The following is a 57,671-nucleotide window of genomic DNA, read 5'->3' as shown; positions in this document are numbered from 1 at the left end:
CGATTGGGATCATGGAGTCAACGGCTTTATAGCCGGTCTGCACCGGCTGATCGACAGACTGACGATCGATAACGCCCGGCGCAATCGCTTCAACGGCAGAGAAGCCGTCATTATCAACCGGACCTTTACCGTCAATTGGCGCACCCAGGGTGTTCACCACACGTCCCAGCAGACCGCGGCCAACCGGAACTTCCAGGATACGACCCGTACATTTAACCTTCATGCCTTCGGCAAGGTCAGCGTATGGACCCATGACTACCGCACCCACGGAGTCGCGCTCCAGGTTCAGTGCGATAGCGTAACGGTTACCCGGCAGGGAGATCATTTCACCCTGCATACAATCGGCCAGGCCGTGAATGCGGATAACACCGTCACTGACAGAAACAATAGTACCTTCGTTGTGAGCTTCGCTCACCACATTGAACTGAGCAATGCGCTGCTTGATCAGTTCGCTGATTTCGGTGGAATTCAGTTGCATGCTCCAGTCCCCTTAAGACTGCAAGACGTCTGCAAGGCGCTCAAGACGGCCGCGTACGCTGCCATCAATGACCATATCACCCGCCCGGATGATAACGCCTGCCATTACAGACTTATCGATTTTGCAATTCAGCTTCACTTTGCGTGACAGACGTTTTTCCATCGCGGCGCTGATTTTCGAAAGCTGCTCTTCACTCAATGCGGTTGCCGACGTAACTTCTACCTCGGAGGTAGCTTCACTGGCGGCACGCAGATGAATAAACTGCTCCAGAACATCCGGGAGCGCGTTCAGACGATTATTTTCAGCCATCACCCGAATCAGGTTCTGACCGTTTTCGTCTAACTGCTCACCGCAGACTGCGATAAACGACTCAGCGAGCGTTTCCGGCGCCAGCGCGCCAGAGAGAAGCTCTGCCATTTGTTCGTTCTTGGTTACCTCGGCGGCAAACGCCAGCATATCCTGCCAGCGCTCTACACTTTGGTGTTCAACGGCAAAGTCAAAAGCTGCTTTGGCGTAGGGGCGAGCTACCGTAACAAATTCAGACATCAGCCCCTCCCTCCTTACAGTTCAGCGACAAGTTTATCCACGATGTCGCTGTTAGCAGCTTCATCCACGGAACGTTCGATGATCTTCTCGGCGCCAGCAACAGCCAGGATAGCAACTTGCTTACGCAGCTCTTCACGGGCGCGTTTACGCTCGGCTTCAATTTCCGCCTGCGCCTGCGCCACGATTTTAGTACGTTCCTGCTCTGCTTCAGTTTTGGCTTCGTCCAGGATCTGAGCGCGGCGTTTGTTTGCCTGCTCGATGATTACCTGAGCTTCCGCTTTCGCTTTTTTCAGCTGGTCGGTCGCGCTGGCCTTTGCAAGGTCAAGATCCTTATGTGCTCGTTCAGCAGAAGCGAGACCGTCAGCAATTTCTTTCTGACGTTTCTCGATGGCTGCCATTAACGGCGGCCATACGTACTTCATGCAAAACCAGACAAAGAGAATAAACGCGATGGCCTGGCCGAGGATTGTTGCGTTAAGATTCACAGCACAATGCCTCTATCTAGTTAACCTTCTGATATTGCTCTTAATTCAAGCAACGCTTACTACGCGACAGCGAACATCACGTACAGACCCAGACCTACAGCGATCATCGGGATAGCATCCACCAGACCCATAACGATAAAGAACTGAGTACGCAGCAGAGGAATCAGATCAGGTTGACGCGCCGCGCCTTCCAGGAATTTACCCCCGAGGATGCCGATACCGATCGCAGCACCGATTGCCGCCAGACCCATCATCACAGCGGCAGCCATGTACAGCAGATCCATATTCAGGTTTTCCATGACAGTCTCCAGTTTGTTTCAGTTAAAACGTAGTAGTGTTGGTAAATTAATGCTCTTCGGACGCCATCGACAGATAGACAATCGTCAGAACCATGAAAATGAAGGCTTGCAGCGTAATAATCAGGATGTGGAAAATGGCCCACGGCACATTCAGAATCCACTGTGACCACCACGGCAACAGACCAGCAATCAGAATGAAAATCAGCTCACCGGCATACATGTTGCCGAACAGTCGCAGACCCAGAGAAACCGGTTTGGACAGCAGACTTACCCCTTCAAGGATTAAGTTGACAGGAATGAACGCCCAGTGATTGAACGGCTGCAACGTCAACTCTTTTGCGAAGCCGCCGATGCCTTTCATTTTGATGCTGTAGAACAGAATAAGGATGAATACGCCCAGCGCCATCGACAGGGTGATGTTCACGTCAGCAGACGGCACCACGCGCGTTGCCGGCAGACCCAGCCAATGCTCAGCGATATACGGCAGCAGGTCGATAGGCAGTAAGTCCATCAGGTTCATAAGGAATACCCAGACGAAAATCGTCAGGGCCAGCGGCGCAATCAGCTTGCTTTTGCCATGGTACATGTCTTTCACGCTGCCATGCACAAAGCCGACTATCAGCTCAATCGCGGTCTGAAACTTGCCTGGCACGCCGCTGGTCGCTTTTTTAGCAACGCTACGGAACATCACCAGAAACAACAGACCCAGCACCACCGAGAAGAACATGGAGTCAATATTGAGCGTCCAGAAGGTGGCTGGGGGGTTCTGCGGATCCACCAGCGAGAAAGTACGCAGGTCCAACTGAAGGTTATTCAGATGGTGTCCTATGTATTCCTGCGGCGTCATATTTTCTGAAGCCATGATGCCTTTTACCCTTTGTTGTTAATTACAGCCGGCGCCAGTATCTGAACCACCAGCACCAAAACCCACGTAACGATCAGCGGCAAAAACACCGCCTTTAAAACCGCCAACGCCACCACCAGTAAAACCAGCATCGCTAACACCTTGAAGGCTTCACCGAAGGCGAAAGTCCAGGACACGCGGCCCTTAGCAGGTGTATGCGCCTGGTGACGCCAGGCAAATATCATAAACAACATATTAGGCAGTGCCACTGCCAATCCCCCACATACTGCGGAGATGCCCCAGAAGGGGTCTTTGAGGCAAAACAGCAATCCACTTGCTATTACCGCCAGAAACTGAATGAACAGAAGCTTACGAGCAACGTTTCGACTCACGAGCGACACAGACATCACGTTTTTACTCCTGCTCACTTCGAGGTATGCCGCGTGTCGTATAAAACGTTCTTTAAGACTTAGAGTCAAGCATCAAAAAGCGGTCAAATTATACGGTGCGCCCCCGTGATTTCAAACAATAAGTAGCCAAAAGGTGAATAAATGTTTAAATATTTTTCTCTGGCCCGCATTTTTAACTTTTAGCCAAAGTGTGAACGATCGTACAAAACTGCAAATAGCGCGAAAACACTGGCGATAAAGCGTGCACCAGATCACACATTAAACATATTCATGCTTACGCAATTCATTTACGTGTCAATTCATGCCTTTTCATCTTTTTGATATTTAAGCGTAAAACCAGGTACTGTTTTAAAAATACCAGCTTACACCTTAAAAACGCCCCATTGACATTTATAATAAAAATTTAACAAGCAAAAGTGATTTTTCGATTCGATTTTTAGCAGACTGATATTTACAAAGTTGATTACTCTCTGTTTTAACAAAATAAGCGACGTTGTCATGTTGAAACGAAACCGTAAATCCAGAGTTAAATGTAACAACGCTGAAATGCGTTATACCTGTCGATTTTTAACACAAGCCGCGTCGTTTTTTTTCTATTTTTTTTGATAAAAATTAAACTTTGTTTGACTTAATAATCACCAGATGCCGCTCGCCTTCCAGTTGCGGAACGCGTAATTTTTCAACAGATTCGACGCTAAAATTGTCAGGTAGTGAGGCAATTTCATCCCCTGGCAATTGCCCTTTTAAGGCATAAAAACGCCCTTTCTCTCCCGGCAGATGGTGACACCAGCTCACCATATCATTCAACGATGCGAAAGCGCGGCTGATAACGCCATCAAACGGCGGTTCGGAGGGATAGGCTTCAACGCGGCTTTGAACCGGCGTGATGTTTTCCAGTTTCAGTTCGTGCTGGACCTGACGCAGAAAACGTACCCGCTTGCCCAGGCTGTCGAGTAAGGTGAAATGCGCGTCAGGGAGAACAATAGCCAGCGGGATGCCCGGCAGCCCCGGTCCTGTTCCTACGTCGATAAAACGCTGTCCCTGAAGATACGGCGCAACGACTATGCTGTCGAGAATATGGCGTACCAACATTTCGTTGGGATCCCGCACTGACGTCAGGTTGTATGCTTTGTTCCATTTGTGCAGCATATCAACGTAGGCGACCAGCAGCGTTTTCTGGTGATCGGTAAGAGAAATACCGGCATCAGCCAGCAGACGAGAGAGTTTGTTGAGCACGGTCATTACCTGTTAATAATCAAATGCCCGATGCGCTTTCGCTTATCGGGCCTACAAATTTGTAGGGCGGGCAAGCGAAGCGCCCCCGCCAAATTAGTGTTATCAAGCGCTACGACGCAGCATACCTTGTTTTTTCAGCCATACCAGCAGAATGGAGATTGCCGCTGGCGTAACGCCGGAGATACGCGATGCCTGGCCGATAGACGCCGGTTTATGATCGTTCAGCTTGGCGATAACTTCGTTCGACAGACCGGAAACCTGACGATAATCCAGCGTGGCAGGCAGCAACGTATTCTCGTTACGTAGTTGTTTTTCAATCTCATCCTGCTGGCGAGCGATATAGCCTTCGTATTTGACCTGGATTTCCACTTGCTCAGCGGCTTGCTCATCTTCAAGCGCAGGCGCGAATGCGGCAAGCGAAGTGAGCTGCGCGTAGGTCATTTCCGGACGACGCAACAGATCTTCGCCGCTGGCCTCACGGGAGAGAGGCGTGGTCAAATGCGCATTCACTTCATCGGCGGATTCCGCAGACGGCGTTACCCATGTCGATTTCAGCCGCTGACGTTCGCGTTCGATACTTTCCAGCTTCTCGTTGAAGCGCGCCCAGCGTTCATCATCCACCAGACCCAGCTCGCGGCCCATTTCGGTCAGACGCAGATCGGCGTTGTCCTCACGCAGCATCAGGCGATATTCGGCGCGGGAGGTAAACATGCGATACGGCTCTTTGGTGCCCAGCGTACAGAGATCGTCCACCAGCACGCCGAGATAAGCCTGAGAACGCGCAGGCGCCCAGCCCTCTTTGTCGGCGGAAAGACGCGCGGCATTCAGACCAGCGAGCAAGCCCTGCGCCGCAGCCTCTTCATAGCCGGTAGTACCGTTGATTTGACCAGCAAAGAACAGGCCGTGAATAAATTTACTTTCCAGAGTCGGTTTCAGATCGCGCGGGTCGAAGAAATCGTACTCAATCGCATAACCAGGACGAACGATCTTCGCGTTCTCCATGCCCTGCATGGAACGGACAATCTGCATCTGCACGTCAAACGGCAGGCTGGTGGAGATACCGTTAGGGTAAATCTCGTTAGAGGTCAGTCCTTCCGGCTCAAGGAAGATCTGATGCTGGTTACGATCGGCAAAACGCATCACCTTGTCTTCGATCGAAGGACAGTAGCGCGGGCCGATCCCTTCGATCACGCCAGCGTACATTGGGCTACGATCGAGGTTATTACGAATCACGTCATGGGTTTTCTCATTGGTATGCGTGATGTAACACGGCACCTGTTGCGGATGCTGAGAAGCATTCCCCATAAACGAGAAAACCGGCATCGGGTTATCGCCATGCTGTTGAGCCAACACGCTGAAATCGATAGTACGCGCATCAATACGCGGCGGTGTGCCGGTTTTCAGGCGGCTGACGCGTAGCGGAAGCTCACGCAGACGGCGAGACAGCGGGATGGATGGCGGATCGCCAGCACGACCGCCGCTGTAGTTATCCAGACCAATATGAATTTTGCCATCCAGGAAGGTTCCGACGGTCAGTACCACCGCTTTCGCGCGGAATTTGAGCCCCATTTGGGTCACGGCGCCGACAACGCGATCGTTTTCGACAATCAGATCTTCAACCGCTTGCTGGAAGATCATCAGATTCGGCTGATTCTCCAGCGCGGTACGCACCGCCTGGCGGTATAAGACTCGATCCGCCTGAGCCCGGGTAGCGCGAACGGCCGGACCTTTGCTGGCGTTTAGTATCCTAAACTGAATACCTGCCTGATCGATCGCTTTCGCCATCAGACCGCCGAGCGCATCCACCTCTTTTACCAGATGTCCCTTTCCAATACCGCCGATCGCCGGGTTGCAGCTCATCTGTCCCAACGTGTCAATATTGTGTGTCAAAAGCAGAGTCTGTTGACCCATACGCGCTGCGGCCATCGCGGCCTCAGTGCCTGCATGACCCCCGCCAATAATAATGACGTCAAAAGGATCCTGATAAAACATGGTAATTGCCTCGCATAACGCGGTGTGAAAATGGATTGAAGCCCGGGCGGTGGATTCTACTCAACTTTAGCCGATGGAGAAAGCCCCGGGATCCGGGCTATTAAAAAGAAGATCTTTTTATTTAGAGATCTGTTCTATTGTGATCTCTTATTAGGATCGCGCCAGGCTGTGGATAACCCGGATCCTGTAATAAAGATCAATGCGTTGGAAAGGATCACTAGCTGTGAATGATCGGTGATCGTGGCCCGTATAAGCTGGGATCAAAACGGGTACTTATACACAACTCAAAAAGTGAACAACGGTTATTCTTTGGATAACTACCGGTTGATCCAAGCTTTCCACCAGATTTATCCACAATGGATCGCACGATCTTTACACTTATTTGAGTAAATTAATCCAGGATCCGAGCCAAATCTCCGCTGGATCTTCCGGAATCTCATGTTCAAGGATGTTGATCTTCAGTGTTTCCCCAACCTGTTTTGCGCCAGCGTCTTTCAGTTCCGCTTCTATTTTCTCAATCGCGCCGCAAAACGTGTCGTATTCTCGACTACCAATGCCAATTGCGCCGAAACGTACCGCGGAAAGATCGGGTTTCTGCGTCTGAAGGTCTTCATAGAAAGGGGTCAGGTTGTCCGGAATGTCTCCGGCGCCGTGCGTTGAGCTGATTATCAGCCAGATCCCGGAAGCTGACAGATCCTCTAATAACGGACCGTGCACCGTTTCGGTTGAAAAACCGGCAGCTTCCAGCTTTTCCGCCAGATGTTCCGCGACGTATTCGGCGCCGCCCAGGGTGCTGCCGCTGATAAGAGTAATGTCTGCCATTGATCGCTCGCTCAGGTAAAGAGGCTGCATTGTACTCTGTGAACGAGCTGGGATCTACCTGTGGAAAAATGTGGGATTAAAAAAGCCGATCATGGCTTGATGGTGCGCATGATCGGGTTCTGCAAGACGATCAGTGTCTCAGTGGACTGAATTTCATCAATTGTTTGGATCTTGTTGATAAGTACGTGCTGAAGCGCGTCGATTGATTTGCACATCACTTTTATAAAGATGCTGTAGTGACCGGTGGTGTAATACGCTTCCGTCACCTCATCCAGGCTTTCCAGCCGGGCCAGTGCGGAGGGATAGTCTTTGGCGCTTTTGAGAATGATGCCAATAAAGCAGCCCACATCGTAGCCCAGCTGTTTAGGGCTGACGTCAATCCGTGCGCCCGTAATGATCCCGGCCTGCTTCATTTTCTCGACGCGAACGTGAATGGTTCCAGGGCTAACGCCAAATTGTTTGGCCAGTTCGGCGTAGGCGGTGCGGGCATTTTCCATTAAGGCGTCAAGTATGCCGCGGTCCAGATTGTCGATCTGATAATTTTCCATCGCTTTTTCTTATGCTGATTAATGATTATCTCTATTTTAGCCATTATTTTTAACGAATCAAAATCGAAGTTGGCTTTTTATCTGTTGATTATTGAATAGTGCTCTCGTTTTGTTGCTTAATCATAGGCAACAGGACGCAGGAGTAAAAAAATGAAAACCGCTTACATTGCCAAACAACGTCAAATTAGCTTCGTGAAATCACATTTCTCTCGCCAGCTTGAGGAGCGTCTGGGTCTGATTGAGGTCCAGGCGCCGATCCTGAGTCGCGTAGGAGATGGTACGCAGGATAATTTGTCCGGCTGTGAAAAAGCGGTGCAGGTAAAAGTGAAAGCGTTGCCTGACGCCCAGTTCGAAGTGGTGCATTCACTGGCGAAGTGGAAACGTCAAACCCTGGGGCAACATGACTTCAGCGCGGGCGAAGGGCTGTACACGCACATGAAAGCCCTTCGCCCCGATGAAGACCGACTCTCTCCGCTCCACTCGGTCTATGTGGATCAGTGGGACTGGGAGCGTGTCATGGGCGATGGCGAGCGCCAATTTTCCACCCTGAAAAGCACAGTAGAGGCTATATGGGCTGGAATTAAGGCGACGGAAGCAGAAGTGCATAAACAGTTTGGTCTGGCGCCGTTCCTGCCAGAGCAAATTCAGTTTGTTCACAGCCAGGAGCTGTTGTCTCGCTATCCGGATCTGGATGCGAAAGGGCGCGAACGCGCGATCGCCAAAGAACTTGGCGCCGTTTTTCTGGTGGGGATCGGCGGTAAACTGAGCGATGGCCACCGCCATGATGTACGCGCGCCGGATTATGATGACTGGAGCTCCGCATCTGAGCTGGGCTACGCCGGTCTGAACGGCGATATCCTGGTGTGGAACCCGGTGCTGGAAGATGCGTTTGAGCTTTCCTCTATGGGTATTCGCGTAGATGCCGATACGCTGATGCGCCAGCTGGCGTTGACCGGTGATGAAGATCGTCTGCAACTGGAGTGGCATCAGGCGCTGCTGCGCGGCGAAATGCCGCAGACCATCGGCGGCGGGATTGGGCAGTCGCGTCTGACGATGTTGCTGCTGCAATTGCCGCATATTGGTCAGGTACAGTGCGGCGTATGGCCCGCGCAGGTTCGCGAAAGCATTCCTGCTATTTTATAAGCCGTTAGCGCCGCCAGCGTCTCAGCAGGCGGCTTCGCATCCCGGTGTCAAAGCGCCAGATATGATCGAAAATGCGCATGATGCCGGGTTTGCCGTGCGCCGACATCGCCACCGCATGGAATCGATGCTGGTGAAGACGCTGCAACTCTCCCACTTTGCTCACCACGTCATCCGGCAAGCGCTGGGCGATAAAATCCGAAATGACCACCGCATCGGCATCAAACCATTCCCGTCCCTGCATTCTTTCAATAATGGCGCGAAAACAGCTGGCGATATCCGTGCCGCCGCGAAAACGTTGACTTAAAAAGCGGATAGCCTGCTCGATACCTTCCGGGCCGGAGAGTTCATAACGCACAACGTCAGTGGAAAACAGCATAATAAAGCAGCGGCGGTTATCCGCCAGCGCAACGCGCATCAACGCCAGGCAGAACGCTTTTGCGCACTGCTCGTTAAATCCTCCCATCGAGCCTGAAGTATCGACGCAGACAATAAACGGTCCGCGCGGCTGCTCGTCGACATCCTGGTGTACTACCGGCCGTTCGGTCACTTTCTCACGCCACGCTTCGCCATGCAGGCGATAGGTGAGGAGCTGTTTTTCCACTAACCGGCGGTAAAATTCATATTCCAGCTCGGTGATGCCGAGCGTCGCCAGCTCTGGCGGCAACAGGCGCAGAATATCATCGCCTTGCTGTATACCGTCAACCTGCTCCGGCACCGTTGCGGGTTCGCGTACCAGTGTACGAAAGGTTTCCATCGGCGCGTCTTTTTTCGGTACCGATTTGGCTTCCCGCGAACGTCCCAGTTGTTCCGCCAGTTGCATTAGCTCCGGCTGGGCGGCGAGAAATTCGCCGTATTTTACGATCAGTTGATAATCACCACGTTTAAGCTGGCCCGCGCTCATATCCCACAGGCGGCCTGCGGCATTATCATTTTCCGCCAGCGTCGGTTCCAGTTGCCCGCTCAGCGTCATCCGTTCCTGAACGTCACTCAGCAACTGCTCGCGCTCTTCTTCCAGTAGTTGCTGATTTAACGTGGTGGCCTGCACGACCAGACTTAACCGCCAGCGTTGCAAAAAAAGCGTGTGTAGCGCAGGGGTAAAGGTACTGTTGCTCTCCGTCAACTGCTTCGCCTGCGCGGCATACGGTGAATGCAGGCGGTGAAGCAACGCCAGTATTTGCGGCAGTTGCACGATGAACTGTGGGGTAGAGAGAAGTTGGCTTTGCTGATAACACATGACCTCTTCCGTGAGTTCCGGCGGAACGCGTGCGTCTTTAAGACGGCTGCGTAGCGCTTCCCGCCAGCGCGGGAGATCGGCGGTCACGGCGTTTTTTAAACGCGGAAACTTTTCAAAGAAAATGACCAGTTGTGGGGAAGCCAGTAGCGCGAGGATCATCTCTTCGACCATTCCCTCTTCGCTGACGGCCAGCATGGTATTTAGCGTATCCAGCGTCAGCATTGTTGCGCCTGGCGGATCTGTTCTCCTACATCCTGCAGGCTGGCCTCAATGCGCCCTAACCAGTCGCTGTGAATAAACAGGCAATGTTGCTGCTCGCTGAAGCGAGTATGCTGCTGGCGCCAGTCGTTTTCTAACGTTTCCAGCTGCTGTTTGATCTCCGCAGGCATACTGTCTTCAGCCGCTCCCGGTAACGCCAGACGGGTACCTTGTAGACTGATGTCGCGCACCACCAGATGTTGAGCGTTATCGACTTCCATATTCAGCGTTTGGGCAAAGCCGATCCCGTTCAGTTTGCCGCGGATCTCGCCGCCTTTGGTCAGCCAAAGTTCCAGCGCGCTGCGGTCAAAGGTAATATGGATCACTTCCATATCATGCAGTTTTAGCGGTTTTTGTAGCAATAACGTCAACGTTGACGCACTGGCTTCCGGCGGTAAAGTGTAATGCGGGCGGCGGCTGAACATACCGCCTTCTTTAATGACGGTGAAGGCGGTTTTATCGCTTTGCTGTTGCTGCAACTGGAGGCGGCGCTGGACAATACCGCCGAGGCGAGTCAGCATGGCCTGCTGCTGCCAGGCGTGTCCGGTCATCAATATTTCCAGTTGCTGTTGCATGAGATTCAGACTCTGCGCGTCATACCACAAGCAATCTTTTAGCAGGATAAGGTCAATCGGCGCAACCGCGTCACGTCCGCTAAAGAAGGCGCTGGCCTGTAACAGGCGGATGGCTTTCTTCCAGCGACGGTCGGAGACATAAGGCGCATTCGGCAAATTATCCAGCTGTTGGCGCAGAGTAAATATCAGCTCAAAGACCGGATCAGGCAGTGAAATCGCGCCGATATCTTTTTGCCACTGTTGATATTCTTCGTCGCTTACCTGTAACGAGGCGGGGACCGGGTTATCACTCTCATCCTGCTGACTAACCAGCATGGAGCGGAAATTGGCTTTATCCTGAACTTTATCCAGCCACAGACGAATCAACATTCGGTCGTACAAGGCTTCCAGGCTGCTGTCCGCTTCGGGCAGTTCGTTAGAGGCCGCCACCAGCAGCCGCATCGGAATTTTTTCCTCAAATGCGCCGTTGCGGAAATGGCGTTCGTTAATGGCGGTCAGCAATGTGTTCAGGATAGCGGGCCCGGCTTTCCAGATTTCATCCAGAAAAACGATTTCGGCTTCGGGAAGGTAGCCGGTCGTTAAGCGTTCATAGCGACCTTCATCTTTCAGCGCCTGAATAGAGAGCGGGCCAAAAACCTCTTCCGGCGTGGAAAAGCGTGTCATCAGATATTCAAAAGCGCGGGCGCGCTGGAAAGCAAACTTCAGGCGGCGGGCAATCAGACTCTTGGCGATACCGGGCGGGCCCAACAAAAAGACGCTCTCACCGCTTAACGCCGCCAGTAGGCAAAGGCGTATGGCATGACTACGTTCATACAGTCCCTTCTCAAGGGCGCTGCTCAGACGGGAAATTCTTTCCGCTAATAAATGTGGGTGAGCCATAATAAAGAGGCGTCCTTTCGACAAATGGATCATGCTAATTGCGAGTATAGACGTTTCACCACCGGGGCTGTAATCGTCTGACGCGCTGTTTATTTTTCTTTGAGCCAGGTTAATCTGGCTTCATTTAGGGGTACGATTTTATGATTAATCGTGCATACTGTGCGCTTTTTTGTGGGCCAAGGGACTAAGCACACATTTCATATCTATACACTCATTCATTCAAACTACATCAAGGCGGCAAAGGAGTGAATCCCCTGGCACTGACTTAAACGTGTGACTGGGGTAAGCGAATGCAGCCGACAAGGAGGTAGCGTGAAGGGTGACGTGTATAAACGAAAGATGAGTCTATGAGCACTGATAATAAGCAATCGTTGCCTGCGATTACCCTCGCAGCTATTGGGGTTGTCTACGGTGATATTGGTACCAGCCCGCTTTATACGCTTCGTGAATGTTTGTCCGGTCAGTTTGGTTTTGGCGTTGAACGAGATGCCGTGTTTGGTTTTCTGTCGCTGATCTTCTGGCTACTCATCTTTGTGGTTTCCATCAAATATCTCACCTTCGTGATGCGCGCCGATAACGCGGGTGAAGGTGGAATTTTGACGCTGATGTCGCTTGCCGGGCGTAATACCTCGGCGCGCACCACATCCATGTTAGTTATCATGGGACTGATAGGCGGCAGCTTTTTCTATGGCGAAGTGGTCATTACGCCGGCGATTTCGGTGATGTCGGCGATTGAAGGCCTGGAGATTGTCGCGCCGCAGCTGGACACCTGGATTGTCCCGCTCTCCATTATTGTGCTGACTCTGTTGTTTATGATTCAGAAGCACGGTACGGGAATGGTAGGGAAACTCTTTGCGCCGATCATGCTGACCTGGTTTTTAATCCTGGCGGTACTTGGCCTGCGCAGTATTATCGCCAATCCCGAAGTGTTACATGCGCTGAATCCTGTCTGGGCGGTACGTTTTTTCCTTGAATATAAAACCGTATCATTTATTGCGTTGGGCGCGGTGGTGCTGTCGATTACCGGCGTAGAGGCGTTGTACGCCGATATGGGACACTTCGGTAAGTTCCCGATTCGCCTGGCGTGGTTTACCGTGGTATTGCCGTCGTTAGTACTGAACTACTTTGGTCAGGGCGCATTGCTACTTAAGCATCCGGAAGCGATTAAAAACCCCTTCTTCCTGTTGGCGCCGGACTGGGCGTTAATTCCGCTGCTGATTCTGGCCGCGCTGGCGACGGTGATCGCCTCCCAGGCGGTCATTTCCGGCGTCTTTTCGCTGACGCGTCAGGCCGTGCGTCTTGGCTATTTGTCGCCAATGCGCATTATCCATACCTCCGAGATGGAGTCCGGTCAGATCTATATCCCTTTCGTTAACTGGCTGCTTTATTTCGCGGTCGTGGTTGTTATTGTTAGCTTTGAGCACTCCAGCAACCTGGCGGCGGCCTATGGTATCGCCGTGACCGGCACGATGGTGCTGACGTCTATTCTTTCTACGACCGTGGCGCGTAAGAACTGGCACTGGAACAAATATTTTGTCGCGCTGATCCTCATCGCATTCCTGTGCGTGGATATCCCGCTGTTCTCGGCTAACCTCGATAAATTGTTGTCCGGCGGTTGGCTGCCGCTGAGCCTGGGTCTGATCATGTTCACGATCATGACCACCTGGAAGAGCGAGCGTTTCCGTCTGTTGCGTCGTATGCATGAACACGGTAATTCGCTGGAAGCGATGATTGCTTCGCTGGAGAAGTCACCGCCGGTTCGGGTGCCGGGTACTGCCGTATACATGTCGCGCGCGCTCAGTGTGATCCCTTTTGCTTTATTGCATAACCTGAAGCACAACAAAGTGTTGCATGAGCGCGTAATCTTACTGACGTTGCGTACAGAAGATGCGCCATATGTGCATAACGTTCGCCGGGTGCAGATTGAGCAGTTGTCTCCGACATTCTGGCGCGTGGTGGCTAGCTACGGCTGGCGCGAAACGCCAAACGTTGAAGAGGTGTTCCACCGCTGCGGTCTGGAAGGGCTTAGCTGTCGGATGATGGAAACGTCGTTCTTTATGTCGCACGAGTCGTTGATTGTCGGCAAACGCCCGTGGTATTTGCGTCTGCGTGGCAAGCTGTATTTGTTGTTGCAACGCAACGCCCTGCGCGCGCCGGATCAGTTCGAGATCCCGCCTAACCGCGTGATTGAGTTAGGTACGCAGGTCGAGATTTAACCTCCCATCAACATGCCGGGGGCCGCGTTGGCTTACCCGGCCTGACCAATCCGTAGATTCCCACAAGATAATCGCCTGATGGCGATTATCTTCACCTGATTTCCGCTAGCGAAACGTTTCGACGGCGATCACAATTCTGTTACGTCATGATGGTTTTATGAACACATCCAGGGTTACACTGCGGCCAGCGAAACGTTTCGCTAGTGGAGCAGAAAAATGAAGAAAGGCACCGTACTCAACTCTGAAATCTCGTCGGTCATTTCCCGTCTGGGGCATACTGATACTCTGGTGGTCTGTGATGCGGGTTTACCCATCCCGAATAGCACCGCGCGTATCGATATGGCACTAACCCAGGGCGTACCTTCTTTTATGCAGGTGGTGGATGTCGTGACCCGGGAAATGCAGGTTGAGGCGGCGATTCTTGCAACGGAAATCAAACAACAGAATCCGCAGCTCCACGAAACGTTGCTCACTCACCTTGAGCAACTGCAGCAACACCAGGGAAACACCATAAAAATTAGTTATACGACACACGAACAATTCAAAAAATTGACTGCAGACAGTCAGGCGGTGATTCGCAGCGGGGAGTGTTCCCCGTATGCGAACGTCATTCTTTGCGCTGGCGTTACGTTCTGAGGCCGCTATGGACGCATTACTGCAACTCAAAGGGATCGATAAAGCGTTCCCCGGCGTGAAGGCTCTCTCCGGCGCCGCGTTAAACGTTTATCCTGGCCGCGTTATGGCGCTGGTGGGGGAAAACGGCGCCGGAAAATCCACCATGATGAAAGTATTAACCGGCATCTATACGCGAGATGCGGGATCGTTGTTATGGCTGGGTAAAGAGACCACCTTTAATGGGCCTAAATCGTCTCAGGAAGCCGGGATCGGCATTATTCATCAGGAACTGAACCTGATTCCGCAGTTGACCATTGCGGAAAACATCTTCCTGGGCCGTGAGTTTGTGAATCGCTTTGGCAAAATCGACTGGAAAAAGATGTATGCCGAAGCCGACCACCTCTTAGCCAAACTCAATCTGCGTTTTAAGAGCGATAAGCTGGTGGGCGAACTCTCTATCGGCGATCAGCAAATGGTGGAAATCGCCAAAGTGCTGAGCTTCGAATCCAAAGTCATCATTATGGATGAACCGACCGATGCGCTGACCGACACTGAAACCGACTCTCTGTTCCGCGTTATCCGCGAATTAAAATCGCAGGGGCGCGGCATTGTCTATATCTCCCACCGTATGAAAGAGATCTTCGAAATTTGCGATGACGTGACGGTCTTCCGCGATGGGCAATTTATCGCCGAGCGTGAAGTGGCCACGTTGACCGAAGATTCTCTTATCGAAATGATGGTGGGACGTAAGTTGGAAGATCAGTACCCGCATCTGGATAACGCGCCGGGTGAGATTCGCCTGAAGGTCGATAATCTGTGCGGACCGGGCGTGAATGATGTCTCTTTTGTGCTGCGAAAAGGCGAGATCCTTGGCATCTCCGGCCTGATGGGCGCCGGTCGCACCGAGCTGATGAAAGTATTGTACGGCGCGATGCCGCGAACCAGCGGTTACGTGACGCTTGATGGACACGAAGTGGTGACGCGTTCTCCGCAGGACGGACTGGCCAATGGCATCGTTTATATCTCTGAAGACCGTAAGCGCGATGGACTGGTGCTCGGCATGTCAGTTAAAGAGAATATGTCGCTGACGGCGCTGGACTATTTCAGCCGCGCTGGCGGAAGCCTGAAACACAAAGATGAGCAGCAGGCGGTGGGGGATTTTATCCGTCTGTTCAACGTCAAGACGCCGTCAATGGAACAGGCGATAGGCCTGCTTTCTGGCGGTAATCAGCAAAAAGTGGCGATTGCCCGCGGGTTGATGACGCGCCCGAAAGTGCTCATTCTCGACGAGCCGACCCGCGGCGTGGACGTCGGCGCCAAGAAAGAGATTTATCAGCTTATCAACCAGTTTAAGGCCGACGGCCTGAGCATCATTCTGGTCTCATCTGAGATGCCAGAAGTATTAGGCATGAGCGATCGCATCATCGTCATGCATGAAGGGCATCTCAGCGGTGAATTTACTCGCGAGCAGGCCACCCAGGAAGTGTTAATGGCTGCCGCAGTGGGCAAGCTTAATCGCGTGAATCAGGAGTAAAAAAGATGACAACCCAGGCTGTTTCTGGTCGCCGTTATTTCACTAAAGCGTGGCTTCTTGAGCAGAAGTCGCTCATTGCCCTGCTGGTGTTGATCGCGATTGTTTCGACGTTGAGCCCCAACTTTTTTACCGTTAATAATCTGTTCAATATTCTTCAACAGACCTCCGTCAACGCCATTATGGCGGTGGGGATGACGTTGGTGATTCTGACATCGGGGATCGATCTGTCCGTCGGTTCCCTGCTGGCGCTCACCGGCGCGGTTGCCGCTTCAATCGTCGGCGTTGAAGTGAATGCGCTGGTCGCGGTTGCCGCCGCGCTGGCGCTGGGCGCTGCGATTGGCGCCGTCACTGGCGTTATCGTCGCGAAAGGCCGCGTACAGGCGTTTATCGCTACGCTGGTGATGATGCTGCTACTGCGCGGTGTAACGATGGTTTACACCGACGGTAGCCCGGTCAACACCGGCTTTACCGATAACGCCGATCTGTTTGGCTGGTTCGGTATCGGCCGTCCGCTGGGCGTTCCTACGCCGGTCTGGATCATGGCTATCGTCTTTATCGCCGCCTGGTATATGCTGCATCACACCCGTCTGGGACGCTATATCTACGCGCTGGGCGGTAACGAAGCGGCGACGCGCCTGTCTGGCATTAGCGTGAGCAAAGTGAAAATTATCGTCTATTCACTTTGCGGCCTGACAGCGTCGCTGGCGGGCATCATTGAAGTGGCGCGCCTCTCTTCCGCGCAGCCGACGGCGGGTACCGGCTATGAGCTGGATGCTATTGCCGCCGTGGTGCTGGGCGGCACCAGCCTTGCAGGCGGTAAAGGACGCATTGTTGGGACATTGATCGGCGCATTGATTCTCGGCTTCCTTAATAATGGTTTGAATTTGTTAGGTGTTTCCTCCTATTACCAGATGATCGTCAAAGCGGTGGTGATTTTGCTGGCGGTACTGGTAGACAACAAAAAGCAGTAACAACGACTACAGGACATCTGAAATATGAACATGAAAAAACTGGCTACCCTGGTATCTGCTGTTGCGCTGAGCGCCACCGTGAGCGCGAATGCAATGGCGAAGGACACCATTGCGCTGGTGATCTCTACCCTCAATAATCCCTTCTTCGTGTCGTTAAAAGACGGGGCGCAAAAAGAGGCGGATAAACTGGGTTATAACCTGGTGGTGCTGGACTCCCAGAACAACCCTGCCAAAGAGCTGGCGAACGTGCAGGATTTAACCGTTCGCGGGACCAAAATTTTGCTGATCAACCCGACTGACTCCGATGCGGTGGGTAACGCGGTGAAGATGGCTAACCAGGCGAAGATTCCGGTTATCACGCTTGACCGCCAGGCAACCAAAGGCGATGTCGTCAGCCATATCGCGTCTGATAACGTGCTGGGCGGTAAGATCGCTGGCGACTATATCGCGAAAAAAGCTGGCGAAGGCGCCAAAGTGATTGAGTTGCAAGGCATTGCCGGAACATCTGCGGCGCGTGAGCGTGGCGAAGGTTTCCAGCAGGCGGTAGCCGCCCACAAATTTAATGTCCTGGCCAGCCAGCCTGCCGATTTCGACCGTACTAAGGGTCTGAACGTCATGCAGAACCTGCTGACCGCGCATCCGGATGTTCAGGCTGTCTTCGCCCAGAACGATGAAATGGCGCTGGGCGCACTGCGCGCGCTGCAAACTGCCGGTAAAGCAGATGTGATGGTGGTTGGATTTGACGGTACGCCGGATGGCGAAAAGGCCGTAAAAGATGGCAAACTGGCAGCGACTATCGCTCAGTTACCGGATCAAATCGGCGCCAAAGGCGTTGAAGTGGCGGATAAGGTGCTGAAAGGCGAAAAAGTTCAGGCCAAATATCCGGTTGACCTGAAACTGGTCATCAAGCAGTAATAAACGACACGGGTCAACTATGGCCTGATGGCGACAGAAATACGCGAGCCTCCGCTGAGGTGAACGTAAAAAAAGAAAAGCAGGGCACGCGCCACCCTAACCGGTGGCGCACTTTGACGTGGAACCCCGAATATGAAAACCGCAGGTAATCTCATCGTCCTTGGCAGCATTAATGCCGATCATATCCTTAATCTTGAGTCCTTCCCTACCCCGGGTGAAACGGTAACCGGTAGCCATTATCAGGTCGCGTTTGGCGGGAAAGGCGCGAATCAGGCGGTTGCTGCGGGACGTAGCGGGGCAAATATTGCGTTTATCGCCTGCACGGGCGATGACGATATTGGCGACAGTATTCGTAAACAATTAGTCAGCGATCGTATTGATATCGCGCCAGTTAGCGTTATTAAAGGCGAGTCTACCGGGGTGGCGCTGATTTTCGTTAACGGCGAAGGCGAGAACGTCATCGGTATTCATGCCGGAGCGAATGCCGCGTTATCGCCGGCGTTGGTTGATGCGCAACGTGAACGTATCGCGCAGGCGGATGCGTTACTGATGCAGCTGGAATCGCCGCTGGAAAGCGTACTGGCGGCGGCGAAAATCGCCCATCAACATCATACTACTGTTGCGCTGAACCCGGCGCCTGCCCGTGAGCTACCGGATGAACTGCTGGCGCTGGTGGACATCATCACGCCAAATGAAACGGAAGCTGAAAAGCTGACGGGCGTGCGTGTGGAAAATGACGACGATGCCGCGAAAGCTGCGCAGGTTTTGCATGATAAAGGCATTCGAACCGTATTAATTACCTTAGGAAGCCGTGGCGTCTGGGCCAGCGTAGACGGCGAGGGCCGCCGCGTTCCTGGATTTAGCGTTGAGGCTGTCGATACCATTGCCGCCGGAGATACGTTTAACGGCGCCTTTATCACCGCGATACTGGAGGAGACGCCGTTGCCGGAAGCGATTCGCTTTGCCCATGCCGCCGCCGCGATTGCCGTAACGCGTAAAGGCGCGCAACCTTCCGTTCCGTGGCGCGAAGAGATAGAAGCGTTTTTACATCAGCAGGGGTAACGCTTGGCTACTATGAAAGATGTTGCCCGCCTGGCGGGAGTCTCTACATCGACGGTCTCTCACGTTATTAACAAAGATCGCTTTGTGAGTGAGACGATTACTGAAAAAGTTGAAGCGGCGATTAAATCACTTAACTATGCGCCTTCCGCGCTGGCGCGAAGCCTCAAGTTAAACCAGACCCGCACGATTGGTATGCTAATTACCGCCAGTACCAACCCTTTTTATTCCGAACTGGTGCGCGGCGTTGAGCGAAGCTGTTTTGAGCGCGGTTATAGTCTGGTGCTGTGCAATACCGAAGGCGACGAGCAACGGATGAACCGCAACCTGGAGACGCTGATGCAAAAACGGGTAGACGGTTTACTGCTGCTGTGTACCGAAACGCATCAGCCTTCTCGTGAAATCATGGAGCGTTATCCGTCTATTCCTACCGTCATGATGGACTGGTCGCCGTTTGATGGTGAGGGCGATAGCGATCTCATTCAGGATAATTCGTTGTTAGGCGGTGATCTTGCCACCCAACACCTTATCGATAAAGGATTTACCCGAATAGCCTGTATTACCGGCCCGCTGGACAAAACGCCAGCGCGTTTGCGGCTGGAAGGGTATCGGGCGGCGATGAAACGCGCAGGGCTGGCTATTCCGCAAGGCTATGAGATCACCGGCGATTTTGAATTTGGCGGCGGCTTTGACGCCATGCAGGCGTTACTCGCCCATCAACAGCGACCGCAAGCGGTTTTTACCGGAAACGATGCGATGGCTGTCGGCGCCTATCAGGCGCTATATCAGGCGGGGCTTCGTATCCCGCAGGATATGGCAGTCATTGGCTATGATGATATTGAGCTGGCGCGCTATATGACGCCGCCGCTGACGACTATCCATCAGCCGAAAGATGAATTGGGCGAGCTGGCTATTGATGTGTTGATTCATCGGATGGCGCAGCCCGCCTTGCAACAACAGCGACTTCAGCTTACTCCGGTTTTGACGGTGCGTGGGTCGGTTTAGATTTATGCCGTTCTTTAATCAGATTGTTGCCGTCTTTGGCTCTTAGCAGCATAAACATCAGCGCGGACACGATAGTGATCGCCCCCATCGTGATAAAGGTATAGTGGAACTGTTCCACGGTACTGGTGCCCGCAAAACCTTCATAAATACGTAACACCGCCGCGCTGATCGCCACGCCTAAACTGATAGACAATTGCTGCGTAACCGCCAGAACGCTGTTGCCGCTGCTGGCGTTATCGTCTGTCAGATCCGCAAGAGTAATCGTATTCATTGCCGTAAATTGAGTGGACATCGCCATTCCAAGAATGAATAGCGGCAGTACGAGCATCCAGATCGGCATGGCGGGAGATTGAAACGAAAACTGGGCAATCATCAGACCGATAAATACCGTAATGCCGACCAGAGTCTTCCGGTATCCCAAACGTCGTAAAACCTGCGTTACGGTCGATTTCGCGATAATAGAACCCAAAGCCGTCGGCGCCATCATGCAGCCGGCGATCAGAGCCGGGTAGCCAAAACCAACCTGTAGCATTAACGGCATCAAAAAAGGTACGCAGCCTGTCCCCAGACGCGTGGCGAGGTTGCCGGCAATACCGACGGAAAATGTGCGTGTCTTAAACAGCGATAGTGATATTAACGGTGTCGGATGACGGCGGGCGTGGCGGATATAGGCCAATAGTAGAACGATACTGCAAAAAATAATGGCGGATGCGATCCATGTCGCCACAATCTTTTCGCCAAACAGTTCCATTCCGCTGGAAAATAAAACCAGACTTAACCCAAAAAGAAAGAAGCCGGTCATGTCAAACTTGCGACGCGGCGTGGTGAAGTTGGGCATATATTTGCGGGCATACAGAATGCCTGCAACACCAATGGGAATATTAATCAGGAAGATCCAGTGCCAGCTTGCCCAGGTCACCAGTACGCCGCCTAATACCGGCCCCAGAATCGGACCTACCAGCCCCGGCATAGTGACAAAGTTAAGAACGGGCAGCAGCTCACTACGCGGATAGGCTCGCAATAACGCCAGCCGCGCCACTGGCATCATCATCGCTCCGCCGACGCCTTGTACGACGCGAAAAATAACCAATTCAGATAGTGAACTGGAGAGCGCGCAGGCCAGCGAGCCTAACGTAAACAGACTTACGGCAACCATAAAAACGCGACGCGTACCAAAGCGGTCAGCCAGCCGCTTACCGGAATTAACATAGCTACTGTCAGGGTATAACTGATAATAGCGGACTGCATGGCGAGTGGTGAACGGTTAAGACTATGCGCAATAGCCGGTAAAGCGGTATTCAAAATGGTGGCGTCTAGCGCCTGCATAAAGAAGGCCATCGCCGCGATCCACGGCAGGCCAGCCATACTGCGCGCTTTTTTGCTGGTCATTCAATATCCTGTTAATTATCTGGTCTCTCATTGGGCGCTATTAACAACGCCTGGCAGGCCTGGAAAGCGCGTTCGCCGTCGCCATCAGCGATGGCATCAACAATGGCCTGGTGCAAATCCAGCTTTACCACCTCGTTATAGGTGATTGAGGTAAAGTAAGTGTGATAAACCGAATGAAATAGCGTCGCAAAAGAGATTAGAAAGGGATTGGCGCTCATTTCGTAGATATGCTCGTGCCACGCCATATCCACTTCAATCCAGCGTTCACGCTTAAAATGCTTTTTCAGCGCGACCATCTCTTCCATTAAGGCATTAAGCCGCGCTTTCTGCTCCGGTGTGCCAAGAGTCGCCGCCAGCAGGCAGGCTTGCGGCTCCAGGCTAATACGCATCACCAGAAAATGCTCTACCACCTGATGAAAATTTTCTTCCGTCATCCACCAGGTCAGCAGCTCTTGATCCAGAAAGTTCCAGTTTCCCTGCGGCATCACCCGCGTACCAATGCGCGGACGAGGTAGCACCATACCTTTAGCCGTCAACGTTTTCACCGCTTCGCGAACTGCCGTTCGACTTACGCCGTACTGCTCGCCCAGTTCTATTTCGCCGGGAAGAATAGTACCGGGGGCGTAGTCACCCTTTAATATCCGCTGCGCCAGCTTTTCAGCCAGAACATAGGATAGATTTTTCTGTGCGGCTAATTGTTGTGCGCTTAAAGGCATGAATGTTCTTCCTTTCTCTTTCGTTTGGTTATTAGTATGCCACCTGGAAGTGTGATTGCAGTTGCAATAACGGCAATTTGCTTATTTTATGGCACGTTAAGCACGCTATTGATGAAAAAAGAGACACTCAGAAAATTATTTTAAATTTCCTCTTGTCAGGCAGAAATAACTCCCTATAATGCGCCACCACTGACACGGAACAACGGCACACAGGCCGCCGGGTCAGTGGGGTTCAGACCAGAACCTCACGGAGAAAAGCGAAAATAATCGCTTGACTCTGAAGCGGGAAAGCGTAATATGCACACCCCGCGCCGCTGAGAAAAAGCGAAGCGGCACTGCTCTTTAACAATTTATCAGACAATCTGTGTGGGCACTCGAAGATACGGATTCTTAACGTCCTCGGACGAAAAACGAATACCAAGTCTCAAGAGTGAACACGTAATTCATTACGAAGTTTAATTCTTTGAGCATCAAACTTTTAAATTGAAGAGTTTGATCATGGCTCAGATTGAACGCTGGCGGCAGGCCTAACACATGCAAGTCGAACGGTAACAGGAAGCAGCTTGCTGCTTTGCTGACGAGTGGCGGACGGGTGAGTAATGTCTGGGAAACTGCCTGATGGAGGGGGATAACTACTGGAAACGGTGGCTAATACCGCATAACGTCGCAAGACCAAAGAGGGGGACCTTCGGGCCTCTTGCCATCAGATGTGCCCAGATGGGATTAGCTTGTTGGTGAGGTAACGGCTCACCAAGGCGACGATCCCTAGCTGGTCTGAGAGGATGACCAGCCACACTGGAACTGAGACACGGTCCAGACTCCTACGGGAGGCAGCAGTGGGGAATATTGCACAATGGGCGCAAGCCTGATGCAGCCATGCCGCGTGTATGAAGAAGGCCTTCGGGTTGTAAAGTACTTTCAGCGGGGAGGAAGGTGTTGTGGTTAATAACCGCAGCAATTGACGTTACCCGCAGAAGAAGCACCGGCTAACTCCGTGCCAGCAGCCGCGGTAATACGGAGGGTGCAAGCGTTAATCGGAATTACTGGGCGTAAAGCGCACGCAGGCGGTCTGTCAAGTCGGATGTGAAATCCCCGGGCTCAACCTGGGAACTGCATTCGAAACTGGCAGGCTTGAGTCTTGTAGAGGGGGGTAGAATTCCAGGTGTAGCGGTGAAATGCGTAGAGATCTGGAGGAATACCGGTGGCGAAGGCGGCCCCCTGGACAAAGACTGACGCTCAGGTGCGAAAGCGTGGGGAGCAAACAGGATTAGATACCCTGGTAGTCCACGCCGTAAACGATGTCTACTTGGAGGTTGTGCCCTTGAGGCGTGGCTTCCGGAGCTAACGCGTTAAGTAGACCGCCTGGGGAGTACGGCCGCAAGGTTAAAACTCAAATGAATTGACGGGGGCCCGCACAAGCGGTGGAGCATGTGGTTTAATTCGATGCAACGCGAAGAACCTTACCTGGTCTTGACATCCACAGAAGAATCCAGAGATGGATTTGTGCCTTCGGGAACTGTGAGACAGGTGCTGCATGGCTGTCGTCAGCTCGTGTTGTGAAATGTTGGGTTAAGTCCCGCAACGAGCGCAACCCTTATCCTTTGTTGCCAGCGGTTAGGCCGGGAACTCAAAGGAGACTGCCAGTGATAAACTGGAGGAAGGTGGGGATGACGTCAAGTCATCATGGCCCTTACGACCAGGGCTACACACGTGCTACAATGGCGCATACAAAGAGAAGCGACCTCGCGAGAGCAAGCGGACCTCATAAAGTGCGTCGTAGTCCGGATTGGAGTCTGCAACTCGACTCCATGAAGTCGGAATCGCTAGTAATCGTGGATCAGAATGCCACGGTGAATACGTTCCCGGGCCTTGTACACACCGCCCGTCACACCATGGGAGTGGGTTGCAAAAGAAGTAGGTAGCTTAACCTTCGGGAGGGCGCTTACCACTTTGTGATTCATGACTGGGGTGAAGTCGTAACAAGGTAACCGTAGGGGAACCTGCGGTTGGATCACCTCCTTACCTTAAAGAAGCGTACTTTGCAGTGCTCACACAGATTGTCTGATGAAAAGTAAATAGCAAGGCGTCTTGCGAAGCAGACTGATACGTCCCCTTCGTCTAGAGGCCCAGGACACCGCCCTTTCACGGCGGTAACAGGGGTTCGAATCCCCTAGGGGACGCCACTTGCTGGTTTGTGAGTGAAAGTCACCTGCCTTAATATCTCAAAACTGACTTACGAGTCACGTTTGAGATATTTGCTCTTTAAAAATCTGGATCAAGCTGAAAATTGAAACACAGAACAACGAAAATTGTTCGTGAGTCTCTCAAATTTTCGCAACACGATGATGAATCGTAAGAAACATCTTCGGGTTGTGAGGTTAAGCGACTAAGCGTACACGGTGGATGCCCTGGCAGTCAGAGGCGATGAAGGGCGTGCTAATCTGCGATAAGCGCCGGTAAGGTGATATGAACCGTTATAACCGGCGATACCCGAATGGGGAAACCCAGTGTGACTCGTCACACTATCATTAACTGAATCCATAGGTTAATGAGGCGAACCGGGGGAACTGAAACATCTAAGTACCCCGAGGAAAAGAAATCAACCGAGATTCCCCCAGTAGCGGCGAGCGAACGGGGAGGAGCCCAGAGCCTGAATCAGCATGTGTGTTAGTGGAAGCGTCTGGAAAGGCGCGCGATACAGGGTGACAGCCCCGTACACAAAAGCGCATGTGCTGTGAGCTCGATGAGTAGGGCGGGACACGTGGTATCCTGTCTGAATATGGGGGGACCATCCTCCAAGGCTAAATACTCCTGACTGACCGATAGTGAACCAGTACCGTGAGGGAAAGGCGAAAAGAACCCCGGCGAGGGGAGTGAAAAAGAACCTGAAACCGTGTACGTACAAGCAGTGGGAGCACAGGTTTACCTGTGTGACTGCGTACCTTTTGTATAATGGGTCAGCGACTTATATTCTGTAGCAAGGTTAACCGAATAGGGGAGCCGGAGGGAAACCGAGTCTTAATTGGGCGTTAAGTTGCAGGGTATAGACCCGAAACCCGGTGATCTAGCCATGGGCAGGTTGAAGGTTGGGTAACACTAACTGGAGGACCGAACCGACTAATGTTGAAAAATTAGCGGATGACCTGTGGCTGGGGGTGAAAGGCCAATCAAACCGGGAGATAGCTGGTTCTCCCCGAAAGCTATTTAGGTAGCGCCTCGTGAATTCATCTCCGGGGGTAGAGCACTGTTTCGGCTAGGGGGCCATCCCGGCTTACCAACCCGATGCAAACTGCGAATACCGGAGAATGTTATCACGGGAGACACACGGCGGGTGCTAACGTCCGTCGTGAAGAGGGAAACAACCCAGACCGCCAGCTAAGGTCCCAAAGTCATGGTTAAGTGGGAAACGATGTGGGAAGGCCCAGACAGCCAGGATGTTGGCTTAGAAGCAGCCATCATTTAAAGAAAGCGTAATAGCTCACTGGTCGAGTCGGCCTGCGCGGAAGATGTAACGGGGCTAAACCATGCACCGAAGCTGCGGCAGCGACACTGTGTGTTGTTGGGTAGGGGAGCGTTCTGTAAGCCTGTGAAGGTGTGTCGTGAGGCATGCTGGAGGTATCAGAAGTGCGAATGCTGACATAAGTAACGATAAAGCGGGTGAAAAGCCCGCTCGCCGGAAGACCAAGGGTTCCTGTCCAACGTTAATCGGGGCAGGGTGAGTCGACCCCTAAGGCGAGGCCGAAAGGCGTAGTCGATGGGAAACGGGTTAATATTCCCGTACTTGGTGTTACTGCGAAGGGGGGACGGAGAAGGCTATGTTGGCCGGGCGACGGTTGTCCCGGTTTAAGCGTGTAGGTGTGTGTTCCAGGTAAATCCGGTTCACTTTAACACTGAGGCGTGACGACGAGGCACTACGGTGCTGAAGCAACAAATGCCCTGCTTCCAGGAAAAGCCTCTAAGCATCAGGTAACATCAAATCGTACCCCAAACCGACACAGGTGGTCAGGTAGAGAATACCAAGGCGCTTGAGAGAACTCGGGTGAAGGAACTAGGCAAAATGGTGCCGTAACTTCGGGAGAAGGCACGCTGACACGTAGGTGAAGTGATTTACTCATGGAGCTGAAGTCAGTCGAAGATACCAGCTGGCTGCAACTGTTTATTAAAAACACAGCACTGTGCAAACACGAAAGTGGACGTATACGGTGTGACGCCTGCCCGGTGCCGGAAGGTTAATTGATGGGGTCAGCGCAAGCGAAGCTCCTGATCGAAGCCCCGGTAAACGGCGGCCGTAACTATAACGGTCCTAAGGTAGCGAAATTCCTTGTCGGGTAAGTTCCGACCTGCACGAATGGCGTAATGATGGCCAGGCTGTCTCCACCCGAGACTCAGTGAAATTGAACTCGCTGTGAAGATGCAGTGTACCCGCGGCAAGACGGAAAGACCCCGTGAACCTTTACTATAGCTTGACACTGAACATTGAGCCTTGATGTGTAGGATAGGTGGGAGGCTTTGAAGTGTGGACGCCAGTCTGCATGGAGCCGACCTTGAAATACCACCCTTTAATGTTTGATGTTCTAACGTGGACCCGTTACCCGGGTTGCGGACAGTGTCTGGTGGGTAGTTTGACTGGGGCGGTCTCCTCCTAAAGAGTAACGGAGGAGCACGAAGGTTGGCTAATCCTGGTCGGACATCAGGAGGTTAGTGCAATGGCATAAGCCAGCTTGACTGCGAGCGTGACGGCGCGAGCAGGTGCGAAAGCAGGTCATAGTGATCCGGTGGTTCTGAATGGAAGGGCCATCGCTCAACGGATAAAAGGTACTCCGGGGATAACAGGCTGATACCGCCCAAGAGTTCATATCGACGGCGGTGTTTGGCACCTCGATGTCGGCTCATCACATCCTGGGGCTGAAGTAGGTCCCAAGGGTATGGCTGTTCGCCATTTAAAGTGGTACGCGAGCTGGGTTTAGAACGTCGTGAGACAGTTCGGTCCCTATCTGCCGTGGGCGCTGGAGAACTGAGGGGGGCTGCTCCTAGTACGAGAGGACCGGAGTGGACGCATCACTGGTGTTCGGGTTGTCATGCCAATGGCACTGCCCGGTAGCTAAATGCGGAAGAGATAAGTGCTGAAAGCATCTAAGCACGAAACTTGCCCCGAGATGAGTTCTCCCTGAGACTTAAAGTCTCCTGAAGGAACGTTGAAGACGACGACGTTGATAGGCCGGGTGTGTAAGCGCAGCGATGCGTTGAGCTAACCGGTACTAATGAACCGTGAGGCTTAACCTTACAACGCCGAAGATGTTTTGGCGGATGAGAAGACGATTTTCAGCAGTGATTCAGAGTTGAGTACGCAATACTTTGCGCAGCAGCAAGGCGGCAAGCGAAGGAAAGGAAGGAGCATACAGAAGTATGTGACTGAGTTTACGAGCGCAGGCAACGCCGCTGATGCGATAAAGAATTGCGTACAGAGCACAAAGAATTTGCCTGGCGGCACTAGCGCGGTGGTCCCACCTGACCCCATGCCGAACTCAGAAGTGAAACGCCGTAGCGCCGATGGTAGTGTGGGGTCTCCCCATGCGAGAGTAGGGAACTGCCAGGCATCAAATTAAGCAGTAAACTGATGTAAAAATCAGTGGTTGTAAAAGAATTCGGTGGAGCGGTAGTTCAGTTGGTTAGAATACCTGCCTGTCACGCAGGGGGTCGCGGGTTCGAGTCCCGTCCGTTCCGCCACCCTAATTAGGGGCGTAGTTCAATTGGTAGAGCACCGGTCTCCAAAACCGGGTGTTGGGAGTTCGAGTCTCTCCGCCCCTGCCAGAAATAATCCTTTGCATCTGCTAAGGATTTTTTTTTGCCTAAAATTACCTGATTATCTGATCAGGTAATCGTAAGTTCCCTTCTTTTTCTTTTCATCATTTTCATTGTTCATCCAGCACATCCGTTTTTAACAGATCGCAGATCAGCGAGTATTTATCGCTGTTTTGCAGCCAAATAGCGTATAGTGGCCGTGAAAGCGTTGCGCTGTCGGCAACGGTATGTAATCCGCCCTTTTCATTTGCCCAGTTTACAGGAAGCCAGCTACAGCCATTTAATGCGCTAAGCTGCTGTCGGGCGAGTTCGGCTGAGCTGGTTGTTAATACCGGCACTTCATCTGCTGCGATCAGCCCTGTTTCATGCTGTTGGAAGTCTGGTCCCCACTCCAGCCGCAGATAATTGAGTTCTGATTTCTTACGGGCAGGGCTGCTGCAATATAACGCCAAAGTGAAGTGCCCTAACAGCTGACTGCTGAACTCATCCATTTTGGGCGCTTCGGTAGTAATGAGGAGATCAAGCTGGCGTTCATGAAGTTGCTTCACAAGCGATTGCCGTTGAGCGATTCTGGCTTCGAACTGCAGGCCGCTTTGCGGCTCCTGTAGTTGGTACAGTCGCCCCAGCCAGGCGTTAAGCATACACTCCCATAAAGACGCGCTGGCGCCGATGGAAAACTCGTTATGGCGTGAGGTATGCGCCACCTCTTTACGTGCCGCCTGCCACGTATTCATCAGCGTTTCCGCATACGGTAAAAGTTTTTCGCCAGCCGTGGTTAAACGGATATTGTTTCTGTGCCGCGTAAAAAGGTTTACGCCCAGTTGATTCTCCAGTTGCCTGATACGAAAGCTCACCGCGGATTGCGTCAGGTAAAGTGCTTCTGCGGCCCGCCCGAAATGGCGTGTCCGGCTAACTTCCAGGAAAGTTTTTAACAATTCCGTATCCACTGTGCTCTCCACAAAATTATTTGTCGTTATGATTTAAATGTTTTGTTTTACACTCTGTCAAGCGTAACTAATACTCCGCGCCATAAATAGCTCAGACAAAGAATTAGGAGCGTGCAGGATGGCGGAAAGCTTTACGACGACTAATCGATATTTTGACAATAAACATTATCCACGTGGATTCTCTCGTCACGGTGATTTCACGATTAAAGAGGCACAACTGCTTGAGCGTCATGGTCATGCCTTTAATGATCTGGATCTTGGCAAGCGTGAGCCTGTGACTGAAGAAGAGAAGCTGTTTGTAGCGGTATGTCGCGGTGAACGCGAGCCGGTAACGGATGCAGAACGCGTCTGGTCCAAGTATATGACGCGTATCAAGCGTCCAAAACGCTTCCACACCTTGTCTGGCGGCAAGCCGCAAGTTGAAGGCGCAGAAGACTACACCGAAGCTGATGATTAATAAAAAGGGCGTAATGCCCTTTTTTTACGCCAGCAGCTTTTGCAAATGAATTAACAACCTGTCTATCGCCCGATAGCTTACCGCCTCCTGCAAATGCTGACGCGAGATCTGGTCAGCCAGTTCTATGTCGGCAATGGTTCTGGCCACTTTTAGTAAACGCTGCCAGGCGCGAATGGATAATCCAAGATGCACCAGCGTGTCTTCAAGCCAGCGGGCGTCATCGTGGTGCAAAACACAATATTTTTGGATTTCGCGACCCTCCAGACGCGCGTTTAACTTCTTCTGGCGTCGGTACTGCCGTTCATGGGCGGCGATGACCCGCTTTTTTACCGTAGCGCTGCTCTCACCCTTTGAGGCGTGTTGGCTAAGAATCCCGGGCGGTGGAAGCGGTATCTCAAGCGAAAGGTCAAAACGATCAAGAAACGGGCCTGACAACCGATTAAGGTAACGTAGTGTCTGTTCTGGCGTGCAGCGATTATGGTTTCCCTGATAATGTCCGGTCGGGCTGGGATTCATTGCGGCGATTAACTGGAACCTGGCAGGGTACGTTATTTTCGCTCTGGTACGGGATAAATGAATTTGACCGGATTCTATAGGTTCACGTAGCGCATCCAGTGTGCGTCGTTCAAATTCAGGCAATTCATCAAGGAACAAAATTCCGTTGTGCGCCAGCGATATCTCTCCCGGGGCGGGTATTGCGCCGCCGCCGACCATAGCAGTAAGTGAGGCGCTATGATGAGGTGAGCGAAAGGGACGTTGCTGCCATCGTTTTTGTACCGTATCGGCATTAACCAGACTGAGGATCGCGGCGCTTTCCAACGCCTCTTCATTGCTTAATGGTGGAAGAATCCCGCTCAGTCGACTGGCCAGCATGGTTTTACCCGTACCCGGCGGGCCGATCAATAGCAGATTATGTCCCCCTGCCGCTGTAATCTCCAGGCCGCGTTTACCCTGCTCCTGACCGATCACATCGCGAAGATCGGCAGTTGCGGTAGACGATGCCATATCCTGAGCTAAAGGTCTTTCCAGGGCGTGTTTCCCTTCCAGAAAGGCGCAGACGGTTTGTAGATGATCGGCGATAAAACATCCTTCTTTGCTGATAAGCCCAACCTCCGCCGCGTTCTCTGTTGCGACGATAATATTTCTGCCGGCCCTGATGGCTTCCGTTGCACTTGATATTGCGCCAGGAACGCCGCGTAATGCGCCTGTAAGCGCTAACTCACCCACCAGCTCATATGCCTCAAGATTCGACGCTGTAAGCTGCTCAGACGCGGCCAGAAGCGCAACAGCAATAGGCAGGTCATACCTTCCGCCCTCTTTCGGTAGATCGGCTGGAGCAAGGTTAATGGTTATTTTTTTAGCCGGAAATTCATATCCGCTATTAATAATCGCACTACGTACCCGGTCACGCGCCTCTTTTACCGTGGTTTCCGGTAGGCCAACCATGGTTAATCCCGGTAATCCATTACTGATATGCACCTCTATAGTGATAGGCGGCGCATTGACGCCAAGTGCGGCGCGAGTATGAACAATCGCCAGTGACATAATCCCTCCTGTTACGTGGATTATGCGGAATAGAAGAGAAAATCGAATTACTGACTTTTTGTTTTTTAGCGGCTGATTCCCGAATTTTGGCGTCATTTTCAGGTAAGAAACATCAAACTGGGAGAACGCTCGCAGAAGCGAAAAGAAGGAAAACAGGGTGTAGAGTGCGCCAAAAGGGGGAGGAAAACGTGAAAATTTTTCAGTTGCTAATTTTTCTTATAAAAAACAAAGCACTTTTAGGCATTCACCTGCATTATCTGAAACGTGGTTAAAAAAATATCTTGTGCTATTGGCAAAACCTATGGTAACTCTTTAGGTATTCCTTCGAACAAGATGCAAGAATAGACAAAAATGACAGCCCTTCTACGAGTGATTAGCCTGGTCGTGATTAGCGTGGTGGTGATTATTATCCCACCGTGCGGGGCTGCACTTGGACGAGGAAAGGCTTAGAAATCAAGCCTTAACGAACTAAGACCCCCGCACCGAAAGGTCCGGGGGTTTTTTTTGGCCTGAAAAACTTAAGCGAGGAGCAGAGCGTGAATAACAGCATAAAGTTCTGTTTCTCAAGATTTACGACGGGGATGTAACTATGAACGGGGCACAGTGGGTGGTACATGCTTTGCGAGCGCAGGGGGTGAAAACCGTATTTGGTTATCCTGGCGGCGCAATTATGCCGGTTTACGACGCGTTGTATGACGGTGGTGTGGAGCATTTGTTGTGCCGACACGAGCAGGGTGCGGCAATGGCGGCAATCGGTTATGCCCGTTCTACCGGCAAAACCGGTGTTTGTATCGCCACCTCCGGCCCTGGCGCCACTAACCTGATCACTGGCCTGGCGGATGCGTTGTTAGATTCGGTCCCCGTCGTCGCGATCACGGGTCAGGTTTCCGCCCCGTTCATCGGCACCGATGCGTTCCAGGAGGTGGATGTGTTAGGCCTGTCGCTGGCCTGTACCAAACACAGCTTCCTGGTGCAGTCGCTGGCAGAGCTGCCTCGTATCATGGCAGAGGCTTTTGAAGTTGCCAACGCTGGCCGTCCTGGCCCGGTTCTGGTGGATATCCCGAAAGATATCCAGTTGGCCAGCGGTGAGCTGGAACCCTGGTTTACTACCGTTGATAACGAAGCGACCTTCCCGCAGGCTGATGTTGAACAGGTGCGCCAGATGCTGGAACAGGCGAAAAAACCCATGCTGTACGTCGGCGGTGGTGTTGGTATGGCGCAGGCGGTTCCGGCGCTGCGTAAATTTATCGCGGTAACGCAAATGCCAGTTACCTGCACGCTGAAAGGGCTAGGGGCTGTTGAAGCTGATTATCCGTACTATCTGGGCATGCTGGGAATGCACGGTACTAAAGCGGCTAATTTCGCGGTGCAAGAGTGTGATTTACTGATCGCAGTGGGTGCACGTTTTGATGACCGGGTGACCGGTAAGCTGAATACGTTTGCGCCGAACGCCAGCGTAATCCATATGGATATCGACCCGGCGGAAATGAACAAACTGCGTCAGGCACACGTCGCGTTGCAGGGCGATTTAAATTCGCTGTTGCCGGCATTACAGCAACCGCTGAAGATCGACGCATGGCGTCAGTCCTGTGCAGAGCTGCGCGCAGAACACGCCTGGCGCTATGATCATCCTGGCGAGACTATCTATGCACCGTTGTTGTTGAAGCAATTGTCGGAACGCAAACCCGCAGACAGCGTGGTGACGACGGATGTGGGGCAGCATCAGATGTGGTCAGCCCAGCATATGACTTACACCCGCCCGGAGAACTTCATCACCTCCAGCGGTCTGGGGACGATGGGATTCGGCTTACCGGCGGCCGTTGGCGCGCAGGTAGCGCGACCGAATGATACCGTTATCTGTATCTCCGGTGACGGCTCCTTCATGATGAATGTTCAGGAGTTGGGCACCGTAAAACGCAAGCAGTTACCGTTGAAGATAGTCTTACTCGACAACCAGCGGTTAGGGATGGTTCGACAATGGCAGCAACTGTTTTTCCAGGAGCGATATAGCGAAACCACCCTGACCGATAACCCCGATTTCCTCATGCTGGCCAGCGCCTTCGGCATTCCAGGCCAGCACATTACTCGTAAAGACCAGGTTGAAGCGGCACTCGACACTATGTTGGCAAGCGAAGGGCCGTACCTGCTTCACGTCTCAATCGACGAACTTGAAAATGTCTGGCCGTTGGTGCCGCCTGGCGCCAGTAACTCTGAAATGCTGGAGAAATTATCATGATGCAACATCAGGTCAATGTATCGGCACGCTTTAATCCAGAAACCTTAGAACGTGTTTTACGCGTGGTGCGCCATCGTGGTTTTCAGGTGTGCTCCATGAATATGGAAGCCGCGACCGATGCGCAGAATATAAATATTGAATTGACCGTTGCCAGTCCCCGGTCGGTCGACTTACTGTTTAGTCAGTTAAGTAAACTGGTAGATGTTGCGCATGTCGCGATCTGCCAGAGCGCTGCCACATCACAACAAATCCGCGCCTGAGCGCAAAAGGAAGAAAAATGACGACGAAAAAAGCTGATTATATTTGGTTCAATGGCGAGATGGTGCGCTGGGAAGACGCGAAGGTTCACGTAATGTCTCACGCGCTGCACTACGGTACGTCGGTATTTGAAGGGATTCGGTGCTACGACTCTCACAAAGGCCCGGTAGTGTTTCGTCATCGTGAACATATGCAGCGCCTGCGCGACTCAGCAAAAATTTATCGTTTTCCGGTTTCCCAGAGTATTGATGAGCTGATGGAAGCCTGCCGCGAAGTGATCCGCAAAAACAACCTGACCAGCGCCTATATCCGTCCGTTGGTATTTGTCGGCGATGTCGGTATGGGCGTTAACCCGCCCCCGGGATACACCACTGACGTCATCATCGCCGCGTTCCCGTGGGGGGCATACCTGGGTGCCGAAGCGCTGGATCAGGGGATCGATGCGATGGTTTCTTCCTGGAATCGCGCTGCGCCGAACACCATTCCAACCGCCGCCAAAGCGGGCGGGAACTATCTTTCCTCACTGCTGGTGGGTAGCGAAGCGCGCCGCCACGGCTATCAGGAAGGCATCGCCCTGGATGTAAACGGCTATATCTCCGAAGGCGCAGGTGAAAACCTGTTTGAGGTAAAAGATGGTGTGCTGTTTACTCCGCCGTTTACCTCTTCCGCGCTGCCAGGCATTACTCGCGATGCGATCATCAAACTGGCGAAAGAGCTGGGTATTGAAGTGCGCGAGCAGGTGCTGTCCCGTGAGTCGCTGTATCTGGCCGACGAAGTGTTTATGTCCGGAACCGCGGCAGAAATTACTCCGGTACGCAGCGTTGATGGTATCCAGGTAGGCGAAGGCCGCTGCGGTCCTGTCACCAAGCGTATCCAACAAGCCTTCTTTGGTCTCTTCACTGGAGAAACCGAGGATAAATGGGGCTGGTTGGATCCGGTAAATTCATAATAAATAAAATTAATATTTTCCCAAAATAATTTGCGTCACAGGAAGGCGGTAACGCAGCGAATCCCCAGGGCTTACTGTAGTAAGTGACTGGGGTGAGTGAGGCAGCCAACGCACCTGTGGCGTGAAGTATGAAGGGAAAAGATGGGGAGTAAATAAAGCATGCCTAAGTACCGTTCCGCCACCACCACCCATGGTCGTAATATGGCGGGTGCCCGCGCGCTGTGGCGCGCCACCGGAATGACCGACAGTGATTTTGGCAAACCGATTATCGCCGTGGTGAACTCATTCACTCAGTTTGTGCCGGGTCACGTTCATCTGCGCGATCTCGGTAAGCTGGTCGCCGAACAGATTGAAGCTTCCGGCGGGGTGGCGAAAGAGTTCAACACTATTGCCGTGGATGACGGGATTGCCATGGGGCACGGGGGTATGCTCTATTCACTGCCGTCGCGCGAGCTGATCGCCGACTCCGTTGAGTACATGGTGAACGCTCACTGCGCTGACGCGATGGTGTGTATCTCCAACTGCGACAAAATCACCCCAGGGATGCTCATGGCCTCGCTGCGCCTGAATATTCCGGTGATCTTTGTCTCTGGCGGACCGATGGAAGCCGGGAAAACCAAGCTTTCAGACAAAATTATCAAGCTGGATCTGGTTGATGCCATGATTCAGGGAGCGGACCCGAAAGTCTCTGACGATCAAAGTAACCAGGTTGAACGCTCCGCCTGTCCAACCTGCGGCTCCTGCTCCGGCATGTTTACCGCTAACTCCATGAATTGCCTGACCGAAGCGCTGGGCCTGTCGCAGCCGGGCAACGGCTCGCTGCTGGCAACTCACGCTGACCGTAAGCAGTTGTTCCTCAATGCCGGTAAGCGGATTGTTGAACTGACTAAACGCTATTACGAGCAAAACGACGAAAGTGCACTGCCGCGTAACATCGCCAGCAAAGCCGCGTTTGAAAACGCGATGACGCTGGATATCGCGATGGGCGGTTCGACCAACACCGTTCTTCACCTGCTGGCGGCGGCGCAGGAAGCGGAAATCGACTTCACCATGAGTGATATCGACAAGCTGTCCCGCAAGGTGCCGCAGCTGTGTAAAGTGGCGCCAAGTACCCAGAAATATCATATGGAAGATGTTCACCGTGCCGGCGGTGTGCTGGGTATTTTAGGCGAGCTGGATCGCGCCGGGCTGCTGAACTGCAACGTGAAAAACGTATTAGGCCTGACGCTGCCGCAAACGCTGGAACAGTACGACATCACGGTTACGCAGGACGAAGCGGTTAAAAAAATGTTCCGTGCTGGCCCTGCCGGTATCCGTACTACCCAGGCGTTCTCGCAGGATTGTCGCTGGGATTCGCTGGATGACGACCGCGCAGCGGGTTGCATCCGCTCGCTGGAATATGCCTATAGCAAAGACGGCGGTCTGGCGGTGCTGTATGGCAACTTCGCCGAAAACGGCTGCATTGTGAAAACCGCAGGCGTGGATGACAGCATCCTTAAATTTACCGGCCCGGCTAAAGTGTATGAAAGCCAGGACGACGCGGTAGAGGCGATTCTCGGCGGCAAAGTAGTGGAAGGCGATGTAGTCGTGATCCGCTACGAAGGGCCGAAAGGCGGGCCGGGAATGCAGGAAATGCTCTATCCGACCAGTTTCCTGAAGTCGATGGGGCTGGGCAAAGCCTGCGCGCTCATCACCGATGGGCGTTTCTCCGGCGGTACTTCGGGTCTTTCCATCGGCCACGTCTCGCCGGAAGCGGCCAGCGGCGGCACTATTGCGTTGATTGAAGATGGCGACACTATTGCGATTGATATCCCGAACCGCAGCATTCAGTTGCAGTTGAACGAGGCTGAAATCGCCGCACGCCGTGAGGCGCAGGAGGCTCGTGGCGACAAAGCCTGGACGCCGAAAAATCGTCAGCGTCAGGTTTCGTTTGCCCTGCGTGCCTACGCCAGCCTGGCGACCAGCGCCGATAAAGGCGCGGTGCGCGATAAATCGAAACTGGGAGGTTGATGATGGCGGAATCTCAACCACTGTCAGTCGCGCCGGAAGGGGCGGAGTATCTGCGCGCGGTGCTACGCGCGCCAGTATACGAAGCGGCGCAGGTGACGCCGCTGCAAAAAATGGAAAAGCTCTCGTCACGTCTGGATAACGTTATTCTCGTCAAACGCGAAGACCGGCAGCCGGTACATAGCTTTAAGCTGCGCGGCGCTTACGCGATGATGGCCGGATTGACCGAAGAACAAAAAGCCCACGGCGTGATTACCGCGTCGGCGGGGAACCATGCACAGGGCGTGGCGTTTTCCTCCGCGCGGCTTGGCGTGAAGTCTCTGATCGTCATGCCAAAAGCAACGGCGGATATTAAAGTCGATGCGGTACGCGGTTTTGGCGGCGAAGTGCTGTTGCACGGCGCTAATTTTGATGAAGCGAAAGCGAAAGCTATTGAACTGGCGCAGCAGCAGGGTTTTACCTGGGTGCCGCCGTTTGATCACCCAATGGTGATCGCCGGGCAGGGCACGCTGGCGCTGGAGCTGCTTCAGCAGGATTCGCATCTCGATCGTGTCTTTGTGCCGGTTGGCGGCGGCGGCCTGGCGGCGGGCGTAGCGGTACTGATCAAACAATTGATGCCGCAAATCAAAGTGATTGCCGTCGAAGCGGAGGATTCCGCCTGCCTGAAAGCGGCGTTGGAAGCCGGTCATCCAGTGGATCTCCCGCGCGTTGGGTTATTTGCTGAAGGCGTGGCGGTAAAACGCATCGGCGACGAAACCTTCCGCCTGTGCCAGGAATATCTCGACGACATTATTACAGTCGATAGCGACGCTATCTGCGCGGCGATGAAAGATCTGTTTGAAGATGTGCGTGCGGTGGCGGAGCCGTCCGGCGCGCTGGCGCTGGCGGGGATGAAAAAATATATCGCCCTGCACAATATTCGCGGCGAACGCCTGGCGCACGTCCTTTCCGGCGCCAACGTCAACTTCCACGGCTTGCGCTATGTGTCTGAACGCTGCGAGCTGGGGGAACAGCGCGAAGCGTTACTGGCGGTGACCATTCCGGAAGAAAAGGGGAGCTTTCTCAAATTCTGCCAGTTGCTTGGCGGGCGTATGGTCACCGAATTTAACTACCGTTTTGCCGACGCGAAAAATGCCTGTATTTTTGTCGGCGTACGCGTCAGTCAGGGGCTGGAGGAGCGAAAAGAGATTATCACCCAACTGTGCGACGGCGGTTATAGCGTAGTGGATCTCTCCGACGATGAAATGGCGAAGCTGCATGTGCGCTATATGGTCGGCGGGCGTCCATCCCATCCGCTACAGGAACGCCTCTACAGCTTTGAATTTCCGGAGTCGCCCGGCGCGTTGCTCAAATTCCTGCATACGCTTGGCACGCACTGGAATATTTCGCTATTCCATTACCGCAGCCACGGTACCGATTATGGCCGCGTGCTGGCGGCGTTCGAGTTAGGCGATCATGAGCCGGATTTCGAAACCCGGCTGCATGAGCTGGGCTATGAATGCCATGATGAGAGCAATAACCCGGCGTTCCGGTTCTTTCTGGCGGGTTAATTCAGCGTTTAGTTTTTCAGGCCCACAAAGTAAAGTGGGCCTGATATCCAGATATGATCTTCCCTCAGTTATTGGGCTTTTCTGCCAGCCCGGAGCATCCACTCATTTAATTTTGCGAGACGTTTTCCAGAAGGCGCCCAATCTGCTTGTGGTGAAACTCGGCTCACCATATCGTTAGCACCGCCATCATTTGCACCTGTTAAAAGCAATGTATAAAATTTTATACACAAGGGTGTTATGTTACTCACCCGAGCTCTCTCCAATGAAAAAGAAATTCGATGGGTGGGATCTTCTCTGGAGGATCTCCTGGCTTTTCCCATAACGGTACGTAAAGCAGTCGGTTATCAGCTTCACAAAATTCAGTATGGAATTGAACCCGATGACTGGAAACCGTTTTCAGAAATTGGGGCTGGGGTAAATGAAATTCGTATTCGTGACAACAATGGTATCTATCGCGTTATGTATGTCGCTAAGTTTGAAGAAGCACTCTACGTTTTGCATAGTTTCCAAAAACAGACGCAACAAACCAGTCAGCATGATAAAAACATCGCCAGAACGCGTTATAACCGGGTGGTGCAACAACGGAGAAACAGCTTGTGATTGCCAAAACTGATAGTGATATTCGCCATGTGACGCCATCTGGCGGTAATGTTTTTGCTGATTTGGGGTTTCATAAGCAGGACGCAGAAAAGTTTTACGCTGATTCCCTGAATGAAATCGAAAACACGTTAGCCATTAAACAACAGCTAATGGAAGAAATTACCCTCTGGATTACGCAAAACCAGATGAAGCAAGCCGAGGTTGCTACAGTTTTGCATATATCCCGACCGCGCGTTTCGGATGTCGTCAACAAGAAATGCAGCAAATTCACCATTGATGCTCTGGTGAATATGCTTAGCCGTATTGGGAAGCCTGTTCGGGTAATGGTAGGGCCGTAAAACTAATTCGGTAAAATCTTCCAGAACGCATCAATTAGCGGCTCATGCAGCCGCTTTTTTTGCGCGCAGACGCCGAGTTCAAACGGCGTTTTTTCATCGCTGCGTTCTAAAATCATCACCCGGTTGCGCACTGGCTCCGGGCTGTTTTCCAGCACCACTTCCGGCAGCAGCGCCACGCCGCAGCCCAGCGCCACCATTGAGACCATCGCTTCGTGACCGCCGACGGTGGCGTAAATCTGCGGATTGCTGATTTTATGCCGGCGGAACCATAGCTCAATGCGACGGCGTACCGGCCCCTGGTCGGCCATGATAAACGGCACCGTCGACCAGTCTGGCTTGTCGACCGAAACCTGATTACGCACTGGGCAGGGCAGCGCCGGGGCGATCAGCACCACTGCCAGATTCTCCAGCATCGAAAACGCCACCGCACCGGGCAGCGTTTCCGGCTTACCGGCAATCGCCAGATCGGCCTCGCCGGTGACCACTTTGTCCATGGCGTCGGCGGCGTCGCCGGTGGTGAGCTTAATTTCCACCGAGGGATGTTCGGCGCGGAAGCGGTCGAGGATCGGCGGCAGATGACTGTATGCCGCGGTCACCGAGCAGAAAATATGCAGTTCGCCGGAAAGGGATGGCCCCTGCTGATCGAGGGTATGGCGCAACTGCTGATATTGCAAAAGCGTCTGTTGGGCAAACACTCGCAGCTCTTCACCCGCTTCGGTCAGCGTGACCGTGCGGTTATCACGCACAAACAGCGGCTGGCCGAGATCTTCTTCCAGCCGCTGAATCTGCCGGGAGAGCGTGGAGGGGCTGACGTGCATCGCCCGCGCGCTGCGGCCAAAGTGGCGGCTTTCCGCCAGATGCAGGAAGGTTTTTAGATCGCGTAAATCCACAGACAGACCTCCGGTTTTTGACGTTGCATAAACCGCAACATAACGTTGTGAATATATCAATTTCCGCAATAAATTTCCTGTTGTAATGTGGGTTCATTCGCACAGATAGCAATCTGTAAACCGAACAATAAGCGCGACAACACAACATCACGGAGTACACCATCATGGCTAACTACTTTAATACACTGAATCTGCGCCAGCAGCTGGCGCAGCTGGGTAAATGTCGCTTTATGGGCCGCGACGAATTCGCCGACGGCGCGAGCTACCTTCAGGGTAAAAAAGTGGTCATCGTCGGCTGTGGCGCTCAGGGTCTGAACCAGGGCCTGAACATGCGTGACTCCGGTCTGGATATTTCCTACGCCCTGCGTAAAGAAGCTATTGCTGAGAAGCGCGCCTCCTGGCGTAAAGCGACCGAAAACGGCTTCAAAGTAGGCACCTACGAAGAGCTGATCCCGCAGGCTGACCTGGTGGTTAACCTGACGCCGGACAAACAGCACTCCGACGTTGTACGTTCTGTACAGCCGCTGATGAAAGACGGCGCAGCGCTGGGCTACTCCCACGGCTTCAACATCGTGGAAGTGGGAGAGCAGATCCGTAAAGACATCACCGTGGTGATGGTGGCGCCGAAGTGCCCGGGGACCGAAGTGCGTGAAGAGTACAAACGTGGTTTCGGCGTGCCGACGCTGATCGCCGTTCACCCGGAAAACGATCCGAAAGGCGAAGGCATGGCGATTGCTAAAGCCTGGGCGGCGGCCACCGGTGGTCACCGTGCGGGCGTACTGGAATCTTCTTTCGTGGCGGAAGTGAAATCCGACCTGATGGGCGAGCAGACTATTCTGTGCGGTATGCTGCAGGCCGGTTCTCTGCTGTGCTTCGACAAGCTGGTGGCAGAAGGCACCGACCCGGCATACGCGGAAAAACTGATTCAGTTCGGCTGGGAAACCATCACCGAAGCGCTGAAGCAGGGCGGCATCACCCTGATGATGGACCGTCTGTCTAACCCGGCGAAACTGCGTGCTTACGCGCTGTCCGAACAGCTGAAAGAGATCATGGCGCCGCTGTTCCAGAAACACATGGATGACATCATCTCCGGCGAATTCTCTTCCGGCATGATGGCTGACTGGGCGAACGACGATAAGAAACTGCTGACCTGGCGTGAAGAGACCGGTAAAACCGCGTTCGAAACCGCACCGCAGTTTGAAGGTAAAATCGGCGAGCAGGAGTACTTCGATAAAGGCGTGCTGATGATCGCGATGGTGAAAGCGGGCGTTGAGCTGGCGTTCGAAACCATGGTCGATTCCGGCATCATCGAAGAATCCGCTTACTACGAATCACTGCACGAACTGCCGCTGATCGCGAACACCATCGCCCGTAAGCGCCTGTACGAAATGAACGTGGTTATCTCCGATACCGCAGAATACGGTAACTACCTGTTCTCTTACGCTTGCGTACCGCTGCTGAAACCGTTTATGGCGGAATTGCAACCGGGCGATCTGGGTAGTGCTATCCCGGAAGGCGCGGTAGACAACGCACAGCTTCGCGACGTGAACGACGCGATTCGTAGCCATGCGATTGAGCAGGTAGGTAAGAAACTGCGCGGCTATATGACGGATATGAAGCGTATTGCGGTAGCGGGTTGATATACCTTGTCGGGTGGTGCTAGCGCTTACCCGACCTACAAAATCAAGCAGACGATGTAGGCCGGGTAAGGCGTAGCCGCTACCCGGTTTTTTATTTGCGATACAATACTTTAATGATGTGGTAACCGAACTGGGTATGCAGCGGGCCGGTTGGCTCCAGTACCGGGCAGGAAAAGACTACTTTATCGAATGCCGGAACCATCTGGCCCTGACGAAATTCGCCTAAATGACCGCCTTTTTTACCGGATGGGCAGATAGAATGCTTCTTCGCCAGCTTCTCAAAATCGCCGCCGTTTTTAATTTGCTCCAGAAGATCTAAAGCCAGTTTCTCTTCTTTTACAAGGATATGCAGTGCTGCTGCCATTTTTGCCATTATTGTGTTCTCACGTCGCAAAGATTGGCCGTCACTTTATCACTCCTTAGGCCGTCAGACATATACTCTTCGCCATTACAGGACAGATGTCCCGCCTGATTTAATGAACTGGGAGATAAGCGGCATTTTTAGCAGGCGTATTTCGGATGTGCGGGACGGCGGTCCTGTCCTTTCTGACAAGGGGCGAGATACCATGAACATAATGAAAAACGCAGAATTTCCAGACGACTGGCTTTTAGGGCTACGCCAGGTCGTACGCGACCCAGTGCTCTATGAATTACTCAAATACTGCCCGTTGGAAATCATGCAGTACAGGGCGTTTATGCGATGTCGCTTGAGTATGTTCTGCTGACGGCGATCGCGCTAATGGGTTCTTTCAGTTGGATCAAGAGCGCACAGCGTAATGGCTATACGCCGCTTGCCGCCAGAGCCTGCTGATTGACCTTTTCCAGGCTGCCTGAAAAAGCAGCCTGGTCTTCTCTGGGCCTCGCTTTCTGCTACAATCCCTCCCCCGTTCGAAGATTGAGCACTATTCCCATGCGTTTAAATCCCGGCCAACAACACGCTGTCGAATTCGTCACCGGACCCTGCCTGGTGCTGGCAGGAGCGGGTTCTGGTAAAACTCGCGTAATTACCAATAAAATCGCCCACCTGATCCGCGGATGCGGCTATCAGGCCCGGCATATTGCGGCGGTGACGTTTACCAACAAGGCAGCGCGTGAGATGAAAGAACGCGTCGGGCAGACGCTCGGCCGTAAGGAAGCGCGCGGTTTGATGATCTCCACCTTTCATACGCTAGGGCTGGATATTATTAAGCGCGAGTACGCTGCGCTGGGGATGAAATCGAACTTTTCATTGTTTGACGATACCGACCAGGTCGCCTTGCTCAAAGAGCTGACCGAAGGCCTGATCGAAGACGACAAGGTTCTGTTGCAACAGCTGATCTCCACGATCTCCAACTGGAAAAACGATCTCAAAACGCCTGCACAGGCAGCGGCGGGGGCGAAAGGTGAACGCGATCGTATTTTTGCCCACTGCTACGGGCTTTACGACGCCCATATGAAGGCATGCAACGTTCTCGATTTTGATGATTTGATTTTGCTGCCGACGCTGCTGCTGCAACGCAATGACGAGGTGCGCGAGCGCTGGCAGAATAAAATTCGTTATCTACTGGTGGATGAATATCAGGATACTAACACCAGCCAGTATGAGTTGGTTAAGCTGCTGGTTGGGCAACGCGCGCGCTTTACGGTCGTAGGCGATGACGATCAGTCTATCTACTCCTGGCGCGGGGCGCGTCCGCAAAACCTGGTGTTACTGAGCCAGGACTTTCCGGCGCTGCAGGTGATTAAACTGGAGCAAAACTATCGTTCTTCGGGCCGCATCCTGAAAGCGGCGAATATTCTCATCGCCAACAATCCGCACGTCTTTGAAAAGCGCCTCTTTTCCGAACTCGGTTACGGCGCGGAACTCAAAGTGTTAAGCGCAAACAATGAAGAGCATGAAGCTGAGCGCGTTACCGGCGAACTGATTGCCCATCACTTTGTGAACAAGACCCAGTACAAGGATTACGCCATTCTGTATCGCGGGAATCATCAGTCGCGGGTATTTGAAAAATTCCTCATGCAGAACCGCATTCCGTACAAAATTTCCGGCGGCACCTCATTCTTCTCCCGTCCGGAGATTAAAGACCTGCTGGCCTACCTGCGGGTGTTGACCAACCCGGATGATGACAGCGCTTTCCTGCGCATCGTGAATACGCCAAAACGCGAAATCGGTCCGGCCACGCTGCAAAAGCTGGGTGAATGGGCAATGACGCGTAATAAAAGCCTGTTTACCGCCAGCTTTGATATGGGGCTTAGCCAAAAGCTGACCGGGCGTGGTTACGATTCATTGACGCGTTTTACCCACTGGCTGGGGGAAATCCAGCGTCTGGCCGAACGCGAGCCTGTCGCCGCCGTGCGCGATCTCATCCACGGTATTGACTATGAATCCTGGTTGTACGAAACCTCGCCGAGCCCCAAAGCGGCGGAAATGCGTATGAAAAACGTTAACCAGCTCTTTAGCTGGATGACTGAGATGCTGGAAGGCAACGAACTCGATGAGCCGATGACGCTCACCCAGGTGGTTACACGCTTTACGCTGCGCGATATGATGGAGCGCGGCGAGAGCGAAGAAGAGCTGGATCAGGTACAGTTGATGACGCTTCATGCGTCGAAAGGACTGGAATTCCCGTATGTCTATATGGTGGGAATGGAAGAAGGATTTTTGCCGCATCAAAGCAGCATTGACGAAGACAATATTGAGGAAGAGCGTCGGCTGGCCTATGTCGGGATCACTCGTGCGCAGAAAGAGCTCACCTTTACATTATGTAAAGAGCGCCGTCAGTATGGGGAACTGGTGCGCCCGGAACCCAGTCGCTTCCTGTTAGAACTGCCGCAGGATGATTTAATCTGGGAGCAGGAGCGCAAAGTGGTAAGCGCTGAGGAGCGAATGCAAAAAGGGCAAAGTCACCTGGCTAATCTGAAAGCCATGATGGCGGCAAAGCGAGCGAAATCGTAGGCCGGATAAGCGAAGCGTCATCCGGCAATCAAACTACGGTTAGCGAACGTCCAGCGGCCAGTGTACATAGCTTTGCCACTGGCTTTCCTGATCAATCAACTCTTTACCCAGCGGGTGATGTGCCAGCCAGTCGCCAGGCAAGGTTAACGTCAGATTTTCATTTAGCGCCTGTAGCGTAATTTCTGGTACCAGATCGTCACGACGGCGACCGGCAAAAAGAATCGCCAGTCGCAGCAAACGGCATAGCTGTTCCGCAACACGGGGCGGTACCGCGTTTTGCTGATGAAGCGAAGAGAGATCGACCGGATTGGTCTGATTCAGTAAGAGGGTGGCGAGCAATTTTTTCTGCGCGGGCGTATAGCCAGGCAGATCCAAATGGCGTACTAAATAGGCGGCATGATAGGGCGCCTGTTTAAAATCAACGCTCAGACCGATCTCATGCAACTGGCAAGCGCTAAGCAACAGTTCACGACTGATAGGCTCAATATGCCAGGCATTTTCTACCTGTTTGAGGAAGTTATCTGCCAGCTTCGCCACGCGATTTGCCTGATCGGTATCGACGATAAACCGACGCTGAATGTTTCGCAGCGTGCGGCTGCGGATATCCTGATCTACCGCCAGATGCAACATCCCATACACCAGCCCTTCGCGTAACGCGCCGCCTGCCAGCGTCATGCTCTGGATGTTCAGCTCGGTAAATATCGCGATCAGAATAGCCAGCCCGCTTGGGAAAACCAGCGCGCGCTCCAGCGTCAGGCCTTCGATTTCCAGCTCTTCCAGACGCCCGCACTGTATCGCGCGTTGTTTTAGCTGCTGCAGTTTGGCGAGCGTAATGCGCTCGTCCATCCCCTGCGCCATCATGATTTCCTGCAATGCCTGTACGGTGCCGGAGGCACCCACGCAGACCTTCCAGCCATGAAAACGCAGTTCATCGGCGACCGGACGCAGTACATCGCGCGCGGCCTTCTCCGCATCATCAAAGTTTTCTTGCGCCAGATTACGATCGCTAAAATAGCGTTCAAGCCACGTTACGCAGCCCATCGACAGGCTAAATAGCGACGTGGTTTGCGCGCCAGTGCCGGTAACCAGTTCAGTGCTGGCGCCGCCGATATCCACCACCAGTCGCTGATCTGCGCCGCCGGTGGTATGAGCGACCCCCTGATAAATCAGCCGCGCCTCTTCTTCGCCGCTGATAACCTGCACCGGACAACCAAGGATAGTCTGCGCTTTCGCGATAAATTCACCCGCATTGACGGCGAGACGCAATGTTGCGGTGGCAACCACGCGGATTTGCGGCTGCGGGATATCCTGCAAACGTTCAGCAAACAGACGCAGGCATTGCCAGCCGCGTTCCATCGCTTCGGCTGAAAGGTGGTTGTCGTTGTTCAGACCCGCGGCCAGACGCACCTTACGTTTTATTCGGGTCAGCGTCTGGATGCTTCCCGCCGCCTCGCGCACGACCAGCATATGAAAACTATTGGAACCGAGATCAATGGCGGCATACAACGAGGTGGAATTCATACACTTCATCCTTCAACCTGTATCCGTGTTGGCTGCGTACTCTCCCCTGAATCATTTACTAAAGTAAGCTCATCGGGATTTGTTTTCTTGCCGCCTTGATACAGGCTAATTGATTTTGTGTATGGCATAACTTTTCTTAACCTGAACGACGACGATTACGCGGAGCGCCAGCGCGGCGCGGACCATTGCCAGGACGCGAACGCGTCAGACGCAACGGCTTGGGCAGATCGTTCATGAGCGCTTCCGGATTGTATTTGCTGACCGGAATCGAGTGGCCGATATAGCTCTCAATGGCGGGCAGATTCAGCGCATACTCTTCGCAAGCCAGGCTGATGGAATGCCCGCTGGCGCCAGCGCGACCGGTACGACCGATACGGTGAACATAGTCTTCACAATCGTCTGGCAGATCGTAGTTAAAGACGTGCGTTACGGCGGGGATATGCAACCCGCGCGCCGCGACATCGGTCGCCACAAGAATATCCAGATCGCCGCGGGTGAACTCATCCAGAATCCGCAGGCGCTTTTTCTGCGCGACGTCGCCGGTCAGCAGACCAACACGATGGCCATCTGCCGCCAGATGTCCCCAGATATCTTCGCAACGATGCTTGGTGTTGGCGAAAATAATGGCGCGATCCGGCCACTCTTCTTCGATCAGCGTTTGCAGTAAACGCATTTTCTCTTCATTAGAGGGGTAGAAAAGCTCTTCTTTAATGCGGTGGCCGGTCTTTTGCTCCGGTTCCACTTCAACATATTCGGCGTTGTTCATCTGTTCAAACGCCAGCTCGCGAACCCGATAAGACAGGGTGGCGGAGAACAACATGTTCAGACGCTGCGCAGCCGGCGGCATACGGCGGAACAGCCAGCGGATATCTTTAATAAAGCCCAAATCGTACATGCGATCGGCTTCATCGAGTACGACGACCTGAATGGCGCCGAGGTTAATGTGATTTTGTTTGGCGTAGTCGATCAGTCGGCCCGTCGTACCAATAAGAATATCAACGCCGCTTTCCAGCACTTTAAGCTGCTTGTCGTAACCATCGCCGCCGTAAGCCAGGCCTAATTTTAAGCCTGTCGCTTGCGCCAACGGCTCCGCGTCTGCGTGAATTTGTACGGCTAATTCACGCGTCGGCGCCATGATCAGCGCGCGCGGCTGGTTCACCTTGCGATCGTCGATCGCGGGATGAGAAAGTAAATAATGAAACGTTGACGTCAGAAACGCCATCGTTTTCCCGGTACCGGTTTGCGCCTGCCCTGCAACGTCACGACCCGCCAGCGTTAGCGGAAGGGCCAGTGCCTGAATGGGCGTACAATTATAAAACCCTTTTTTTTCAAGGGCTTCAACCACCTGTGGGTGCAGGGCGAAGTCGGAAAACTTCTGTTCTGTTAAATGTGTTTTGCTCATAGTGTGGTAGAATATCAGCTTACTATTGCTTTACGAAAGCGTATCCGGTGAAATAAAGTCAACCTTTGTTGGCGAAGTTAACATCAGCACCTCGTTGGTTAATGCTACACCAACACGCCAGGCTTATTCCTGTGGAGTTATATATGAGCGATAAAATTATTCACCTGACTGACGACAGTTTTGACACGGATGTACTCAAAGCGGACGGGGCTATCCTCGTTGATTTCTGGGCAGAGTGGTGCGGGCCGTGTAAAATGATCGCTCCGATTCTGGATGAAATCGCTGACGAATATCAGGGCAAATTGACCGTTGCCAAACTGAACATTGACCAGAACCCAGGTACTGCGCCTAAATATGGCATCCGCGGTATTCCGACTCTGCTGCTGTTTAAAAACGGCGAAGTGGCGGCAACCAAAGTAGGCGCACTGTCTAAAGGTCAGTTGAAAGAGTTTCTCGACGCCAATCTGGCGTAATACCTTTTATACGTCGAATGACAAAGGCGCTGTATAGTCAGGCGTCTGTCATTCGACGAATGATTAAGGTATCAGGCAGTTTCGTGGCGTCTGTTGTCCTTACGTTATTCTTAAATTGTCAGGATCTCTGGACGCCCGGTCTGAGTCGTGCTAAGTTAGTATTGACTTCGAATTAAACATACCTTATTAAGTTTGAATCTGGTTTTATCCGTCACTTCCCGTTTTTTCTCGCACGAGAAGTGGAAAGATTCCTGGCTCTTCGCTCATTCCGTCTTGTCGTTTCAGTTCTGCGTACTTTCCTGTGACCAGACAGCGAACAGACATGAGTTGATAGCCGTAAACAGGCATGGATGACCCTGCCATACCATTCACAACATTAAGTTCGAGATTTACCCCAAGTTTAAGAACTCACACCATTATGAATCTTACCGAATTAAAGAATACGCCGGTTTCTGAGCTGATCACTCTCGGCGAAAGTATGGGGCTGGAAAACCTGGCCCGTATGCGCAAGCAGGACATTATTTTTGCCATCCTGAAGCAGCACGCAAAGAGTGGCGAAGATATCTTTGGCGACGGTGTGCTGGAGATATTGCAGGATGGATTTGGTTTCCTCCGTTCTGCAGACAGCTCCTACCTCGCCGGTCCTGATGATATCTACGTTTCCCCCAGCCAAATCCGCCGTTTCAACCTCCGCACTGGTGATACCATTTCTGGTAAGATTCGCCCGCCGAAAGAAGGTGAACGCTATTTTGCGCTGTTGAAAGTTAACGAAGTTAACTACGACAAACCGGAAAACGCCCGTAACAAAATCCTCTTTGAGAACTTAACCCCGCTGCACGCAAACTCTCGTCTGCGTATGGAGCGTGGTAACGGTTCTACCGAAGACTTAACGGCGCGCGTTTTGGATCTGGCTTCGCCGATCGGTCGCGGCCAGCGCGGTCTGATTGTCGCGCCGCCGAAGGCGGGTAAAACCATGCTGCTGCAGAACATCGCGCAGAGCATTGCGTATAACCACCCAGACTGCGTGCTGATGGTGCTGCTGATTGACGAACGTCCGGAAGAAGTGACCGAGATGCAGCGTCTGGTGAAAGGCGAAGTGGTTGCCTCTACCTTTGACGAACCGGCATCCCGCCACGTTCAGGTTGCCGAAATGGTTATCGAGAAGGCGAAACGTCTGGTTGAACACAAGAAAGACGTTATCATCCTGCTCGACTCCATCACCCGTCTGGCGCGTGCCTACAACACCGTGGTGCCGGCTTCCGGTAAAGTATTGACCGGTGGTGTGGACGCTAACGCCCTGCATCGTCCGAAGCGTTTCTTCGGCGCGGCGCGTAACGTGGAAGAGGGCGGTAGCCTGACTATCATCGCGACGGCGCTAATCGATACCGGTTCCAAGATGGACGAAGTTATCTACGAAGAGTTTAAAGGCACCGGTAACATGGAGCTGCATCTCTCGCGTAAGATCGCTGAAAAACGTGTCTTCCCGGCTATCGACTACAACCGTTCCGGTACCCGTAAAGAAGAGCTGCTCACCACTCAGGAAGAGCTGCAGAAAATGTGGATCCTGCGTAAAATCATCCATCCGATGGGTGAAATTGACGCGATGGAATTCCTCATTAACAAACTGGCGATGACCAAAACTAATGACGACTTTTTCGAGATGATGAAGCGCTCATAACCTGGTCTTTACCTGAAAACGCCACGTTTTTACGTGGCGTTTTTGTTTTGCGATTCATCCTGGCGTCATGTCATATAAACTGGTCATCGGGATATGCGCTACAGAGTAACACCATGCACAATACACATTGTTTGCGGTAAAAAGTGTAATGTTCTAACAGGTCTCTTCTAGGAGCTGGCGTAACGCATTATACTTTAAGGAAATGATATATGCTGAGAGCACATACACTGTGAAGTTACTCACCGCTTTATCTGAGCTAATCAGTATTTTTTTATTCACGACCATTTTTATTTTTCTTGCGCGAAAAGTAGCCATAAAAATTGGTTTAGTGGATAAACCAAACTTTCGTAAACGACATCAGGGCGTTATCCCATTAGTCGGCGGGATTTCTGTGTTTGCAGGAATCTGCTTTATGTTTGGCCTCTCGGATTACTACATACCGCACTTATCGCTATATCTTATTTGCGCTGGTGTATTGGTTTTTGTTGGTGCGATGGATGACCGTTTTGATATCAGTGTAAAAATTCGTGCTGTGGTTCAGGCTGTTATTGCGGTTGTAATGATGGTTATCGCAAAACTTCACTTAGGTAGCCTTGGTTACATCTTTGGGCCTTGGGAGTTAGTGCTTGGCCCCTTTGGCTATTTCCTTACTCTGTTTGCGGTATGGGCGGCGATCAACGCTTTCAATATGGTGGACGGTATTGACGGCCTGCTGGGTGGGTTATCCAGCGTCTCATTTGCGGCGATGGGGCTGATTTTATGGTTTGATGGTCAGACTAGTCTGGCAATGTGGTGCTTTGCCATGATCGCCGCGATTCTGCCTTACATTATGCTTAATCTCGGTATTTTGGGGCGGCGTTATAAAGTCTTTATGGGCGATGCCGGTAGTACACTGATTGGCTTTACCGTCATCTGGCTTTTACTGGAAACGACGCAGGGGAAAACTCACTCTATCAGCCCGGTTACCGCGCTATGGATTATCGCTATTCCATTGATGGATATGGTGGCGATTATGTATCGCCGTCTGCGTAAAGGGATGAGCCCCTTTTCCCCTGATCGCCAACATATTCATCATTTGGTTATGCGAGCAGGGTTTACTTCCCGCCAGGCATTTGTTCTTATTACGCTCGCAGCGGCGATTCTGGCGGGAGTAGGCGTAACGGCAGAATACTCTCATTTTGTTCCTGAATGGGTTATGTTGGTGCTCTTTTTGCTAGCATTCTTCCTCTATGGCTACTGCATTAAGCGGGCCTGGAAGGTGGCGAGATTTATTAAGCGTGTGAAGCGTCGCCTGCGCAGGCAACGTGAGAACCGGCCAAACTTAACCAAGTAAATGAGGATACGATGACACAACCATTACCGGGGGCACGCGCGGTGAGCGCTGAAAATGAACTGGATATTCGCGGGTTGTTTCGTACTTTATGGGCTGGCAAATTCTGGATTATCGGCATTGGCCTGCTATTTGCCCTTATCGCGTTAGCCTATACCTTTTTTGCTCGTCAGGAGTGGAGTGCGACGGCGATCACCGATCGCCCAACCGTAAATATGTTGGGCGGTTATTACTCCCAGCAGCAGTTTCTGCGCAACCTGGATATTAAGACCGATCCTGCTTCTTCTGATAAGCCCTCGGTGATGGATGAAGCGTATAAAGAGTTCATCATGCAACTTGCCTCCTGGGATACGCGTCGCGATTTCTGGTTACAGACGGACTATTACAAGCAGCGAATGGTCGGGAATAGCAAAGCTGATGCGGCGATGCTTGATGAACTGATCAATAACATACAGTTTACGCCCGGCGATTTTACACGCGCCATCAACGACAATGTGAAGCTGATTGCTGAAACTGCGCCGGACGCCAATAATCTGCTGCGTCAGTATGTCGCATTCGCCAGCCAGCGGGCGGCGAGCCATCTGAATGATGAATTAAAAGGTGCCTGGGCTGCGCGTACCGTGCAGATGAAAGCCCAGGTCAAACGGCAGGAGGAGGTTGCGAAAGCGATCTATTCGCGTCGTGTAAACAGTATTGAGCAGGCGCTCAAAATTGCGGAACAACATAATATTTCTCGTAGCGCGACGGATGTCCCGGCGGATGAATTACCGGACTCAGAGCTTTTTTTACTCGGTCGCCCTATGTTGCAGGCGCGTCTTGAAAATCTGCAAGCGGTTGGCCCTGCGTTCGATTTGGACTACTTTCAAAATCGGGCAATGTTGAATACGCTTAATGTGGGGCCGACCCTGGACCCTCGTTTTCAGACCTATCGTTATTTGCGTACGCCGGAAGAACCGGTAAAACGTGATAGCCCACGCCGAGCCTTCCTGATGATCATGTGGGGTATCGTTGGGGCGCTAATCGGTGCGGGCGTTGCCTTAACCCGTCGCCGCACGATTTAGCAACACCTCTGCAGTAGGGGGCTGGGCCCCTACTGTCTATTCGAAGAGAATCGATGTGAAAGTACTGACTGTATTTGGTACACGACCGGAGGCCATTAAGATGGCGCCTCTGGTCCATGCGCTGGAAAAAGATCCTCATTTCGAGGCCAAAGTATGCGTTACTGCGCAGCATCGGGAGATGCTTGATCAGGTATTAACTCTTTTTTCTATTGTGCCTGATTACGATCTCAACATTATGCAGCCGGGACAGGGGTTGACGGAAATTACCTGCCGAATTCTGGAGGGATTAAAGCCGATCCTGGCAGATTTTAAACCTGATGTGGTGCTGGTTCATGGCGATACCACCACTACGATTGCTACCAGCCTGGCGGCTTTCTATCAACGAATTCCGGTAGGGCACGTAGAAGCCGGGTTGCGAACCGGCGATCTCTATTCCCCCTGGCCGGAAGAGGCAAACCGCACGCTGACCGGACATCTGGCGATGTACCACTTTGCGCCGACGGAAAACTCGCGGCAGAATCTGTTGCGGGAGAACATTCCGGATGAGCGCATTTTTGTCACTGGCAATACCGTTATTGACGCGCTGATCTGGGTACGCGATCGCGTTCTGACGAGCGATACATTACAGGCTGAACTGGCCGAGCAGTATCCTTTCCTCAACGCGAATAAGAAGATGATTTTGGTGACCGGTCATCGGCGTGAAAGCTTTGGTCAGGGCTTTGAGCATATCTGCCAGGCGCTGGCGGAAATCGCCGCCGCGAACCAGAATGTGCAAATTGTCTATCCGGTGCATCTCAATCCCAACGTCAGCGAACCTGTCAACCGTATCCTCGGCCATGTTGAAAACGTGGTACTGATTGAGCCGCAGGACTACTTACCTTTTGTCTGGCTGATGAATCACGCCTGGCTCATTCTGACCGATTCCGGCGGTATTCAGGAAGAAGCGCCGTCATTAGGTAAGCCGGTATTGGTCATGCGTGAAACCACAGAGCGTCCGGAAGCCATTACCGCTGGTACGGTAAGACTGATCGGCACGGACTCCCGGCGCATTGTGGCGGAAGTTATGCGTCTGCTGCACGACGAAAATGAATATCAAACCATGAGCCGCGCCCATAATCCTTATGGTGACGGGCAATCATGCGCGCGCATTTTACAGGCGTTAAAAAGTTATCGGGTATCGTTATGAGTTTTACGACCATTTCTGTTATTGGGCTGGGGTATATCGGATTACCGACTGCGGCCGCTTTTGCTTCCCGCCAGAAGCAGGTTATCGGCGTGGATATCAACCAACATGCGGTAGACACCATAAATCGCGGTGAAATTCACATCGTGGAGCCGGCGTTGGGCAATGTGGTGAAGATGGCGGTGGAAGGCGGCTTTCTGCGTGCGACGACGACACCTGTCGAGGCCGATGCGTACCTGATTGCCGTGCCGACGCCATTCAAAGGCGATCACGACCCTGACATGGCCTATGTGGAAGCCGCGGCGAAATCCATTGCGCCGGTATTAAAAAAAGGGGCACTGGTGATTCTGGAATCAACATCGCCGGTCGGCGCAACGGAGCAAATGGCTGGCTGGCTGGCCGGGATGCGCCCGGATCTGACCTTTCCCCAGCAGGCGGGCGAGCAGGCCGACGTGAATATCGCCTATTGTCCGGAGCGTGTGCTGCCGGGTCAGGTGATGGTGGAACTCATTAAAAATGACCGCGTGATTGGCGGTATGACGCCAGTATGTTCGGCTCGCGCCAGCGCGCTGTACAAAATTTTCCTTGAGGGCGAATGCGTTGTCACCAACTCGCGCACCGCAGAGATGTGCAAGCTGACGGAAAATAGCTTCCGTGATGTGAATATCGCCTTTGCGAATGAATTGTCGCTGATTTGCGCCGAACAGGGGATTAACGTCTGGGAATTGATCCGTCTGGCGAACCGCCATCCGCGCGTCAATATTTTGCAGCCGGGCCCAGGCGTTGGCGGGCACTGCATTGCGGTCGATCCGTGGTTTATTGTGGCGCAAAATCCGCAGCAGGCGAGACTGATTCGCACCGCGCGTGAAGTGAACGACGGCAAACCGCACTGGGTGGTCGATCAGGTAAAAGCCGCGGTCGCAGATTGCCTGGCGGCCACCGATAAACGCGCCAGCGAAGTGAAAATCGCCTGTTTTGGGCTGGCCTTTAAGCCGAATATCGACGATCTGCGCGAAAGCCCGGCGATGGGGATCGCGCAAAGTATCGCCCGCTGGCACAGCGGCGAAACCCTGGTCGTCGAACCGAATATCCGTCAGTTGCCGAAAAAATTGGACGGACTTTGCACGCTGGCGAAACTGGACGCGGCGCTGACCGCCGCCGATGTGCTGGTGATGCTGGTCGATCACGACGAATTTAAAGCGATTCCCGGCGATGCGGTTCATCAACGTTATGTGGTTGATACCAAAGGAGTCTGGCGCTGATGAAACGCATTCTGGTGACCGGAGGCGCAGGCTTTATCGGATCTGCGGTGGTGCGGCATATCATCCATGAAACGGCAGACGCGGTGGTGGTGGTGGATAAACTCACCTATGCGGGCAACCTGATGTCTCTGGCGTCGGTGGCGCAAAGCGACCGTTTCGCCTTTGAGAAGGTGGATATCTGCGATCGGGCATCACTGGAGCGAGTTTTCCAGCAGTATCAGCCCGATAGCGTGATGCACCTGGCGGCGGAAAGCCATGTAGACCGTTCCATCGACGGCCCGGCGGCGTTTATTGAAACGAATATCGTTGGTACTTACACCTTGCTGGAAGCCGCTCGCGCTTACTGGTCCGCGCTTGACGCGGACGCTAAAGCGGCGTTCCGCTTCCACCATATCTCCACCGATGAAGTGTATGGCGATCTGCATACTGCAGACGATTTCTTCACCGAAACCACGCCATATGCGCCAAGCAGCCCTTATTCCGCCTCCAAAGCCAGCAGCGACCATCTGGTACGCGCCTGGTTACGTACCTACGGTCTGCCTACGCTTGTCACCAACTGCTCTAATAACTACGGGCCCTACCATTTCCCGGAAAAACTGATCCCGCTGATGATTCTGAACGCGCTGGCGGGTAAACCATTGCCGGTCTATGGCAACGGTCAGCAAATTCGCGACTGGCTGTATGTAGAGGATCATGCCCGTGCGTTGTATCACGTGGTGACGAACGGCGCGGTGGGCGAAACGTATAATATCGGCGGTCATAACGAACGTAAAAATCTGGATGTGGTCAGGACGATCTGCGCTCTGCTGGAAGAACTGGCCCCACAAAAACCGCAGGGTGTGGCGAATTATCACGATCTGATTACCTTCGTCGACGATCGACCCGGCCATGACTTACGTTATGCCATCGACGCGTCGAAAATCGCCCGCGAGCTGGGCTGGACGCCGCAGGAAACCTTCGAAAGCGGGATGCGAAAAACCGTTCAGTGGTATCTCGCCAATGAGGCCTGGTGGAAACCCGTGCAGGATGGCAGTTATCAGGGCGAACGCTTAGGACTGAAACGCTAAACGGCAGGTTCTTACTCCTGGAGGAGAAACGAATGAAAGGCATCATTCTGGCGGGAGGTTCCGGTACCCGGTTGCATCCCATTACGCGCGGCGTATCAAAGCGCCAGGGCTTCAAAATTGCCTGTCTGGAGGAGATTGCCTGGCGCAACGGCTGGCTGGATGATGATGGTTTGAAACGCGCCGCCAGTCAGCTTGAAAAAACCGGCTATGGCCAATATTTACTGGAGTTGCTCCGTGCCCGTCCGCGCCAGTATTGAACCGTTACTCTGGGAAAATACGTTTTTTGGCGTGAATAGCGGCATTGTGCGTATCGATGCCTCAGCGCCCGAATTAACGCCAGAAGCGCTGCAGGCGTGGCAACGCGTGCAGGTAAAAGTGCCGGCTGAAAACATCGCCTGGCTGTCGGCGTTGCAATCGCTGGGATTCTCTTTGGTTGAAGGCGAGGTGGATTTTGCGTTGCCGGTAAAAGGGCATCGCGACCAGCATGGCGCGGAAATTGCACACCTTACGGACATTCCTGCTTTGCGTCAGTTGGCCGGAGAGGCGTTTACGCAGAGTCGTTTTCGCGCGCCGTGGTATGCGCCCGACGCCAGCGCCCGTTTTTACGCCCAGTGGATTGAGAATGCGGTACGCGGCACGTTTGATCACCAATGCCTGGTGCTTCGCACGGAGACAGGCGCTATCCGCGGTTACGTCTCGCTGCGGGAATTGAATGATACCGACGCGCGCATTGGCCTGTTGGCCGGACGCGGCGCGGGAGCGGAACTTATGCAGGCGGCGATCTGTTGGGCGCAGAGTCGCGGCAAAGCAACATTGCGGGTGGCGACCCAGTTGGGCAACACCGCCGCGCTTAAACGTTACATACAAAGCGGTGCCAACATCGAAAGCACTGCGTACTGGTTATACAGGTGACAACATGATTCCTTTTAATGCGCCGCCGGTGGTGGGAACCGAACTCGAATACATGCAGTCTGCAATGAGCAGCGGCAAACTGTGTGGCGACGGCGGCTTTACGCGTCGTTGCCAGCAGTGGCTGGAGCAACATTTCGGCAGCGCGAAGGTGTTGCTAACGCCTTCCTGTACCGCATCGCTGGAGATGGCGGCTCTGTTGTTGGATATTCAGCCCGGCGATGAAGTGATCATGCCGAGCTTTACGTTTGTCTCCACTGCTAACGCTTTTGTCCTGCGCGGCGCGAAAATTGTGTTTGTCGATATTCGTCCGGATACGATGAATATTGACGAAACGCTGATTGAGGCGGCGATTACTGATAAAACCCGCGCTATCGTGCCGGTACACTACGCTGGCGTCGCTTGTGAAATGGACGTCATCATGGCGCTGGCGGATAAGTATAATCTGTTCGTTGTCGAGGATGCCGCCCAGGGTGTGATGTCCACGTACAAAGGGCGCGCATTAGGGACGATCGGTCACATCGGCTGTTTTAGCTTCCATGAAACCAAAAATTACACCGCTGGCGGCGAAGGCGGCGCGACGCTGATCAACGATCGTACGCTAATTGAACGCGCGGAGATCATCCGCGAAAAAGGCACCAACCGTAGCCAGTTCTTCCGTGGTCAGGTGGACAAATACACCTGGCGGGATATCGGCTCCAGTTATTTGATGTCCGATCTGCAGGCTGCCTATCTGTGGGCGCAACTGGAGGCCGCCGATCGTATCAATCAACAGCGTCTGTCGCTGTGGCAGACTTACTACGATGCGTTAACGCCGCTGGCGCGCGCCGGGCGTATCGAGCTGCCTTCTATTCCGGAAAACTGCGGGCATAATGCCCACATGTTTTACATCAAACTGCGGGATATCGCCGATCGCAGCGCGCTGATTAATTTCCTGAAAGAGGCGGAAATCATGGCGGTATTCCATTACATTCCGCTGCATGATTGTCCGGCGGGCGATAAATTCGGCGAGTTTATCGGGGACGATGTCTACACCACAAAAGAGAGCGAACGTTTGTTGCGTCTGCCGCTGTTTTATAACCTTGCGCCCGTCGATCAACGAACGGTGATTACTACCTTGCTAAATTATTTCTCCTGATATGTCGCTTGCTAAAGCCTCCCTGTGGACGGCGGTCAGTACGCTGGTAAAAATTGGCGCCGGACTGCTGGTGGTGAAACTACTGGCCGTCTCTTTTGGTCCGTCGGGCGTCGGACAAGCGGGTAACTTCCGCCAGATGATTACCGTGCTGGGCGTATTGGCTGGCGCCGGGATATTTAACGGCGTTACCAAACTTGTCGCACAACATCATGATAACCCGGCGCAGTTACGTACCGTGGTGGGAACCTCCTCCGCGATGGTATTGGGGTTCTCTACGCTGCTGGCGCTGGTCTTCTTGCTGGCGGCGGCGCCGATTAGCCAGGG

At 52.9% G+C, this 57,671-nt stretch carries 50 protein-coding genes, 3 tRNA genes, 3 rRNA genes and 4 pseudogenes (2 of these 60 running past the window's edge); 40 read left to right on the top strand and 20 right to left on the bottom strand.

Going from position 1 to position 57,671, the window contains the following annotated elements:
• The 10 genes from atpA to asnC all read right to left on the bottom strand — a co-directional run.
• A protein-coding gene (gene atpA / locus J1G48_RS22500) for a F0F1 ATP synthase subunit alpha (protein ID WP_001176751.1) crosses the window boundary here: on the bottom strand, nucleotides 1-478 show its 5' end (the start). The gene continues 1,064 nt to the left of window position 1, outside the view; only the first 478 of its 1,542 coding nucleotides appear in the window; it begins with the start codon at nucleotides 476-478; its stop codon lies off the left edge, out of view.
• A gap of 12 nt (nucleotides 479-490) precedes the next feature.
• On the bottom strand, nucleotides 491-1,024 hold the full coding sequence (gene atpH, locus J1G48_RS22495) for a F0F1 ATP synthase subunit delta (RefSeq protein WP_001288957.1): 534 nt from the start codon (nucleotides 1,022-1,024) through the stop codon (nucleotides 491-493).
• Between the two features lie 14 nt (nucleotides 1,025-1,038).
• On the bottom strand, nucleotides 1,039-1,509 hold the full coding sequence (gene atpF / locus J1G48_RS22490) for a F0F1 ATP synthase subunit B (RefSeq protein ID WP_001052212.1): 471 nt from the start codon (nucleotides 1,507-1,509) through the stop codon (nucleotides 1,039-1,041).
• Between the two features lie 59 nt (nucleotides 1,510-1,568).
• Entirely contained in the window at nucleotides 1,569-1,808 is a 240-nt protein-coding gene (gene atpE, locus J1G48_RS22485; RefSeq protein WP_000429386.1) for a F0F1 ATP synthase subunit C, read from the bottom strand.
• Between the two features lie 46 nt (nucleotides 1,809-1,854).
• Complete coding sequence (atpB, locus tag J1G48_RS22480) at nucleotides 1,855-2,670, bottom strand: F0F1 ATP synthase subunit A (RefSeq protein ID WP_000135632.1); 816 nt, start codon at nucleotides 2,668-2,670, stop codon at nucleotides 1,855-1,857.
• 8 nt (nucleotides 2,671-2,678) lie between these two features.
• The gene (atpI, locus tag J1G48_RS22475; protein ID WP_000116685.1) at nucleotides 2,679-3,059 is read right to left on the bottom strand and encodes a F0F1 ATP synthase subunit I; all 381 of its coding nucleotides are present in this window, start codon (nucleotides 3,057-3,059) and stop codon (nucleotides 2,679-2,681) included.
• Between the two features lie 615 nt (nucleotides 3,060-3,674).
• The gene (rsmG, locus tag J1G48_RS22470) at nucleotides 3,675-4,298 is read right to left on the bottom strand and encodes a 16S rRNA (guanine(527)-N(7))-methyltransferase RsmG (protein ID WP_001519938.1); all 624 of its coding nucleotides are present in this window, start codon (nucleotides 4,296-4,298) and stop codon (nucleotides 3,675-3,677) included.
• Nucleotides 4,299-4,400: 102 nt separating this feature from the next.
• The gene (gene mnmG / locus J1G48_RS22465; RefSeq protein ID WP_000499875.1) at nucleotides 4,401-6,290 is read right to left on the bottom strand and encodes a tRNA uridine-5-carboxymethylaminomethyl(34) synthesis enzyme MnmG; all 1,890 of its coding nucleotides are present in this window, start codon (nucleotides 6,288-6,290) and stop codon (nucleotides 4,401-4,403) included.
• Between the two features lie 378 nt (nucleotides 6,291-6,668).
• The gene (gene mioC / locus J1G48_RS22460) at nucleotides 6,669-7,112 is read right to left on the bottom strand and encodes an FMN-binding protein MioC (RefSeq protein WP_000763720.1); all 444 of its coding nucleotides are present in this window, start codon (nucleotides 7,110-7,112) and stop codon (nucleotides 6,669-6,671) included.
• 89 nt (nucleotides 7,113-7,201) lie between these two features.
• Entirely contained in the window at nucleotides 7,202-7,660 is a 459-nt protein-coding gene (asnC, locus tag J1G48_RS22455) for a transcriptional regulator AsnC (RefSeq protein ID WP_000433016.1), read from the bottom strand.
• A 150-nt stretch (nucleotides 7,661-7,810) separates the two neighbouring features.
• Between asnC and asnA the strand changes: the two genes are divergently transcribed.
• A complete protein-coding gene (asnA, locus tag J1G48_RS22450; protein WP_000845123.1) occupies nucleotides 7,811-8,803 on the top strand; it encodes an aspartate--ammonia ligase in 993 nt (330 codons plus the stop codon).
• Between the two features lie 4 nt (nucleotides 8,804-8,807).
• On the opposite strand, the gene viaA is transcribed toward asnA, so the two are convergent.
• Together viaA and ravA are read right to left on the bottom strand one after the other, a co-directional pair.
• Nucleotides 8,808-10,259, bottom strand: a complete 1,452-nt coding sequence (gene viaA, locus J1G48_RS22445) for an ATPase RavA stimulator ViaA (RefSeq protein ID WP_000956588.1) — start codon at nucleotides 10,257-10,259, stop codon at nucleotides 8,808-8,810.
• Nucleotides 10,253-11,749 carry an ATPase RavA gene (gene ravA / locus J1G48_RS22440; protein ID WP_000940987.1) on the bottom strand — a complete coding sequence of 499 codons (1,497 nt, stop codon included), beginning with the start codon at nucleotides 11,747-11,749 and terminating at the stop codon, nucleotides 10,253-10,255. Before ravA ends, viaA begins: the two co-directional genes overlap by 7 nt.
• A gap of 347 nt (nucleotides 11,750-12,096) precedes the next feature.
• Between ravA and kup the strand changes: the two genes are divergently transcribed.
• The 7 genes from kup to rbsR all read left to right on the top strand — a co-directional run bounded on the left by kup (nucleotide 12,097) and on the right by rbsR (nucleotide 20,064).
• The gene (kup, locus tag J1G48_RS22435; RefSeq protein WP_000102338.1) at nucleotides 12,097-13,965 is read left to right on the top strand and encodes a low affinity potassium transporter Kup; all 1,869 of its coding nucleotides are present in this window, start codon (nucleotides 12,097-12,099) and stop codon (nucleotides 13,963-13,965) included.
• Nucleotides 13,966-14,181: 216 nt separating this feature from the next.
• A complete protein-coding gene (gene rbsD, locus J1G48_RS22430) occupies nucleotides 14,182-14,601 on the top strand; it encodes a D-ribose pyranase (protein WP_000715944.1) in 420 nt (139 codons plus the stop codon).
• A gap of 7 nt (nucleotides 14,602-14,608) precedes the next feature.
• Nucleotides 14,609-16,114 carry a ribose ABC transporter ATP-binding protein RbsA gene (rbsA, locus tag J1G48_RS22425; RefSeq protein ID WP_000339359.1) on the top strand — a complete coding sequence of 502 codons (1,506 nt, stop codon included), beginning with the start codon at nucleotides 14,609-14,611 and terminating at the stop codon, nucleotides 16,112-16,114.
• Nucleotides 16,115-16,119: 5 nt separating this feature from the next.
• Nucleotides 16,120-17,085, top strand: a complete 966-nt coding sequence (gene rbsC / locus J1G48_RS22420) for a ribose ABC transporter permease (RefSeq protein WP_000211345.1) — start codon at nucleotides 16,120-16,122, stop codon at nucleotides 17,083-17,085.
• 24 nt (nucleotides 17,086-17,109) lie between these two features.
• Entirely contained in the window at nucleotides 17,110-18,000 is an 891-nt protein-coding gene (rbsB, locus tag J1G48_RS22415) for a ribose ABC transporter substrate-binding protein RbsB (RefSeq protein WP_001056260.1), read from the top strand.
• Between the two features lie 132 nt (nucleotides 18,001-18,132).
• The gene (gene rbsK, locus J1G48_RS22410; RefSeq protein ID WP_000844728.1) at nucleotides 18,133-19,062 is read left to right on the top strand and encodes a ribokinase; all 930 of its coding nucleotides are present in this window, start codon (nucleotides 18,133-18,135) and stop codon (nucleotides 19,060-19,062) included.
• 3 nt (nucleotides 19,063-19,065) lie between these two features.
• The gene (gene rbsR, locus J1G48_RS22405; protein ID WP_000224487.1) at nucleotides 19,066-20,064 is read left to right on the top strand and encodes a ribose operon transcriptional repressor RbsR; all 999 of its coding nucleotides are present in this window, start codon (nucleotides 19,066-19,068) and stop codon (nucleotides 20,062-20,064) included.
• Here the strand turns inward: rbsR and mdtD are convergent.
• Both mdtD and J1G48_RS22395 read right to left on the bottom strand, forming a co-directional pair.
• Nucleotides 20,030-21,453, bottom strand: a pseudogene (gene mdtD / locus J1G48_RS22400) (multidrug transporter subunit MdtD). The gene rbsR and the pseudogene mdtD sit on opposite strands and share 35 nt — an antisense overlap.
• An 11-nt stretch (nucleotides 21,454-21,464) precedes the next feature.
• Nucleotides 21,465-22,169, bottom strand: coding sequence for a FadR/GntR family transcriptional regulator (locus J1G48_RS22395; protein ID WP_001131148.1), 705 nt, complete (start codon nucleotides 22,167-22,169; stop codon nucleotides 21,465-21,467).
• Between the two features lie 480 nt (nucleotides 22,170-22,649).
• Here J1G48_RS22395 and J1G48_RS22390 point away from each other — a divergent pair.
• The 6 genes from J1G48_RS22390 to J1G48_RS22365 all read left to right on the top strand — a co-directional run bounded on the left by J1G48_RS22390 (nucleotide 22,650) and on the right by J1G48_RS22365 (nucleotide 27,980).
• A 16S ribosomal RNA gene (locus J1G48_RS22390) occupies nucleotides 22,650-24,191 on the top strand.
• An 85-nt stretch (nucleotides 24,192-24,276) separates the two neighbouring features.
• Nucleotides 24,277-24,352, top strand: a tRNA-Glu gene (locus J1G48_RS22385).
• A 193-nt stretch (nucleotides 24,353-24,545) separates the two neighbouring features.
• Nucleotides 24,546-27,452: ribosomal RNA gene (locus J1G48_RS22380) — 23S ribosomal RNA — on the top strand.
• 197 nt (nucleotides 27,453-27,649) lie between these two features.
• A 5S ribosomal RNA gene (gene rrf, locus J1G48_RS22375) occupies nucleotides 27,650-27,765 on the top strand.
• Together the 16S, 23S and 5S rRNA genes with 3 tRNA genes alongside form the textbook arrangement of a ribosomal RNA operon.
• A gap of 54 nt (nucleotides 27,766-27,819) precedes the next feature.
• Nucleotides 27,820-27,896: transfer RNA gene (locus J1G48_RS22370), tRNA-Asp, on the top strand.
• A gap of 8 nt (nucleotides 27,897-27,904) precedes the next feature.
• Nucleotides 27,905-27,980, top strand: a tRNA-Trp gene (locus tag J1G48_RS22365).
• A 101-nt stretch (nucleotides 27,981-28,081) separates the two neighbouring features.
• Here J1G48_RS22365 and hdfR read toward each other — a convergent pair.
• The gene (hdfR, locus tag J1G48_RS22360) at nucleotides 28,082-28,930 is read right to left on the bottom strand and encodes an HTH-type transcriptional regulator HdfR (RefSeq protein ID WP_001541181.1); all 849 of its coding nucleotides are present in this window, start codon (nucleotides 28,928-28,930) and stop codon (nucleotides 28,082-28,084) included.
• Between the two features lie 106 nt (nucleotides 28,931-29,036).
• Here hdfR and maoP point away from each other — a divergent pair, with 106 nt between their 5' ends.
• A complete protein-coding gene (maoP, locus tag J1G48_RS22355; protein ID WP_000840996.1) occupies nucleotides 29,037-29,375 on the top strand; it encodes a macrodomain Ori organization protein MaoP in 339 nt (112 codons plus the stop codon).
• Between the two features lie 24 nt (nucleotides 29,376-29,399).
• Here the strand turns inward: maoP and J1G48_RS22350 are convergent, their stop codons facing one another.
• Nucleotides 29,400-30,920, bottom strand: a complete 1,521-nt coding sequence (locus J1G48_RS22350; protein ID WP_000050219.1) for a YifB family Mg chelatase-like AAA ATPase — start codon at nucleotides 30,918-30,920, stop codon at nucleotides 29,400-29,402.
• Between the two features lie 351 nt (nucleotides 30,921-31,271).
• Here J1G48_RS22350 and ilvL point away from each other — a divergent pair, with 351 nt between their 5' ends.
• From ilvL to J1G48_RS22305, 9 genes are all read left to right on the top strand, one after another.
• The gene (gene ilvL / locus J1G48_RS22345) at nucleotides 31,272-31,370 is read left to right on the top strand and encodes an ilv operon leader peptide (protein ID WP_001311244.1); all 99 of its coding nucleotides are present in this window, start codon (nucleotides 31,272-31,274) and stop codon (nucleotides 31,368-31,370) included.
• Nucleotides 31,371-31,456: 86 nt separating this feature from the next.
• Complete coding sequence (gene ilvX, locus J1G48_RS22340; protein WP_192930503.1) at nucleotides 31,457-31,507, top strand: peptide IlvX; 51 nt, start codon at nucleotides 31,457-31,459, stop codon at nucleotides 31,505-31,507.
• Nucleotides 31,508-31,509: 2 nt separating this feature from the next.
• Entirely contained in the window at nucleotides 31,510-33,156 is a 1,647-nt protein-coding gene (ilvG, locus tag J1G48_RS22335; protein ID WP_001012569.1) for an acetolactate synthase 2 catalytic subunit, read from the top strand.
• Nucleotides 33,153-33,416, top strand: coding sequence for an acetolactate synthase 2 small subunit (gene ilvM / locus J1G48_RS22330; protein ID WP_000983260.1), 264 nt, complete (start codon nucleotides 33,153-33,155; stop codon nucleotides 33,414-33,416). The genes ilvG and ilvM overlap by 4 nt, the downstream gene beginning before the upstream one ends.
• Before the next feature lie 17 nt (nucleotides 33,417-33,433).
• Nucleotides 33,434-34,363, top strand: a complete 930-nt coding sequence (gene ilvE, locus J1G48_RS22325) for a branched-chain-amino-acid transaminase (RefSeq protein ID WP_000208532.1) — start codon at nucleotides 33,434-33,436, stop codon at nucleotides 34,361-34,363.
• 159 nt (nucleotides 34,364-34,522) lie between these two features.
• On the top strand, nucleotides 34,523-36,373 hold the full coding sequence (gene ilvD / locus J1G48_RS22320) for a dihydroxy-acid dehydratase (protein WP_001127431.1): 1,851 nt from the start codon (nucleotides 34,523-34,525) through the stop codon (nucleotides 36,371-36,373).
• 2 nt (nucleotides 36,374-36,375) lie between these two features.
• Nucleotides 36,376-37,920, top strand: a complete 1,545-nt coding sequence (ilvA, locus tag J1G48_RS22315) for a threonine ammonia-lyase, biosynthetic (protein ID WP_001675060.1) — start codon at nucleotides 36,376-36,378, stop codon at nucleotides 37,918-37,920.
• Between the two features lie 282 nt (nucleotides 37,921-38,202).
• Nucleotides 38,203-38,520 carry a type II toxin-antitoxin system RelE/ParE family toxin gene (locus J1G48_RS22310; RefSeq protein WP_000535852.1) on the top strand — a complete coding sequence of 106 codons (318 nt, stop codon included), beginning with the start codon at nucleotides 38,203-38,205 and terminating at the stop codon, nucleotides 38,518-38,520.
• Nucleotides 38,517-38,858 carry a helix-turn-helix domain-containing protein gene (locus tag J1G48_RS22305; RefSeq protein WP_000560824.1) on the top strand — a complete coding sequence of 114 codons (342 nt, stop codon included), beginning with the start codon at nucleotides 38,517-38,519 and terminating at the stop codon, nucleotides 38,856-38,858. Before J1G48_RS22310 ends, J1G48_RS22305 begins: the two co-directional genes overlap by 4 nt.
• Nucleotides 38,859-38,860: 2 nt before the next feature.
• On the opposite strand, the gene ilvY is transcribed toward J1G48_RS22305, so the two are convergent.
• The gene (gene ilvY / locus J1G48_RS22300) at nucleotides 38,861-39,748 is read right to left on the bottom strand and encodes an HTH-type transcriptional activator IlvY (protein ID WP_000365797.1); all 888 of its coding nucleotides are present in this window, start codon (nucleotides 39,746-39,748) and stop codon (nucleotides 38,861-38,863) included.
• 164 nt (nucleotides 39,749-39,912) lie between these two features.
• Between ilvY and ilvC the strand changes: the two genes are divergently transcribed.
• Nucleotides 39,913-41,388, top strand: a complete 1,476-nt coding sequence (gene ilvC, locus J1G48_RS22295; protein WP_000024943.1) for a ketol-acid reductoisomerase — start codon at nucleotides 39,913-39,915, stop codon at nucleotides 41,386-41,388.
• Nucleotides 41,389-41,479: 91 nt separating this feature from the next.
• On the opposite strand, the gene ppiC is transcribed toward ilvC, so the two are convergent.
• Nucleotides 41,480-41,761 (bottom strand): peptidylprolyl isomerase PpiC, encoded by a 282-nt coding sequence (gene ppiC, locus J1G48_RS22290; RefSeq protein ID WP_001096806.1) that lies wholly within the window; start codon nucleotides 41,759-41,761, stop codon nucleotides 41,480-41,482.
• 193 nt (nucleotides 41,762-41,954) lie between these two features.
• Between ppiC and J1G48_RS23605 the strand changes: the two are divergent.
• From J1G48_RS23605 to rep, 3 genes and pseudogenes are all read left to right on the top strand, one after another.
• Nucleotides 41,955-42,071 (top strand): annotated as a pseudogene (locus J1G48_RS23605) (Crp/Fnr family transcriptional regulator); the annotation flags it as partial.
• Nucleotides 42,047-42,199 (top strand): annotated as a pseudogene (locus J1G48_RS22285) (nicotinamide riboside transporter PnuC); the annotation flags it as partial. The pseudogenes J1G48_RS23605 and J1G48_RS22285, both read left to right, overlap by 25 nt.
• 99 nt (nucleotides 42,200-42,298) lie before the next feature.
• The gene (gene rep, locus J1G48_RS22280) at nucleotides 42,299-44,323 is read left to right on the top strand and encodes a DNA helicase Rep (RefSeq protein ID WP_001238842.1); all 2,025 of its coding nucleotides are present in this window, start codon (nucleotides 42,299-42,301) and stop codon (nucleotides 44,321-44,323) included.
• A 39-nt stretch (nucleotides 44,324-44,362) separates the two neighbouring features.
• Here the strand turns inward: rep and gppA are convergent, their stop codons facing one another.
• Both gppA and rhlB read right to left on the bottom strand, forming a co-directional pair.
• Nucleotides 44,363-45,844 carry a guanosine-5'-triphosphate,3'-diphosphate diphosphatase gene (gene gppA / locus J1G48_RS22275; protein WP_001089447.1) on the bottom strand — a complete coding sequence of 494 codons (1,482 nt, stop codon included), beginning with the start codon at nucleotides 45,842-45,844 and terminating at the stop codon, nucleotides 44,363-44,365.
• 136 nt (nucleotides 45,845-45,980) lie between these two features.
• On the bottom strand, nucleotides 45,981-47,246 hold the full coding sequence (gene rhlB / locus J1G48_RS22270) for an ATP-dependent RNA helicase RhlB (RefSeq protein WP_000047525.1): 1,266 nt from the start codon (nucleotides 47,244-47,246) through the stop codon (nucleotides 45,981-45,983).
• 143 nt (nucleotides 47,247-47,389) lie between these two features.
• On the opposite strand from rhlB, the gene trxA reads away from it, so the two are divergent.
• From trxA to wzxE, 12 genes and pseudogenes are all read left to right on the top strand, one after another.
• Nucleotides 47,390-47,719, top strand: a complete 330-nt coding sequence (gene trxA / locus J1G48_RS22265) for a thioredoxin TrxA (protein WP_001280776.1) — start codon at nucleotides 47,390-47,392, stop codon at nucleotides 47,717-47,719.
• 247 nt (nucleotides 47,720-47,966) lie between these two features.
• Nucleotides 47,967-48,050 carry a rho operon leader peptide gene (locus tag J1G48_RS23490; protein ID WP_134820045.1) on the top strand — a complete coding sequence of 28 codons (84 nt, stop codon included), beginning with the start codon at nucleotides 47,967-47,969 and terminating at the stop codon, nucleotides 48,048-48,050.
• Nucleotides 48,051-48,137: 87 nt separating this feature from the next.
• Nucleotides 48,138-49,397, top strand: coding sequence for a transcription termination factor Rho (gene rho / locus J1G48_RS22255; protein WP_001054532.1), 1,260 nt, complete (start codon nucleotides 48,138-48,140; stop codon nucleotides 49,395-49,397).
• 229 nt (nucleotides 49,398-49,626) lie between these two features.
• Entirely contained in the window at nucleotides 49,627-50,730 is a 1,104-nt protein-coding gene (gene wecA / locus J1G48_RS22250; protein ID WP_000771937.1) for a UDP-N-acetylglucosamine--undecaprenyl-phosphate N-acetylglucosaminephosphotransferase, read from the top strand.
• 11 nt (nucleotides 50,731-50,741) lie between these two features.
• Entirely contained in the window at nucleotides 50,742-51,788 is a 1,047-nt protein-coding gene (gene wzzE / locus J1G48_RS22245) for an ECA polysaccharide chain length modulation protein (protein ID WP_000193413.1), read from the top strand.
• 55 nt (nucleotides 51,789-51,843) lie between these two features.
• Nucleotides 51,844-52,974, top strand: a complete 1,131-nt coding sequence (gene wecB, locus J1G48_RS22240) for a UDP-N-acetylglucosamine 2-epimerase (non-hydrolyzing) (protein ID WP_000866685.1) — start codon at nucleotides 51,844-51,846, stop codon at nucleotides 52,972-52,974.
• Nucleotides 52,971-54,233, top strand: coding sequence for a UDP-N-acetyl-D-mannosamine dehydrogenase (wecC, locus tag J1G48_RS22235; RefSeq protein ID WP_000011238.1), 1,263 nt, complete (start codon nucleotides 52,971-52,973; stop codon nucleotides 54,231-54,233). The genes wecB and wecC overlap by 4 nt, the downstream gene beginning before the upstream one ends.
• Nucleotides 54,233-55,300, top strand: coding sequence for a dTDP-glucose 4,6-dehydratase (gene rffG, locus J1G48_RS22230; RefSeq protein ID WP_000822143.1), 1,068 nt, complete (start codon nucleotides 54,233-54,235; stop codon nucleotides 55,298-55,300). The genes wecC and rffG overlap by 1 nt, the downstream gene beginning before the upstream one ends.
• A gap of 98 nt (nucleotides 55,301-55,398) precedes the next feature.
• Nucleotides 55,399-55,557 (top strand): annotated as a pseudogene (locus J1G48_RS22225) (glucose-1-phosphate thymidylyltransferase); the annotation flags it as partial.
• The gene (rffC, locus tag J1G48_RS22220) at nucleotides 55,535-56,212 is read left to right on the top strand and encodes a dTDP-4-amino-4,6-dideoxy-D-galactose acyltransferase (RefSeq protein WP_001145156.1); all 678 of its coding nucleotides are present in this window, start codon (nucleotides 55,535-55,537) and stop codon (nucleotides 56,210-56,212) included. The pseudogene J1G48_RS22225 and the gene rffC, both read left to right, overlap by 23 nt.
• Nucleotides 56,213-56,216: 4 nt before the next feature.
• Entirely contained in the window at nucleotides 56,217-57,347 is a 1,131-nt protein-coding gene (gene rffA, locus J1G48_RS22215; RefSeq protein WP_000612080.1) for a dTDP-4-amino-4,6-dideoxygalactose transaminase, read from the top strand.
• Between the two features lies 1 nt (nucleotide 57,348).
• On the top strand, nucleotides 57,349-57,671 hold the beginning of the coding sequence (gene wzxE, locus J1G48_RS22210; RefSeq protein WP_000050305.1) for a lipid III flippase WzxE. Its footprint extends 928 nt past the window's final position; only the first 323 of its 1,251 coding nucleotides appear in the window; the start codon lies at nucleotides 57,349-57,351; the stop codon falls past the right edge of the window.

Source organism: Salmonella sp. SAL-020 (assembly GCF_017372215.1).
In the GTDB taxonomy this organism is placed as follows: Bacteria; Pseudomonadota; Gammaproteobacteria; order Enterobacterales; family Enterobacteriaceae; genus Salmonella; species Salmonella enterica.
This window is presented reverse-complemented; position numbering and strand designations above follow the sequence as displayed.

Coding starts and splice junctions, on each gene's coding strand:
- atpH (WP_001288957.1), bottom strand. CDS start 1,024: ATGTCTGAATTTGTTACGGTAGCTCGCCCCTACGCCAAAGCAGCTTTT.
- atpE (WP_000429386.1), bottom strand. CDS start 1,808: ATGGAAAACCTGAATATGGATCTGCTGTACATGGCTGCCGCTGTGATG.
- atpB (WP_000135632.1), bottom strand. CDS start 2,670: ATGGCTTCAGAAAATATGACGCCGCAGGAATACATAGGACACCATCTG.
- atpI (WP_000116685.1), bottom strand. CDS start 3,059: ATGTCTGTGTCGCTCGTGAGTCGAAACGTTGCTCGTAAGCTTCTGTTC.
- mnmG (WP_000499875.1), bottom strand. CDS start 6,290: ATGTTTTATCAGGATCCTTTTGACGTCATTATTATTGGCGGGGGTCAT.
- mioC (WP_000763720.1), bottom strand. CDS start 7,112: ATGGCAGACATTACTCTTATCAGCGGCAGCACCCTGGGCGGCGCCGAA.
- asnC (WP_000433016.1), bottom strand. CDS start 7,660: ATGGAAAATTATCAGATCGACAATCTGGACCGCGGCATACTTGACGCC.
- asnA (WP_000845123.1), top strand. CDS start 7,811: ATGAAAACCGCTTACATTGCCAAACAACGTCAAATTAGCTTCGTGAAA.
- viaA (WP_000956588.1), bottom strand. CDS start 10,259: ATGCTGACGCTGGATACGCTAAATACCATGCTGGCCGTCAGCGAAGAG.
- ravA (WP_000940987.1), bottom strand. CDS start 11,749: ATGGCTCACCCACATTTATTAGCGGAAAGAATTTCCCGTCTGAGCAGC.
- kup (WP_000102338.1), top strand. CDS start 12,097: ATGAGCACTGATAATAAGCAATCGTTGCCTGCGATTACCCTCGCAGCT.
- rbsD (WP_000715944.1), top strand. CDS start 14,182: ATGAAGAAAGGCACCGTACTCAACTCTGAAATCTCGTCGGTCATTTCC.
- rbsA (WP_000339359.1), top strand. CDS start 14,609: ATGGACGCATTACTGCAACTCAAAGGGATCGATAAAGCGTTCCCCGGC.
- rbsC (WP_000211345.1), top strand. CDS start 16,120: ATGACAACCCAGGCTGTTTCTGGTCGCCGTTATTTCACTAAAGCGTGG.
- rbsB (WP_001056260.1), top strand. CDS start 17,110: ATGAACATGAAAAAACTGGCTACCCTGGTATCTGCTGTTGCGCTGAGC.
- rbsK (WP_000844728.1), top strand. CDS start 18,133: ATGAAAACCGCAGGTAATCTCATCGTCCTTGGCAGCATTAATGCCGAT.
- J1G48_RS22395 (WP_001131148.1), bottom strand. CDS start 22,169: ATGCCTTTAAGCGCACAACAATTAGCCGCACAGAAAAATCTATCCTAT.
- maoP (WP_000840996.1), top strand. CDS start 29,037: ATGGCGGAAAGCTTTACGACGACTAATCGATATTTTGACAATAAACAT.
- J1G48_RS22350 (WP_000050219.1), bottom strand. CDS start 30,920: ATGTCACTGGCGATTGTTCATACTCGCGCCGCACTTGGCGTCAATGCG.
- ilvL (WP_001311244.1), top strand. CDS start 31,272: ATGACAGCCCTTCTACGAGTGATTAGCCTGGTCGTGATTAGCGTGGTG.
- ilvG (WP_001012569.1), top strand. CDS start 31,510: ATGAACGGGGCACAGTGGGTGGTACATGCTTTGCGAGCGCAGGGGGTG.
- ilvM (WP_000983260.1), top strand. CDS start 33,153: ATGATGCAACATCAGGTCAATGTATCGGCACGCTTTAATCCAGAAACC.
- ilvE (WP_000208532.1), top strand. CDS start 33,434: ATGACGACGAAAAAAGCTGATTATATTTGGTTCAATGGCGAGATGGTG.
- ilvD (WP_001127431.1), top strand. CDS start 34,523: ATGCCTAAGTACCGTTCCGCCACCACCACCCATGGTCGTAATATGGCG.
- ilvA (WP_001675060.1), top strand. CDS start 36,376: ATGGCGGAATCTCAACCACTGTCAGTCGCGCCGGAAGGGGCGGAGTAT.
- ilvC (WP_000024943.1), top strand. CDS start 39,913: ATGGCTAACTACTTTAATACACTGAATCTGCGCCAGCAGCTGGCGCAG.
- ppiC (WP_001096806.1), bottom strand. CDS start 41,761: ATGGCAAAAATGGCAGCAGCACTGCATATCCTTGTAAAAGAAGAGAAA.
- rep (WP_001238842.1), top strand. CDS start 42,299: ATGCGTTTAAATCCCGGCCAACAACACGCTGTCGAATTCGTCACCGGA.
- gppA (WP_001089447.1), bottom strand. CDS start 45,844: ATGAATTCCACCTCGTTGTATGCCGCCATTGATCTCGGTTCCAATAGT.
- rhlB (WP_000047525.1), bottom strand. CDS start 47,246: ATGAGCAAAACACATTTAACAGAACAGAAGTTTTCCGACTTCGCCCTG.
- trxA (WP_001280776.1), top strand. CDS start 47,390: ATGAGCGATAAAATTATTCACCTGACTGACGACAGTTTTGACACGGAT.
- rho (WP_001054532.1), top strand. CDS start 48,138: ATGAATCTTACCGAATTAAAGAATACGCCGGTTTCTGAGCTGATCACT.
- wzzE (WP_000193413.1), top strand. CDS start 50,742: ATGACACAACCATTACCGGGGGCACGCGCGGTGAGCGCTGAAAATGAA.
- wecC (WP_000011238.1), top strand. CDS start 52,971: ATGAGTTTTACGACCATTTCTGTTATTGGGCTGGGGTATATCGGATTA.
- rffG (WP_000822143.1), top strand. CDS start 54,233: ATGAAACGCATTCTGGTGACCGGAGGCGCAGGCTTTATCGGATCTGCG.
- rffA (WP_000612080.1), top strand. CDS start 56,217: ATGATTCCTTTTAATGCGCCGCCGGTGGTGGGAACCGAACTCGAATAC.